The following is a 57,671-nucleotide window of genomic DNA, read 5'->3' as shown; positions in this document are numbered from 1 at the left end:
GCGTAAATCTAAATCGCCGTATCCTGGAAAAAAGATATCGGCAGGTGTGCGGATCAATTCCTGCTGCGATCGTCGCAGTAGGACACGACAAAGCTCCACGTCTGAACGCTCAGGGGGACGGCTTCTCTCGTCAATTCTGAAGGTTTCTTGTACGACTTCCTGATCGGGGTTTCCCCCCAAGCGATCGGGATCTCGATACTGAGCAACCAAATAAACAGTAACAGGTTCCGACTCCTTCAACTCGGTTGCGATCCGAAAATTGATTTGATGAGGCACGACAATCAGATTCCCTTCTAAATCGATGGCAATTCCTGGCTGAATTTGCACCCAGCGATTGTCTCGATATTGAGCGGCAACTTCTTCTGGGGCTAGAATTACCCGTACTCCTAACCCGCAAACAATCCCTGGCTGATTAATTGACTGATAGTGAAGATTTTGGCGTTTGCGCTGATAGTCATGGGCGCGTTGCCAACGCTCGGCAGTTAGGAGCAAGCCATCTCTAATTTGTTGGCGCTGCATGGGGGCGATAGTAGGGTTTGGAAAAGGATGACCCACGAAAATATCTCCAATTCAATTGAATAAGTTTCAGGTGAATGCTCAGTAATGGTCTGTTTCTATCCGCAGGCTGTAGGAGCAGAATGCAGGTTTTTCCTGATCGATTATTCGCCGGACGAGCTGCTCATCGATTGGGCTGTTTGGCTGGGCGCGCAAGCGGACATCAAAGTGATAGGGCTTGCCACCGCCTATAACCGCATCTTCTCCCACGTAGGCTAATCCAAATACACATCCTTGACCAAAGGGTTCGGTAATGCTGATTGATTTATCTTCTTCCCGGTCAATTTGTTCATCGAGCGGTAAACCCGTATATAAATGTAAATAAAATCGAAGTCCCTTACGGGTTCCACGACAGCGATAAATTTCTACGGCACGTCGAATGAGCCGCCTTTGATGGGTTAAATCTAGCTGTGTATCAATTGACCAGTCCACCCAGTGAGCTAGAAACGGCAGGAGCGCCTGAGGTGCAGTTAACGGGTCTAGATGCGCCCACATTGAAGTGAAGCTATTCACTACCGGATCGAACGCTTGCTCAAAGATTTTGATGAAGCGATGAATGTAGTCAACTTCTTGATAGACTATCGGCAAAAAAGCAGTATAGTTGCTCCTTGGTCGAACATTTAGCTCAAAATTGGATTCTTGAATCGGATCTGGACTTGACCCTTGACTCAGGCTTTGGCTAGCATAAATCGACAGACAACCTCGAAAGTTGAGTTGGTTTCCCTTGCTTCCCTGAAGGGCATCTTCACCCTCAAAAAAATCGTTAGGAATCAGAAACCATAAGTCAGTATGTCTGCTTTTCTTGGCAGCCACTTCTAGCGTTACGAGGTTGATAGCAGCCTCCATTACAGTGCCTGACAGTTGTGCCACTGAGTTCTGCTCTGGGGCTATCCCGAATTCAGGGGCGCTCTCAGCATCCGTCTGGACTTGACACCATTCCAAAGGGAACGTCCCATCTAGCTTTAAGGTGAGGTGTTGAGGTTGAGACTCCCAGTTTTTAATCTCAAGGGCGACCCGACAAAGTTCTCCCGGATGAACCACAATTTCAGATTGCTGTTGCGAACCTTCTGTGGCTTCAGCTCCAAGCATCCGACTGCCTCCTTGGGAGGTGGTCGCAGAAATCTGCATAGGAGATATCTGAAGACTGGCTGATTTGGAGGTAAGTACTGGCACCATACCCTAAATCCTCATTGCAGATTGGTCTGTGAGAACATTCACACTATGTCCTGTGCGCGCCTGCGGATCTGCCCAGGAGCAGAGTAAACCCAAGGAGCCAGGATCTATGTAGTTTACAGGCGTTGTTTGTCGCTGCCAAGATTCCCCATTTTTTTGAATAGGAAACAGCAAGATAGCGCCCAAATATTGAATCCCTGCTATTTGCTGAAGGACAGCCATTATGTCTGATGGATACAGAGGGCGACCAAAGGGCCAGCCTGTCATCTCTACGCCGCCAGTTAAAGGATTGAGGTAGCGATAGAGGGCGACTTTGATTTTGTGGACAATCTCGGCTTGAGCGCTTGGGTTTTTATAGGCAGGCTCTAGGGTGACTTCGGCTTGAACCGATACGCCAACATAATTGGGCTGTTGTAGCTGCAACTGAATGCCTAGCAAACGTCTTTCGTCTAGATAGTGCAAGACTTGATCGCGCAGAGCCGAATTTAAATTGAAGTTGTTTGGAGCAATCCCGTGTCCTAAGTCAATCAGATCGGTATTGGCTTGAGGCACAACGCACACGCTGATGCTGCCGGCAGTTTGGCTGGCAGACATTGGTAAGCACAATGCGCGCGCGATCGCACCGCCGCTGCCTTTGAGAGTTAAGGCTTCAAAATCGGAAGCAGTAACGGCTCGATCGTGCGATCGCAGCATTTGAGGCGCTCTCAAGACGGCCTGATCGAGAGACTCGGCATTAGCACCGTTGACGGCAGCATGATAATTGGTCACGCGGTCTACATAAGGAATTGCCGTCTTCATAAAATTCAGCGTGTTCATCTGCACGTTTCCCTGTTTACCGCCCCCGGTACGATAGGTAAACATAATTTCAGCACCACGGGGAGGAATTGCACCATACTGTTGCTCAATCATTTCAGCCTGAAGGTCTCGACTAGGCGATCGATCTGCTGGCAGCACCTGCTGGAGATAAGCGCGAGTTTGCGTTTGCTTCTTAAGCGTTTGAGGTTCGCGAATCAATGGCCCAAACTGAATAGTGCCTGCCAATGTATCAACTACATAATGCCGATCCTGGGGTTTTGATTCAGCAAAGTCTTCAACCTCCTGCCAGATTTCGGGGGGCTTCCCAAGAGGAAGAACAAGCAGTTGCTCCTCTCCCCGGCGCTCCAGAATAGGCGCAGTCTCAACTTCAAAGCTCTGCCCCGGCTTTCCGTTGCTGATACCTAATATTTCCTCTTGGATCAGAACGCATTGACTAGCCTGCACCGATCCGCCAATAGCATGCATCGCAATTGTTTTAATTCGAGGAGAATTTGAATATCCCGGCTGGCGTGCGCCAGATTCAATCAGGGTGCAGCGAATCCAACGACCTCGGTAGGCATCAAAACTGGATGTAGGCCAGCGTTCGGGTAGATGTAGAATCACATTACCGCTCTGCTGTGAGCGATCGCCATTTCTTGTATTCTCGTTAAAGCTAAAGCCATTGGTGGTGTCGTCTGCTTCCTGCAAGAGTACCTTTATCCATGACTCGCCGTCCCAGGCTTCCCAACTGCGGGGAGGATGGTTCGGATCGATGCCTGTAGGCGTACCTTGCGCTCCTGTGAAGGCGATCGCCAACACATTTCCTTCCAAAGGGGTATCAGGCTCAATCACGAGATAAAAGCTATTGCCAGACTGCGGCTTTTGCGGAAATAGTTTGAATTCGTGATTCACTGCAAGACCGTCATGTTGATGATGCCATTCCCCGGTGTGGTCACGGAGCGATTGAGGAGTATTACCCGCCTCTGGTCCAGACAATATATGTTTTAAGGTCGGTTGAGCGATTAACAGGTCTCGATCGGTGGTAAAAATAATGGCTTCTTGAGTTTCAGTGCGCTCTGTTGCAACCTCTGTTCCGCGTGGAATGGTGTAGTTTTCTAGTAAATGAGTGCTGAGGTAGAAAGTCAGCCTAACTTGAGCTGGAGTCGGTGGCTGTAAACGGATTCCCAATAGTTCTAGAAAGGCTATATAGTTTTTACGGGGAACCTGATTGAATCGCATCAGCATCTGGTCGGTGAGCCAAGCAAATAGCTCGACTAAGGTAATGCCAGGATCGCTGAGATTGTGATCTGTCCACTCTGGACAATAGCGGGGAATACGCAGTAGGCATTCTTCTACTAAATCGTCAAAGTTGCGATCGTCCAACCGAGAACTGGGAAGCCGAGGTAAAAAGTCAAAATTCACGATTACTCCACCTCTGAAACTAAATAAAACGGGTAGACAAAACTGTAGGGGTCGGGATGAGATTTGAGGCGATAGTCAATGAGAATATTGACGCGCCCAGTAATTGTGTCGGGATCTGCGCGAACTTCATCAATATCAATTCGAGGCTCCCATTTTTGTAATGCTTCCAGTACGTAGAGCCGAATTCTTAGTAAAGTGTCCTTGTTTAAGGGAGCAAAAGCTAGTTCTGATAAGCGACAGCCAAAATCAGGGCGGTAGACACGTTCGCCTAAATCGGTACGCAAAATTAACCAGATTGATTCTTTAACCTTCTGAGCTTCAGAACTCAGCTTGAGTCCTCCCTGCACATTGGTCTGCAATGGGAAAGATAAGCCCGTCCCTAAATACTTCTGTGGCTGCTCATGCATTAGATTCGCCATGCTGATTAGCTCTAAATTCGGGTACAAGATTTAGGATATCTTGCAATTGAAAAGTCTCTATCAGCCAAAGGTATAAACGATTGGAAGATATCAAAGCCTCGTGATTTCATTCCGTAGTACAACCAAAAATTTGATGATAATAAACAAGAAATATTAAATAAATCTATCTCAAAGTCGGAAGTAAATTGTTTGTCAAGGAGTTACTTGATTATTTTAAAAGAGTTGCCTGCTTTTTAAGCTTAACGTTTGGAGTTTATGACCGCCATATTATATAACCTATCCCAGACAATGACAGCCAGATGGGTTCTGAAATACACAATTTTTTAGGCAAATATTTATATTCCGTCTTCAGACCTTTGTCTGATACACCTTGATGATGAAAACCAATAAGATAGGGCATATAGACGAAGAAGAATTTGTCAAAAAATCTAGCATAAATTTTAAATTAGTCTACCCCAGAAAAGCATCTACACATAGAAACAGAAAGCTCAATCACTAATACATCGAGGATATTATGGGCAATTGTATGTCTAGTCGCGAAAAGAAAAAAAGCGATAGAGGAAAAGCAAGCGAACAAGAAATAGAACTTCAAAATCGCCAGCAAACTGGAGATATTCAGGGGAGAAGTGGAGATACTCAGAGAAAAAATTCAAATATTCGGGATAGTAACATCCTCCTTACCGCATCTCCAGGTCCTTCAAACCAACAAACCCAAACGACTCAACAAAAGGATAAGAGTAAGGGTAAGGATAAACAACTGGAAGTCCCCATAACAGAGGTGGAAGGAAAAGATTTTAATAAATATATGACGTTAGAGTCTATAGACGCACGCTCCACTCCCGTAGACCAAAAACATGAATTAGGACACACATTTGCTGCTAGGTTCGTATTGCAAAATACCACATCAGAGAAGCTGCTATTTACTAGTCCCCCCCTACTAGAGTGGAATGAGATCATAAGCCAAAAAGAAAATAAAAATGGTACAGAAGGAATATTAGAAACAAAACCAAAAACAAACCAATATGCACTGAACCCAAATTCGCATACATTTAGTAACTGGCATGAACAGTGGAAAATTCCGGTCGAAGCAAAAGGGACCAAGGAAATATACATACAAGATGTACCAAGAGTAAGAAATATCGAAGATCAAAACCGAACGATTTTTAGAAGTGTAGAATTTGATATCGGGGTCGCAGGAAGCTCCAAAAGAGTGAAAGCAATTCAGCGTGTTGAGGCGATCAATGGAAGAAAAGAACAGTTGAGCCTTGACATAAACTAAGCGAGTATGTCAAGGCTCTTACGCAGTGTGCTATGCGATTGCTAACACACCCGGCAAACGGGGCTATAAATTAGTTTACGTCAAGGAAAAAAGATTACATTGGGAGCCTGTCTTCATTGGTGTTTAGACTAAGAAATGACAAAACGACCCAGCACTGCTGAGTTGAGGCTCTCAAAATGTATATAGTTAGAAGTCGAAGACTTAAGCTGATTTTGACAGTTGCTTCTTTCGTTATGGCTTTAATTTAAATAATTCTGTTTGAAGTCTTGTCAAGGAATGGAATAACCCTGCTTATAGAACTAAGTCTACTGACATTTCATAATCTACTTAGCTAGCATGAAGTTAATTGAAGTCACTTTCTAATATCGTTTCAACTATGAGGTGAAAATCATGGAATCAATTGGATACTTTTTTGGTAGAGTTTTTGGGGGATTTATTGATAGGCTATCCGATCAGATGAGATACAAGATAACCGATATTGCTGAATCTAAGATAAGAGAAACAGTTGAGAAACCATTTAATAAAAGTGCAACAAACAGCCAGCAAACAATAACTGATCGTCAAGATCAAAATGCTAAATCTTGATTGAGAGTAAGCTAATCTTTTGGAGAATGACAAAGTTTCTCTAACCAAAAGGAAAACTCTTTGGCGTAAAGTACAGTTAAATTTCTCAATACCGTTAGTTTTACCACTGGTTTTGCCAACAGCTTTTTGGATTACGAAATTATTTCAAAGAACAGAGCGATCGCTTAAAAGTTAGGAAATATATTAGTTCAGCATATAGTTATTGTACAGATTCTTAATGGCTTTAATTTAAATGGAATAACCCTGCTTATAGACATAAGTCTACTGACATTTCATAGTTTGCTGAACTAGTATGAATTTAATTGAAGCTACTTTCTAATATCGTTTCAACTATAAGGTGAAAATCATGGAATCTATTGGATACTTTTTTAGTAAAATTTTTGGTGGACTTATTGATAGGCTATCTGATCAAATGAGATACAAGATAACCGATATTGCTGAATCCAAAATTAGAGAAACAGTTGAAAAACCATTTAACCAAAGTACAACAAACAACCAGCAAACAACAAATGAGCGTCAAGATAAAAATACCAAATCTTAATTGAGAGCATGTCACTTCCTTAAAAGAAAACTAGAGCAATGGAAACTGTCTATTAGTCCTAAATAGGTAAGGATAGATAGCTCGAAATCCGTAGCAACTCATTATAGCGATGGATGAAATACTAAATAGCTACGATATGGTTTTCTAACTTTTTGGATAATCACAAAGTTTCTCTAATCAAACGTGAAACTCTGTGACGTAAAGTACAGTTAAATCTCTCAATGCCGTTAGTTTTACCACTGGTTTTGCTAACGGCTTTTTGGATTACGAAATTGTAGCAAAAAACAAAGCGATCGCTCTGTTATTTGCTGTCTAATAATATTTTAAGCACCCTGGTTTCTATTTTATCTAAAAAGAAAGTTACAAAACTAATATTCTCACTCTAGATTCACTTAATAACCAAAAAAAGATGAATCTCATGTATTGCAATTTAAATTGAAGTATGGTTCAATTCAACTTGCAAACAAATCAACCGCTCCTGACCTAGTTGTAATTTATCTCCATGACTCAATGGATGGGGTGCTCCACGAGGTAATAATTTATCATTTAGGTAGCTACCGTTTAGGCTATCATCAACAATCATGTAAGCTTGTCGAGCAAGATCCCAGTAGAGATGAGCATGGGTGCGAGAGACGATACCTGCATGGGGTAGTCCTGTTAAATCGATTTCAGGGCGCATTCCGTTAGAGAGATTTTGACGGCCTATCACGCCAGACTCCCTAAGTAATAGAAAACTTTGTTCGCTGGGATGAAGCAACTTCAACTGAGGACGCTCCTGATTATTGATTGTTGATGAGAACTGGGGCAAAGGAGCCGAGGTTTGAGCATAGCGGGCTGCCGAGGCTACCATAGCAGGGGGTGGTTGTACTGCCTGTGCTAAAGAAGTACCGCACATTGGGCAGATATTAGCGTTGTGTGGCAGTACCTGATTAAAGAAAGAGCAGCTTGGCTCTGGACAACGATGAGTTTGGATTGCCATAGTAATTGCACTCCCTAACGATTCAGAATAGATGGCGATAATGTGTAGTTTTTAGGTGCAGTTTGCAGCGGCACAAGACCTGCTTGCTGAAGGAGATACTGCCCATCTTGAGTTTTGAGAAAATTAGCGAAGAGTGGTCCTGATACATTCCCAGGCAAATTATTATCTCTAGGATACGCAATAATCAACGGCACGCTGAGTGGATAAGTTGCTGTATGAAAAGCTGATATATTAAGTAAGGGCTTTTTCTCCAGACAGAGATTGTCTGATGGAGAAATAGGTTGCATTGTGCCGTTGGTGGTCTCTCTCAACAGAGGCTGTACTGGGTCTAGATTTTCTTGGGCAATAGCTAGGGGGTAAATCTTGCATTGATCCCAAGTTTGGGTCAATAGTCCGAAACTAATTGAGCCAGCTTCAGTTTTTTGCGCCTGTTTTTCTCCAACTGCAATCGAGCGCAAGGTATTAAAAGTTGAACGTTGCTCAATCTTGTTAAATTGGGCAATCAGACTCGGATCGTTGCCTAAAACTTTTTGTTGGAACAGGCGTAATGCTTCAGGTTCCATCGGTCGATAGGGTTTGATCGGCAGGTCAGGAAAATCTGAACCTAGTTGCTTCCAGTTGGTAAGTTGCCCTGTAAAAATTTGCTGCAATTGGGCAAGACTAATCTTGCCTCGCAATGCACTTGGTAGATTTTGACTTTTATAAGCAGGTACATAGACTAAAAGACCATCGTAGGCGATCGTTTCTGGAATTAACCCTTCGGGTAGTTGGGTTGATAAACTAGCGATCGCAAAATTTGCCTTGGCGTTCGCTTCGAGAACTTCATTGAGGGGAGACTGTTGAGGGGCATAAGTTCGGTAGTTAAAAATAGCTGCTATATCCAACTTGGGCTGGGTCAGCAACGCTCTAATTTTGCGATCGCTGGCGGGCTTCTTGTCCAAAACTATTGTCCAAGTTCCCAGCGCTTCTCCGGTATAGGGATACTGTCCCGGCTGAATACCATTAACATCTGCAAACGATGGCAAAAGATGCTTAAAGTTAGTTGTCTCTGCATTAGAATTTGACATGAATCGGGGCAATAGCAACCACAATAGCCCTCCCAATAGAGGCAAAGCCAGTAAACTCAAAAGCCAATACTTTCGATTCGCTTTTGCTGGAGACTCTGGGCTAAGATTTCCCTGAAAACCAGCAGCTGTTTTCGGTTGAGGCAGTTTAATCAAAGCCTGACGCGCCTCTGCCGCAGAGTTGAAAGGAGTTTCTAACCCTAGTAAACGAAGCAGAAAATCTCTCAGAGGCGGATCGTCCTGGGGCCAATGTTGAGCCTCGCGCGGATTTAGCGGTGCGTCAGAACCAGAGTGAATCTCTTGAGCCGTCCAGAGAGCAAACGCGACCGAGCCAAGATCGATTAAGTCTTGTTCCGGTAACACCACCTGGCGCGGGGCAGGGACAAAAAGCTGCTCCCAGGATGCCAGATCGCAGACATAAACGTAGCCGCTATCACTGATGAGCAAGCTCTCAAGCCCCAAGTTGCCGTGGGCAGTTCCTGAACCTATTGCAACAGATGCAAAACTCGATGGCTGACTATGGAGGAAATGTAGCGACTGGAGCATTTGATTTAGGACTTGTCGCACTTGTGATGCAGAAAAGGCTCCTGTCTCTCTCAAAGTCTGCTTCAGAGTAGGAAGTGCCGCAATTTCGCCTGAAAAAATAAGATAGACGCGATCGCTCGATGGATCTGCAATGGTTTCTGATGGACTAACCAACCGAAACTCCCGACCTTTCGGGGTGGTCAAATTGCCCTTTGCCACTTGACTCAAGGCTGTTCTGCGCTGTTGTGCTTCCACAGCATTAAAATATTGCTTAGGTAGTAAATACTCTTTCACCACAACGGATTGACCATTGCTGGTCTGAGTTCCTCTGTAAAGCCGTCCCATTCCCTGAGACCTAAGTATTTCAGAAATGCGATAGGTGCCTAAGCTGCCCCGGAGTTCAGTCTGAACTGGCAATGTAGTAGGGAATCCGCATTCCAGACAAAACTTAGCACCCGGTATCTTCTCAGAAGTTTCTATCGGCTTTCGACACCCCAGAGGCGCATTTTGGGTACATCGATAGAATTTAGCTAGCGCATTAGAATCAACAATAGGCATAGAATCTTCTCGGTAGTTAAGGTTAAACCAAAATGATTGAACCCAATTACGACTGAACCAGATTCATCTTGATGGCTGCTACAATAGCTTGTGTCCGACTTGTTACCTGTAGCTTCAGAAAAATATTAGTGAGATGAGTCTTAACAGTAGACACTGAAATGTAGAGTTGCTTCCCAACTTCTTCGTTTGAGGCTCCTTGAACGAGCCAATATAGAACATCGCGTTCTCTCTCGGACAGGTTGCAGGGCTGACCAATCTGTGAGGGTAATGAGGCTTGGGTTTTTTGGAATTTTCTAAAGAAGCCAGTGGCAACTTCAGGTGGTAAATAGATTTGGTTCTGCATAATAGTGGCGATCGCATCTAGCAACTGCTCTGAAACCTGACCCTTAAATACGTAGCCATCCGCCCCCGACTGCATAGCCTGATAAATCCAGTAGTCTTCTTGATGACCTGATAGAACAAGGGTTTTACTCGATGCATTGCTGTCTTGGAGCTGCTGTAATAGGGAAAGGCCATCTCCCTCAATTAATTCCATGTCAATCAGAATTAGGTCGGGAGTATGCTGCTCAGTAAGGGATAAAGCCAGAGCCGGACGGTTCGCTTCCCCAATTACTTTAATGGCTCGATCCTGAATCTGGGAGAAGCTTAGGAGGGTTCTGATTCCAGCCCGAAATTGATCATCGTCATCGACTAAAAGCGTCGATAGGGTTTTGGTGTGTTCTACTTGGGTTAACATGCGGCGTTGTCCTCTGATAAGTCAATGGATGGAATAAATCGAGGTAAGCTTATCGAAAATTCTGCACCTTTTTTGGGTGCATTTCTGGCCCATAGTTTCCCTCCGTGGTCGAGTACAACTTTTTGGGCAATGGCTAATCCTAAACCTGTTCCCTGCGAACGGCGGGTATAGAAAGGCTTAAACAGCTTCTGTAAATCTTCGGAGGAAAGACCAGGGCCTTCATCTCTCAAGGTCAGTAAAACATCGCCCTGCTGCTCTTGCCAATCAATGAAAATTTTTGCACCTTGGGGACTAAAATGAATGGCGTTACTCAATAAATTGCTGATAGCCTGTTTGATTTGAAGTGGATCGAGTTTTAAAATAAGTGTGCGATCGCTGCAACAAACCTGAATATCTTTCTCCGAAATCCAGCCTTGAAATTCTTCCAGTGTTTTATGGACAAGACTACGGATATCTTGCGGTACAATCTGTAATTTTTTACTACTTGCACACTGCACGATCTCAGTGAGAGTTTGATTTAAGCCGTGAGCAGTCTTGCAAATGACTGAAGCTTGTTCTTGCTCCTTACTCGGAGCCAGAAGATGACTAAGGTTATGGGCATAGAGACTAATTAAACCCAAAGGATGACGTAACTGATGCCCCACTCGTTGAACAAGATGCTCTAAAATTTGAATTTTCTGGCGGTGTTGCCAGTTTTGTTGATGTTCGTCTAAATATTCACCGATACTAGCAGCCGTTCGCTTAATGAATTGCCGTTGAGTATGAGACAAAGGCCCCTTGGCAAATAATAGTAAGTATTGATTAGGCTGACTTGATTCACCAAAATTACAATAATAGAAGCCTTTTTCTATTGTCTCTGCATCAATCGGCTTTAACGCTAGAGCGGATGAAACATTTGCTAACCAACTTTCGGTCTGTAAGTAAGCTAGGGTTTCTTTGGCAAAAGAAAAAGGCATTTGAGAGGTTTCAATAACTTGTTGGCGATCGGACATCTGCGGATCTTGATAAACCACTCTCGTCCATTGAATCTGCGATTGAGCTGCCAGTTGCTCGATCTGTAGCTGCAAAAAATGCTTTAGTTTTCGGGTGTAATACTGGGGAGTCCCCTTTTCTGACTGAGGACTCAGATTTTTTAAGAGTTTAAGACCTATGCCTGGATTATCTGTGAGACTATCCATACTTTCCTCCAAATTATATGCTCTACTTCTGGTTCTGTTGCAAAAAAGTTGTGTCGCAAAGAGTGAATCAGATGGTAAGATAGGAAAGCCTTGTTGTTGACGATCGACTTTCCATAGGGAGCAGTGCGATTTTGTGAGGTTCTAAAAATTAGGGGTATAAATCACCTATTTAATAATATGTAAACGTAGCCCGCACTTCGGCTCCTTTCGACTTACTTCGACTACGCTCAGTACAAGTCGCTCAAGGCAAGTCGCTCAGTGACCGCCGCAGAGATCGCAGCGATATAGCTGTTTTTATTGAGAATCTAACTTTGTAACTAAAAATTAAAACCCGATCTAACAAAATCGCATTGTTCCTTTAATCATTTGGGCGTTTTCAAGATTTCTTACTTGGAGTTGGTAAAGTAAGAAATTCAGTGAATGCAGTCAGTTTATGTTGTGACTGACAATTATGACTTCAAGCGATGTCGGCTCAATTCCGTAATTATGTTGAAAATTTTGCACCCACTAAAAGAAGCTACGGTAGATCCCTTGTGGGGGGACATTCCAAAGCTTGGTTTTTCATAGCAGTAGCCAAAGCAGAGAATTATAATCACCACGGGTGTGGCTACATACTTGTAGGTGACGGAATGCTCAGAGAGCAAGCCTGTCAACCAGGCAAGACGATAACCCAACTCACATAAGCAGTAAAACATAACCTTTAATCATTTCATATTAATTTGACGCACTTATGACAAACTTATAACAAAAGTATGACCAGAGATTTTTACTAAACAGCTTGTTTAAAATCAGGAAATGAAATAAACTTATCCAAATGAATATTGGTCATAAAATTTTGACAATAGATAGTTATTAGCGATTTTTGTGAGCAAGCATAACTAACGACTTAAAGCCCAAGCCTAACTTACGCTTCTGTATCACTCATTGGGATAACTGAAATCAGAATATGCAGCCTTTGAGATGATTATTGGTATTTAGACTAAAAAATGGCAAAACGGCCCAGAGTGAATTAGACAGAAGTCGGATCTATTCCAATCAAAGTTGTTATTCAATATTAAAACAGCCCAAATATTTCTCTTTACTATGCTTGCCAGCTCAATTATCGATGCTAGCTTGACCGCGCAAAATATAGCCTTTCGCCCCGGTGGGCCACCGATTTCTTTTGGTGTCTCGGTGATCAACCGCAGCAATCAGTTTGCGTCGTTTCAACTTGAAATTAAAGCGGCGGGAGCAGGCGAGCAGAGTAACTGGTATCACCTTTCTCCAGATGTATCTACAGCTAAATCACCGGGCGATCGCACTGATTTTCAAGTTGAGATTTTAGACTCTCCCCTCCCTGATTTCGTCGGGATCATCAATCTAACGGTGCGGGTTTTTTCGCCCCAGCTCTCTGAAGAACGACGATTAGTTTTGCGATTAACCTTAGAACCTAGCGGTAAATCAAATCTACTGCGGATCGGACTACCTACCAAGCGGTTTCAAGTTTATCCTCGTAACGTCGTGGATATTCCCGTAACTGTCAAGAATATAGGGTCGCAGTCTTCAGAAGTGCGCTTGCAGTGTGCAGAACTTGAGTCTTCCTGGCTAGTTGGTAGCTCTGAACGATATATAGAAATTCCAGCAAATGGAGAGACAACAGCAATTTTCCAATGTCAGCCCCCTAGAGCAGATCGAGTTCCGAGTCGCGATTATCCCTTTATCATAATTGCCAAAAGTCATCTGGGTTCTCCCGTTGAAGCACAAGGGATTTTAGAAGTTCTGCCCGTTGGCTTCATGGAGTTTGAAGTCCAGCCTCAGCAGCAGTGTATCCCGGCTAAAAGACCCTGGCTCCCCAATTGGCGATCGCGTAGCAGTACCTTTCAATTGATGTTTAAGAACAATAGTAATCTGTTGCAAACGCTCGATCTTGAAGTACGAGGCCAAGACGCGAAACGATGCCAAATTGAGGTTAGTCCAGAAAAACCCGTTCTGCCATTGGGAGAAATAACTTCTACAAACCTAACCCTCTCTCCCCGTCGTCCCTGGATCGGCTGGTCACGAAAACTCAAGTTTGAACTCAAGCCTTGGCTATCAGACCCAAGATTAGGGAGTAGCGATCCAGCAACCCAGATTTTGTTCTTAAAGGTTTTCCCAATTGTACCTCTATGGTTATTAGTGGCATTGCTCTTAACAATTGCAGCTGCTGTGTTTAGACCAACGCCCATCACTCATCTGGCTGGCGTTAATGCCGTGCGACTCAGTGGGACGAGTGGCAGATCGCCGCTGGTAATGAGTGTCTCAGACGACTGTTCAATTCGCACTTGGGGCGTGACAGATTGGGGAAGGCTAACCGCTCAGGGTAACTTGAGCAAGGGGACGTTAGCCAAAACCTGTACTGATGCTCAACCTAACTCTTCCAAGGGACTTCTCGCGATTACTCAGCAAGCAATCCGATCGCTAGCATTAATTCCGGTAAAAAATAATCAGGTTTTTGCCGGTCTAGAGAATGGAACCGTTCAGGTCTGGGATATCAACACTGGGAAGGGACTCTATACGCTCAAAGACCCCAAAGACCAGACAAGCGATCGCATTCTGGACTTGATGTTTACTCGCAACTCTCTGACGCTATACACCAGCTATGGGAGCGGAACCATTCGGAGTTGGCAAAGGCCGAGAGATGTCCGTTTTGACTCAAAGCCTGCCAAGGTTTTGAAGGTGCCCGATCGCTTCGCATATCAAGCCTGGTCTTTAGCACTCAGTCCAGATGAAAAGATCCTTGTGAGTGCCGGACAATTTAAACGGCTTGTCTTGTGGGATGTCGCAAACTCGCAACCTTGGCAGCTAAGGCTTTCAGAGAATGCTCAAAATCGCGGAGAAAACGACTTTTTCTGGGATGTCAACTTTGCGCCCAATACTTCCATCCTAGCAGCCTCTGATTCTGATGGTTACGTTACTCTTTGGGACTTAAGCAAATGTCAGAAAGCAGCGCCAAAGGGGTCGCCTAAAGAACAACTTCCTCAGCAAAGCTGCGAACAACGGGCAAGGTGGCAGGTTTCAAAAACATCGGTTCGCAGCATTCTATTTACTCCAGATCAACGATGGCTTGTGAGTGCAGGCGATGATGGTCAGATATTGGCCTGGCGTCTAACCGCAAAGGTCACTCCCGATCTGACCCAAAAACCGAAGCAGATCGCAACCCTGCCCAGCAGGATTACTTCCTTAGACTTGATTGCTAAAGAGCAGGGGGTTTGGATTGCCAGTGGCTCCGATGATGCACAAGTTCGCCTCTATCGCTTTAACCCAGATGAATAAAAGTTGCTGACAAAAATAGTCTAGTGCGATGATTGATAAATATCCTCAAAATCTTATAGTGTCCTGCTTACCGCTGAGTATGCTTTTATTACTCAGCAGCATAACTTCTAATCCACTGAAAGCTCAGGCTGTTGATACTACACAATTACCAACTGGTAATTCTATCCGATCACAACAAATTCCACGACCACAGGATGTCCAACCACCCTTACCTACGCCACTTCCCTCACCTGAAGTGCCACAGCCACTCCCCCCACCAGCAGAAATATTGCCACCCTCTGTCCCAACTCCCACACCTGATGAACCACCCTCTAGCAACTTTCCTCAAACTATTGTTGTTGAACGCTTTGAAGTTGTTGGTAGCACAGTTTTCAGTGCCCAAGAGTTAGCCCTCGCCACTGCTGAATTTACTAAACGACCGATCTCACTGTCTGAAGTCTATCAAGCACGTTCTAAAATCACTGATTTATACGTTAAAAATGGTTACATTACTTCTGGTGCCTATATTCCACCTCAAACAATCCAATCCGGTGTGATCAAAATTCAGGTGGTCGAAGGTAAATTAGAAGATATCCAGGTAACTGGAACTCGGCGGCTGAATCGGAATTATGTTCGCAGCCGATTAGCAATAGCAACATCACCACCTCTGAATCGCCAGCGTCTATTAGAAGCCCTGCAACTTTTGCAACTTAATCCTTTGATTCAAAACGTGACTGCTGAACTCTCAGCAGGATCAGGGACGGGTACGAGTCTTTTAGAAGTTAAAGTCAGCGAGGCAAAAACCTTTAGTAGTCAAATAATTCTTGATAATGGGCGATCGCCTAGTGTTGGCAGTTTTCGACGCGGATTAAGATTGAATGAAGCCAACTTACTCGGATTGGGAGATAATCTGAATCTAGGCTACACCAATACTGATGGTAGCAACTCTTTTGATGCCAGTTACACATTGCCTCTCAATCCCCGCAACGGGACATTTACCTTCAACTATGGCACTACGTCAAGTAATGTCATTGAACCTGATTTCAAATTTTTAGATATCGAATCGGCATCTCGCTACTACGAATTGACATTCCGCCAGCCTATAGTCCAAACTCCCACACAAGAATTCGCTCTGGGGTTAACAGCTTCCCGACGCGAAAGTGATATCTCATGGATACTAGACAGAGGCAGGGTTCCCGCTCCGCAACTTTCGCCTGGTGCTGATGAACAGGGACGAACTAGGGTATCTGCCTTGCGATTTTTTCAAGAATGGACGAGTCGTAACAGTCGTGAAGTCATCGCCCTACGCTCTCAATTCAGTCTGGGGATAGATGCGTTGAATGCCACGGTTAATCAAGATACTCCTGATAGCCGTTTCTTTGCTTGGCAAGGGCAAGCGCAGTGGGCACGCCTTTTAGCTCCTCAAACCTTATTATTACTTCGTTTAAATACGCAACTCGCATCCAGAACACTTTTACCTTTAGAGCAATTTGGCTTAGGTGGACAGGATAGCGTTCGAGGCTACCGTCAAGATTACCTGCTGACAGATAACGGTACTTTTGTTTCTGCAGAAGTTCAAGTACCAATTCTGCGCTTACCCCAGATAGATAGTACGTTACAGGTTGTCCCGTTTGTAGATTTTGGTGTTGGCTGGAATAGTTCTGGTAAAGAGAACCCCGACCCTAATACTCTAGCTGCTGTTGGTCTGGGGTTGCGTTGGTCACAGGGCGATCGCTTCACCGTTCGTCTTGACTGGGGCATTCCTTTAATATCTGTTAACTCAAATGATCAGAGAACATTACAAGAAAACGGTCTGTATTTTAGTTTACTCTATAATCCTTTTTAAAATAAAGGAAGAAAGAGCTATCTGAATGTTAAACAGCAAGAAGAAATATTAAGTTGGTTGCAAACGAAAGATAGTTGGGAGCTTGGCGAACTTGAGTATAAATTAGCATTTAAATATGATGTAACTTCCGAGTCAAAACGGAGCTATTATAACTTGTTTGATGCGACAGGAATTAATTGGAAGAAAACCACGCTTGTTGAATCCAAAAGCTGAGTTTACCACAACGACAACCATTTTTTCTAATTTTGGTAAAGCTGCATTCTGGACATTTTATTTTTTTATTGTGCAACATTTACCATTACATTTGGGCAACGCCATAGTCCTTTACTGAAGATGCTGTAGAGATGTTGAATCTTATAACACCACTCAAAGTTATACTGAATCCTCCCACCCGCCTAGAGGGTTTCCCAGGGGAGAGTGTTACCCTTGACATCAGTCTGATTAATCAAGGCGAGCAAGGAGCCGCAATTGATGTGTTTCTCGATCCCATGACTCAGACCCTGCTGACATGGTGTCCATCTGTAAGAAAGCGGGTCGCTCTCGACTCCCAACAGGCTTGTGAAGTTAGCCTGGTCTTTGAAATTCCCTCAGACGCTCTACCAGGAAGTTATCCCTACACGGTAGTAGTAGATGCCCCAGAGCATTATCCAGAAGAGACTCCGATTCATTACCCAGCTAGTCTTGAAGTTCTAATCAAAGAGCAGACTGTTATAAGGTCACAAAACCTTACCTTTTCACTTAGCCCAGCAACTAGTCCCGTTCAGCCCTTACTAGTTCAGCCCAACCAGCACCAGACACTATCAGTAATCGTGAACAACCACTCCAGTCGAGTGGATCGGTTTCGGCTCCATTGTCTTGACTTGGATAAAACGTGGTTCACGATTCAATATCCTTACAACAAACTGAGTGAGTTAGGCGTCGTTTCCAGTACCGATGGTTTGGAGCTTAATCCTGGAGGTCAAGGCGAAATCATCATTAAGTTCCATTATCCAATAGACATGCCTGCTGGTCACTATTCACCGACTCTACAGCTCATTTCTGATAATGCCCCAGAGCAGGTCTTTTTGGATCTGGTGTATTTAGAAGTAAAGCCAAAACTTCACCTGAGTGTTGAACTGGAGACTATTCTTGGAAAAGTCAGTCACAGTCCAGGCCAGTATCGGCTCACACTAACAAATCACGGAAATTCAATTCGAGAATTAGCCGTAAGTGCTAGTAGCCGAGATGAAACGGAGTTGTGCTACTATGTTTGCAGTCCGTCTTCTGTCAATTTGTTGATTGGCGAAACAGCAACGATTAGTCTGACCATTTATCCCAAACAGAAATGGCGACGTCCCCTCTTTGGGTATGGCTTAGAGCTACCATTTCAAATCAATCTTCAAGATATTCAAGCATTACCAACGCCAGAAAAGTTACCGATAGGGTTATTAGTGTGGAAAGCACGCCCTTGGTGGCAATTTCTGCTGTTGCTGCTGGCAGGGGTTGGTGCATTGTCGGGACTCGGCTTTTTGATTTGGTTTGTGTTCTTTAAACCCGCTCCAGAGCCAATCCTGGCAGAATTCAAACCGGATAGCACTAGCTATACGGAGGGAGGCAGGGTACGCCTAAACTGGACGATTTCTAATTCAGATCGGCTCGAACATCTGGTGATTTCTTCAACCAAAGATCAAACTGCGAACAGTCCCCAAGTTTACGACTTTCGTCAAGGCTTACCGACAGAACTGAACCGTTATTGCCAAATTCGCGATCGCAATTTAACCTGCACCAACGTCGATACAGGTGCCCGACTGGCGGGAAAATACACCTTCCAACTTCAGATTAAGGCAAAATCAGCAGAAAACCCTATTCAGCAGAAACTTGATGTCGTAATTCAACCTAAGCCACTGCCACAGGTGGTAAGCATTGTAGCACGCCAGTCTGAACTCGAAAAAGGGAAACCCTTAACCCTTAGTTGGAACATCAATAACTTTAGCCAACTTGGTCAGCTTCAGGTTATGGGTCAACTTAAAGAGGGTAAACCAACGCTCTTCAAGACTTATGATTTTCAAAAACAAATTCCTCCAGAACTAACAAAGCAATGTCAACCTCCAGTCAACGAGACATTGAGTTGTACCAACGTGGATATAGGGCTTCCGGCTAAACCAGGCAATTATGCGATTAGCCTTCAACCTGTGTCTAGTGGAAGTCAAAAACAATCGCCACTCTCCAAAGCAATTCAAGTCCAGTTAAAGGCAACACCCCTGCAAATTATGGACTTTACACTCAATAATCAAAGTTCAGAGGCGAATCCCTCAATGTTCTTGAAAGTTGGACAAGTTGTGACTCTCAACTGGAAGGTACAGGGGGATGGTGTCAAGGTTAAACTCGAACCTTTAGGTGATGTCCCAGCCAGCGGTTCTAGGACATTGAAAGCGACCACAAGTCTCTCTGAAATTATCCTCACGGCTGAAACCGAACAAGGTCAATCAGTCAAACGTGCATTTTTGCTCCAAGTTGATACGCCAAAACCACTTCAGAAGCCGACTAATACCGATTCTCTAAAAGTAAAGCTACAGATGAAAAAGTAAAATTAGCGAGTTCAACACGAATTCTACTTGACCTAAAATATCACCTTTTTTGATGGCTGAAATTTGTCCTTCGCGGAGTATTGATTCGTATCAAAGAAAGTATTTCACGAACGAATAAGCTTTTTCTATCTAAAAAATTTTTGGACAAGCCACGCACCATCGCTGCATCCATGATGCTGTACGTTAAAATTCGCCGCCCCATAGCACTACCCTAATAAGGGTAAACGCAGCACGTCGTAGACATCGCCCAATCGATCCTCCGCCCACTGCTCAATACGTTAAAGCTTGAAATCTTTATCTGTCATAGCTTAGAGTTTTTCTTAATCCCATCCCCCACATAGTCCTTCTTAATTTGAAAAGATATTGGCAATATTGTACTTTTTTAAGTTGGCTACTGGAAGAAGTTCATGCCTAATTTTCTGACCTATTTGTAATTAAATAATTTGTAAAATTAATTCCATCATGAGATAAAGGTCTATTTAGAAATGGGATTTTATCGTGATATTTGAAAAACTAAACTACAAGTTCTGAATTAAAATTAGTACATAAGTCTGATTGCATAGGCTAGGATATCGCTTAATCTGAATATATAGAAACGAATTAGATTTCTGCTTATGCTGAATTCGATTCTTCAAACTCTTGCTGAAATGTTGACTAGCGGATCTGTTCTCACTAGCACTGAGCAAATAAACTTTAGTCACCCTGGAAGCTTAGAAAATAGTAATAGAGAGCTATCACTTAATCTCTATCTGTATGATGTTCGAATCAGTAAAAAAATGCCAAATAATGGCAGACAGGTTGAACGCCATTTTGATGATTTACGACAGGTTGCAGAAGTATGTAGAGCACCCAGTTGGTTCGATATCTCCATTGTGATTACAGCCCGCGATCGCACTGTACTAGGAGAGCTTCATCTTCTGTCTGAAACTCTACTGCTGTTAATGCGTAGTCGACTATTGCGGGAGGAGTTTCTAACTCCTGACCTTCGTGGTCACGGCAACTTATCATTATCAGTCACTAGCGACCCGCCCATTGATGTAGTCAGTTTATGGAATTCTCTTTCTATTCCCATACGGCCTGCTATTTATTTGACAGTAACCGTTCCCTTTAATGTATGGAGAAAAACAACTGTGCCTTTGGTTACTGAACGACATTTTGGGGTCAATAATTCAATTCCAGCTATCAGCAGGAGCGGATCTAAAACTCAGCGAGTTGCCATTGCTGGGATTGTCAAAAATACTTTGAACTCAAAGCCATTAAAACAAGTTCGAATCATACTTCAAGGAACCGAAAAATCAGTAACTAGCAACGAGGAAGGGTATTTTATCTTTGAGAATTTGGACTCTGGAAACTACACTTTACACCTTAGACGATTTGGCTATGAGTTTAAGACTTGCAATGTTGTTGTGGACGGAAAACCATGTATCCCCAAAGAGATATTACTTATGCCCGCCTACTAAATTTCTATATCAATCGATTATCCAACAAATCAAGGAGCATTTAACATGGCTAGACTAGACTACTTTGCACCGGGTGTTTATGTTGAAGAAGTTGATCGTGGAAGTCGCCCGATTGAGGGCGTCAGTACTTCGGTCGCAGGATTTATCGGCTTTACTGAAGATGTACGAGGCGGGGCCGAACTCTTTAAACCCATGCTTGTCACAAGTTGGACTCAGTATCTTGAATACTTTGCCCGACGCAACTCTAACGGTTTCACAGACTTCGATGCGTATTTACCTTTCTCAGTTCGAGGATATTTCCTAAATGGAGGCGGACGTTGTTGGGTTACAAGTATTGGAACTCAACTCCCCAGTATTGGCCAAGAAAATTCAAAACGGCAAGCACCTGCCTTAGAGATCCCAAGACGCGGCGATCGCCCAAGTTTAAATTTATCCATCCGGCCTGAACAGTTCGATAACGGATCCATTAAAATCGCAATTCAGGATGGAATGCCTCGTGCGTTACCTCCTGCGAAGATTGTCGATAAAGCAAACGATCAGATTAAAGGTCAATCGCAGGGAACGGATAAAGTAGAAATACCTCATAATCCTCGTGAGTTCTTCTCTTTAAAAGTGTGTAGAGACGATCATGTGCTTGAGGAATACAATCACTTGAGTATGGATCCAAAGCCCCAAACGCAGGCTGTAACCTACGTTGTTGAGGCTCTGAAAAACTCTAAGTATATTTCGATTGGAGATATTGCCCAGCCCGGACTGCCCTTATCCCGACGGCCCTTGAATGGCGAATACGAACTACTGCCTCCTGCGCCGAATTCTACACCTGATAAATTTGCTAGTGAAATAGAAGGGGATCGGAGCGAACGAACTGGCGTTCTCGGCATCTTTGAAATCGACGAGATTACAATGATATGTTTTCCAGATTTAATGCGAGTCTATGAAGCTCAAATTTTAAGCCTTGAACAAGTTCATGGTGTGATGGAGACCATGATCAGCATGTCTGAAGGTTCTACTAGCGGTGATATGCCAGGGCCAACGAATCGAATGGTTGTGTTAGATCCTCCTCCCGATCTCACTAGGCCTCAAGATGTCGTTAATTGGTTAGATGAGTTTGGTCGTCGTTCCATGTTTGCGGCTCTCTATTATCCGTGGGTTAAAGTACCCAATCCTCGAAATGCAGGGCGTTCAATTCTTGTTCCTCCTTCTGGCCACATGATGGGCGTATGGGGCCGAACGGATGAATCGCGGGGTGTTTATAAAGCTCCTGCGAATGAAGTCCCCAGAGGAATTACTGGTTTAGCTTATGATGTCAACTTTAGAGAGCAAGAACTCCTTAACCCACTAGGTATCAACTGCATTCGTAAATTTCCTAACCGAGGAATTCGGATTTGGGGTGCTAGAACCCTGGTTGAACCAGACAAAACTGAATGGCGCTATATAAGTGTTAGAAGGCTCATTAGCTATATTGAACGCTCGATTGAAGCAGGAACTCAATGGGCTGTCTTTGAGCCAAATGACGAAGAGTTGTGGACACAGGTTAAATATACTGTTAGTAACTTTTTAGAGCGGATATGGCGCGAAGGTGCATTGTTTGGAGCTACTCCTAGCCAAGCCTTTTACGTCAAATGTGACGCTGAAAACAATACACCTGAAACAATGACCTTGGGGCGCTTATATATCGATGTTGGTGTATGCCCTGTACGTCCGGCTGAATTTGTAGTCTTCCGCATCAGCCAATGGAATGCTCTTGAAACAGAACAAAACTAACAATCCTCTCAAGTCAACTATTCATTGAACAAAATAACTAGGAGAAAATCATGCCAGGACCAGATTACATTGAGTGTTCTAGCTTTACCTTTACTGCCGGGTCTAAGATCAAAGATTTGCCAGTCAAGGAGTTCAGCAATATGGGGATGGATGCTCCTCCCACCGATCATGTTGCTGGATCTGGGAAACAAGGAGAAAAAACAATGCAACCAAGGCCAACACCTGTCAAACCGTTGAACCCAACGATTGTTTTGGCTGGATGTAAAGACAAGAGTGCTTATACTTGGTTTAACAAAGTTAATCCTCCTACGGGTAAAAGTCCTGACTGGAAAGGACAACTTGAAGATGCAAAAATCACTGCGTATGCAGATGGTAAGAAAGTTATGGAATGGCAGATTAAGCAATGCTATCCCTGCAAGTATTCGGTCTCTTCATTGACTGCTGCTGGTGGAGAATTAATTTGCGAAACGATAGAGTTAGTTGCTCAAGAAGTTACGCGTGAAGAATAGCTAATATTCACATTGCTCTCACGCAAAAATCACTAGCCCTCTTTTAATAGAGGGCAAACATTCTTTTTTAATCCTGTTTATTCCAGTCATTAAGATACTTTAGTTTGACGAAATAAATTATGGCAAAGTTATCTAGAAGCCCCGTTTTTTTTACTGCATCTAATTTCTATTTAGATTTAAAGCTTGATGGCTCAAGCGACGTGGTAGATGCAGTTTTCTTAGAATGTCAGGGATTTAACTATTCGCAGGATGTAATTGAGTTTAGTGAGGTTACTTCAGGTCGATGGGGCAAGGCAAACAAAGGAAAATTTGTGCAAACAAAACTTCCAGGTAATGCCAAGAGCGGAAATTTAACATTACTTCGAGGAATGACAAGTTCGATGGCTCTATGGAACTGGTTTGAGTTGATTAAGGATGGTAACTGGGCTAAACAAAGAAAAAATGCTCTTCTAACGATCTATGAAGATGGGAAAGCCCAGGCAAAATTTGAACTTACAGCAGCCTGGCCTACGCGTTACAAAATCTCAGATGTTAAATCTAATAGTCAAGAGATAGAAATTGAGGAAGTAGAAGTAGCCTACGAAGGGTTTAAACGAGTGAAGTAAGTAGTTGCACAAAATTAAATTCATTGGTGTACAGGGGTAACAGGGAACACTTCGACAAGCTCAGTGCATTGCAGGGAATAGGGAACAGATAAACAAGGTGTGTAATTAATTCTGTTTAGTTACTTAAAACAATGCTTCAAACAAAATTAGGCAGCAATAACGCCGTAAGCTCGTAGGTTTTGGTAGTTAGGATGGGATTTAATTAGCGAGTAGGGTCGGCTAGATCAACATAGTTCTGCAAGGGAAGTGCATCGTTACTAAAACAAAGATAACTGCCCTGGTGAGATATTACCTCGTCTGAATTGATAGTAATATAACAATCCGATTTGATTTCTGAAAAAATCTAAGTAAGATATGTTATCGGCGAGAGTACTTTTGCTAACAGTGTCAGGGCGTAAACTCACCCCATCTAGAGTCAGTAAATTATGGGATTGCATCCGAAATCTGGTTATTTGAAGATGTAGATAGAACATTTTTATCAGCGTAGAGAAGCAAAATCATGAAGCAAAATTTATTTAGTGTAATTGCTCTTTTAGCAACATCTACTTTAGTAGGGATTAATAGCCCTGCGAGTGCAACACCTAGTAGTTATCAAAAAAGCTGTAACAACATCTCAGTTTTTGGCAACGTTCTCTCAGCTAATTGTAGCCAAGTTAATGGCTCATTCAAGAAAACTTCAATAGTCTTACAGGGGATTGAAAATATTAACGGCACTTTGAAAGTGACTGACCCAGGTAAAGTTAGCAATTATCATTTCACTTGCCGTCATATCCGCATCAGAGGAAACTATTTAAAAGCTGCTTGTAATAGAAAAAATGGCACAACTATGTGGACTTCAGTAGTCTTGCAAGGAATTGAAAATATTAATGGTGTGCTGAAGTATACCAGCAGTCCCTGAATAGTTATCGAGATGCTAAAAAAGTAGCTCTACTTTTTTATCAGTATTTATTACACCCATTCATTAAGTAGAAGCTTATGAGTAATGGATTAGCGATCGCAGCGATAACAGCTGTATTCAAAAACTTATTAGAAGACGGCTTAGTTCAGAATGCAGCCCTGTCGAGTATGGGAAATGTGCTAGTAACCACACTTCCCCCAGATCAGATTTCTATTGGAGTCGATGGTCAACCTCAGCTAAATCTATTTCTCTACCAGGTTTCAGAAAATTGTAATGCAGATCTGGGTGGGCGCGATGCTAAAGGCGGCAAGCTACACAACCAGCCAGCCCATCATCAAGCCAGTACAGAAGAAGGTACAATTCTTCCCTTAGCCATCAATCTCCATTATGTATTGACCGCCTACGGAAACAAAGACTTTCAAACGGAAATACTGTTGGGTTATGTCATGCAGCTCATGCATCAAACTCCGGTTTTATCCAACGCCACGATTCAAGCAACGCTAAATCATGTTGCAACCATCAATCGTTCCGGTCTTTTGGCACAAGCGATTGAATCGACTTCTGTTGAAACTTTAACCGAGCAGTTAGACCAAGTAAGGATCGCGCCAAACTTGTTCGATACAGAACAGATGTCCAGATTGTGGTCGCTCTTACAAGGTTCTTATCGACCCTCAATTGCCTACGAAGTATCGATGATGTTTATTGGATCTAAGAAATCTTCACTTGCTCCAGGTTCTAGTAAAGGGGCATTGAATCAGCCGCAAATTGAGAAAATTGTTGCATCACCTACAAATAGCAAGATTGTCGCGGGGAGCAGTCTAATCATTTATGGCAAAAATCTCAGTGCGGATATAACTCTGCTCCGTCTGAACGGAGGAGAAAACCTATTAGAACCACAAATTGTTGAAGACAACAGAATTTTGTTTAAACTGCCTCAAAATCTATATGCTGGGGTGCAGAAGGTTCAAGTTGTTCATCAACAACTATATAAGTACCAAAACTATAAAGATTTAGAGGTAGTGTCGAATGAGCAGACTTTCGTTTTGCATCCAACCATAGACAACAGTGCTGTTATAGCTTTTCAGGATTAATATCATTCATTTATTGTGAGGTTAAAAGGAAATTAATGGTAGAAACAAGATCGGGTGGACGACGCCCCGGAGGACGAGAGGGTACTAGAAGTCATACTCAAACAACAAGTAGTAGCACTAATTACAAAGAGATTGAAAAAGCAATTGGTAGTCGCCCAAAGTTCGATGATAATGTGGTAAAACAAGTCTATAGCAACGCCAGAAAAAGTGTCAATGCTAATGGCGAAACTACATATGAATGTGCAGCATCACGTGAATTCTTTACAAAAGATCAAACGTCGATCGATCATATTATAGACTGGAAAACACATTGCGAAGATTATTGTCAAAGAAATAACGGAATTTTTGATAATGGGACTCTCGACAGAGATATAGTTAGAGAAGGTTATAACGACATAAGTAATCTCCGAGTAGTTAGCAAATCGGAAAACTCTAGTAAGGGCGACAGACGCATCTCTTCTAGGAGAAATAATGTATTGTCATGAACTAGATAAAAACTTGTAGTTTTTTAAAGAAATTGTCATTCATTATTTTATTTTCATAAGCCAAAAGCATTAGGCTGAGGCTGAATAAGTTGATAGATATTAATTTAAAGCTTCAAAAAATAATATTATTTGAATTTTTGAAGAAAGTTATAATATCAAAAATAATGACAAATAAATTTTGATTGGTTGTTACTTTTATAAATGTTAGTTATGACTCTTGCAAATACTTATAAAAATTGGCAGCAAGAAAATAAAGACTTTTTACTTGCTGCTCTCGATCGACTTACAAATATTCTGAAAAGTTATATCGATCAATGTAAAAATGATTCTTTAAGAGATTTGCCTAGTCAAAGTGAAGCTTGTTTTCCTCCAAAAAATATAGAAGTAGAAATTTCTGCTCACCCTGCACTAGAAGTACTCTGTAAACGGTTTAATCTTTCAGATTTTGAAAAAAATTTACTTTTGCTTTGCGTTGGAGTTGAGTTGGATTTAAATTTCTCTGATTTATGTGCCGAAGCTCACGGTGTTAATCATCAAAATTATCCAACGTTTGGTTTAGCTCTTCGTGTATTTCCCAATTCCCACTGGAGTGCATTGGCACCTGATGCACCGCTTCGCCGCTGGAAGTTAATTGATTTAGGCCCAGGTAGAACCCTCACCAACATAGCCTTGTATATAGATGAGAGAATTCTTCATTATATAGTGGGCGTGCAAACGACAGATACACTACTAACAGGAATGACTGAGCTATCCCAAAACGTCCAGCAACTTATACCCTCTCATCAGAGCGTGGCTGACAAAATAGAGGCTTTATGGAAACTAAGCTCCTCTAATAATATTCTCCCCATCATTCAACTGTGTGGCTCAGAAATAGAAGATAAGACAGATATTGCTCAAGCTGTTTGTAATCACTTTGAGCAACAGGTGAGTATTTTAAACTGTCATCGCATCCCTCTTAACCCCGAAGATTTATCATTGTTTATTTGTCGATTGGAAAGAGAATGCATTTTAGCTGGTAGAGTCCTTCTTCTAAATTGTGATGATATTGATCCTTTCGACCAACTACAAAGAGCTGCGATTAATCAACTCCTTGAGCAACTAGGAGGCTTTATAATCGTTACGACACTTTCTCCACTTCAAGGTATAAAGCGTCAGATGATTCGCTTTGATGTTCCTAAACCCCTACCTCAAGAACAGTTAATTACCTGGGAAACTTCTGTGGCCGAACTCAAAACTCAACTCAACGGGCAAGGGAAGTTTATCCCAGACTCAAAACAGTTGATGCAAGATTTGCAAGAACTTACTTCTCAGTTTCAACTTAGTAATTCTATGATTCGTCGAGCCTGTACAGCAACAGTTGGAACGTTAACAATGCCATCCGCTCCTTCCCTAAAACAGGCTCTATGGCAAAGCTGCCGCGTCCAAGCTCGTCCTGGATTAGATGAGCTTGCAGAGCGAATTGAATCTAAATTGTCCTGGGAAGATTTAGTATTGCCACCCCTTCAGAAGGGAATCCTAAAGGAAATTTCGGCTCATGTCCGACAGAAGGCCAAAGTATACGAAAAGTGGGGATTCGCATCTAAAAGTAGACGCGGACTGGGTATTACAGCGCTATTTTCTGGACCTAGCGGAACCGGAAAAACTCTGGCAGCAGGTGTTCTTGCCAATGAGCTGAACCTTGATGTCTATAAAATTGAACTTTCTGCTGTTGTCAGTAAGTATATTGGCGAAACCGAGAAAAATCTACAGCAAATATTTAATGCGGCTGAGAGCGGAGGTGTAATTTTACTTTTTGATGAGGCAGACTCTATTTTTGGTAAACGGAGTGAAGTTAAAGATTCTAAAGATCGCAATGCCAATCTAGAAGTCAGTTATTTACTTCAGCGAATGGAATCCTATCCAGGAATGGCTATTTTAACGACGAATTTACAGAGTAATTTAGACCCTGCATTCATGCGGCGACTTCGGTTCGTGACTCAATTTTCTCTCCCAGATGCCGCCCATCGATCTGAAATTTGGCGACGGATTTTTCCACCTGATACCCCAACTGAAGGCTTAAACTTTGAAAAACTGGCTCAACTTAACACTCCTGGCGGTAATATCCGCATCATTGCCCTTAACTCAGCCTTTATGGCCGCCGATGCAGAAGAGCCTGTCCAAATGAAGCATATTCTTAAAGCAACTCAAACAGAGTATGAAAAACTAGGGAAATCATTAACGAGCGTAGAAATTTCTGGCTGGATTTAAGGTTGTGTCGCAAAAACTTACTGAAGACAAAATATCCTCATTAATTGGATCTGGTTATGCAGCAACTTCAAAAATTTGAGGCACGAATCCAGTCAGAGTTTTAAAAGTTGCTTTTGATTTTTGCTTTCGGAAAGTGACAAATGAGGGGTATTAAGCACCGTACCAGTTGTATTCCTTGCCATACATTAGCAATTTTTGTGTTTTATTATACTATAATTCTGTGCCAGTTGCGTAAGCTTTGAGATTATTTATTTTTCCTAGCTTGCTAAAACCAGTCTTTTTGTTGTTTGATAAATAAATATTCTATGCTAGCAAGGTAAAAGTATAAGCATTTTGACCGATTTCTACTCTCAAGTTTTTATAATGCCTACAACTTGCATAATTAGCTTGCTTTGCTCCCAATAAGTTCAGTAAAGCTAAAATCACACAAAACAATGCAGTGTATTTAATACTTGCATATTGCTGGGAGCAACGCGATTTGGTGAGATCGGGGTTAAATTATCAATTACATCGCTAAATTCTCAATAAAACCAAGTTTTTGTTGCGATGCCTATGGCGGGCTACGCCTAAGCGTACCGGAGGTAATCGCATCCTGAAATAGCCTATTTCCGTTCTTGGTTTTAACACTTCACCAAATCGCGTTGCTCCCCTTGCATATATTGTAAACCTCATTTTGTTGTCCAGTAGGGGGAAAAATAATGGTGCTTAATTTTACCAAAATTGATAGTATTCCTGTACTACCAAAGCGGCAGAATAATCTTAACAAATTTTCTACCTATATTATGCTTACTAACCAAAATAATCAATTAGTGTTGCAATGGAAACATCAACCTTCTCTGCAACGTAATTTGAAATTATATGAAGAAAAGCATGACTATTTTTCTAATTTATTTTGCCACCAGGGTAAAGGAATAGACGTCGCAAATTTTTGGCGAAAAGTAGCATTTGATGAATCACAATTAATAGCAGATTGGGAACCAAGTAATAAAATACAACTTGCCTATGAACATTTAGCAAGTTACTTTGAAGAAAAATGCTATTGGGCTGCCAAAGACTTATGTAAAGAGCGTAACGCCAATTCTTGGGAAGAATATCTATGTATTGCTAGATTGCTAATTTACAATCCCCTAAAATTGAAAGAAATTTTAGTTAAATATAATTCTCAAAGTGCGAATTTAGATACATATATAACTAACATATTAACAAATCATATTAAATTTTCAGCAGAAGTTAATAGATTTTCACGGTGGAGATTGTTATACAAAAAGAGTGAAAAAGAACTCAAAGAAGCACTAAAAGTATTCGGAATCATTGAACCAGAAATTTCATTAATTATTTTTGCTAGAAAATATTTTAAGCAAGTTTATTTAATTAACAAGGTTAAAAATCCAACCAGAACTATAGGTAAAAAATGGATAGCCCCTGACGAGGAAGATTTTGAAAAATCTGCTCAATGTTATAACGCAGAAAAGGTATTACCAACCGCACCCCATGAGGTATTTACTAATTCTACTAAGGTGACTGCAAAACAAATTCAAGATTGGATGGAGATTTGCATTAAAGCTTTAGAAAGTTATCCAATGTCAATTCTACCAAAATTTTCACTTGATGCCTTGCAATTAGATGGATTTGAAGTTAAATCAGAATTACAAGTTCCGGAAATTGAATGGGAAAAGATATCAAGCACTGAGGATACAAGAGAACAAGGATTTTTGGCGAATCAAGCTAATTCAATTTTATCTGAGCAACTTCAATCCATGAAACTGGATGATCGGAAAATTTTACTTCTCTATTATGGGTTTGGACTCAATCAAAAACAGCTAGCAGATAGACTAGAAATGAATCAAAGTACAATTTCTCGTTATCTAACTAAATCTACAATCAAATTATTAGAAGCTATAGCAAGAATCTCCCAACCACAACAATGGGTTAAACAGTATATAAGACGATGGTTAGAAAGCGAGTATCATGCACCAGTACACTCAGATTTGATTCAAGCAGCTTTGGTGTCAGCCATCAAGAAATTAGTAAACGAAGAACGCGAGATTTTACAACTTTATTATGGAGAGCAAATAGATGAAATAAAAATTGCTTCTCAGTTAGGTATTAGCTTGAATGAAATAGCTACAAGAATTACTAGAGCAAGAAATATCTTACAAGAAAAATTGATGCAAGAAGTAAATATTTGGATTAAAGAATATTTAGAAAAGTGGTTAGGTAATTATTACAAATCTATCATCAAATTAGTGTTGAAAAATGAAGATAAATCAGGAAAGAAAGAATTAAAACTAGAAGAAAAGATTTTTCTAGTGGAAATATATATCCAAAATCAGCTGTATTAACTTTATTAGGGAGGAGGAAGATGATGTTGAGTTTATCAGATTTCGTAAATATTGACACTAAGCATATTTGGTTGCAGGTAGAGACAGCCGAACAAGAAAAAGTATGGCAGCTTTCTCAACATCACTCCAATGCGATCGCAATTTACAATGCTTATCTTAATCGCATCTGCTTGAGTCGCTTACTCACTTGGTTTCAGATGTCCTTACAAGAATCCACGTTACGTGCAGAGGTATTTCCTAATGAAGAAAATTTACCTACGATCTTAGAGATAGTAAATGGCACAGCAATTAAGGTGGGTGAAAGCAAGATAGTATTAGTGCCGACTGAAACAATAGATATAGAAGAATTGTGCATACCGCAAGAATGGGTAGATATTAATAGTTGGGCGGCTGACTATTATATACCAGTGCAGGTAAATTTGGATGGCGATGATGATGATTGTTGGATACGAGTATGCGGGTTTGCTACCCATCGTCAATTGAAAAACCAAGGCAAATATAATTCAAGCGATCGCACTTATTCTTTACCTATCGAACAGTTAACTGAAAACTTCACTTTACTTTTTGCTACATTGGGACTGCGTTGGCGAGAAGAAATTCCACCTGAAGCAACTTTGTCAGCAGCAGAAGCTCAAAACCTATTGCAGACATTGAGTGATGCTTCTATTTATTCTCCCAGGGTACATTTGGATATACCATTTGCTCAATGGGCGGCATTAATTTCCAACGAACAGTGGCGACAAAAACTGTATAATCAACGTTTAAGTAAAGAAAAAAATACTGTATCCACTGCTAAGAAATACTTGTCACCAAGCATAGAATCAATGAATAGCGTCTCTGGAGACTCCTCATTTATTCAGGTGAACCTTAATCAATGGTTTCAGAAGCTGTTTGCAGCAGGATGGCAACCTATTGACGAAGTTTTAAATTCACAGCTAGGAAATTTAGCATTTGAGTTCAGAAGTTTTTCTGCAACTAGTAAAACAGGTGTAAATGGAGTTAAGCTAATTGATTTGGGGGTACAATTAGGAGGACAATCTTTAGCACTGATGCTTGCTCTATCGCAGGAAGAAGACAAAAAAACTGCGATCATCGTACAAGTTCATCCCACTGGTAATAAGAAGTATTTGCCACCAAATCTCAAAATTATGCTTTTAGAATCGGGAAATATTTTACAACAAATTGAATCGAGAAGTCTGGATTGCTACATTCAACTTAACCGTTTTAAAGGTTTAAGCGGAACCAGGTTTTCTATCCAACTGACTCTTGATGATTTCAGGATGACAGAAAACTTTTCTATTTGAAATTATATCAGGTTTGGGTAATTACTTATATTATCAATACAGGACAGGTTAGGTTTGACAAGGTTCAATCCAAGATGAACTCTAAACTTGCGTTGGGTTACTTTTCTCCTGTCGGAGACGCTACGCGAACGCGTCTACGTTCCTCAATCTAATAACCTAAAGATATTATAAGTGTTTAAGCAAACCTGAGATTAGCTAATTAGTATTTCCAAGTCATGAGTTAACATAAAAATGCCTAATAATATACATTAAAACGGTATACATTCTGCCTGTAAATTCTAGCTATTTTATAATTAAAGATGAGTAAGTTAATTGTTATCAGCTTAGAAAAAGGTAACTTAAACGATGGCTTTTTCCCTGTAACTGCACAATTGTGGGAAACTAACAACTCTCGTCCGATAAAATTTACAGCTAGTTTACCTCCTGCACCAAACATTGCTGAACTCTATAAACGCTTTCAATTAATATATCAAGCACTTCATAAACGATTCGTGAGTCGTTCGGGACTCGAAGTAGAATCGACAGGTTTAAATAACGTTAGTGAAGTAGATTTTAGTGAAGTTCAAGAACAGTTATATGAAGCAATCAATTCTTGGCTAAATTCTGATTTATTTCGCCCAATTGATCAAAAATTACGAGAGAAATTAGCTTTAGATGAAGAATTTCAAGTTATCATTGAAGCCAGTGATTATCTTTTGCAACGCCTACCTTGGCATTTGTGGAATTTTATCGAGCATTACCAATTATGCGAAGTTGCTGTAAGTACTCCAAAATATGAGCGAGTCAGACCATTACCCAAACAGAAAACAAATAAAGTTAGAATATTGGCAATTTTGGGTAATAGTCAAGGAATTGATATTCAGCAAGATAGAAATATTTTAGAACAATTACCAAATGCATCGACAGTATTTTTAGTAGAGCCTTCACGTCAGGAGTTAGATAAGTGGCTTTGGGACGAACAAGGCTGGGATATACTTTTTTTTGCAGGTCACAGTCATAGCCAAGATGATCGGGGTAAGATACATATAAATCAAACTAGTAGTTTAACAATAACCGAGTTAAAAAATGCGTTGATTTACGCAATTGCACGCGGTTTAAAAATAGCTATTTTCAATTCTTGTGATGGTTTGGGATTAGCGCGACAGTTAATTGATTTGCAAATTAACCAAATTATTGTCATGCGGGAAGAAATACCGGACTTTATAGCACAAGAGTTTGTGAAACATTTCTTGGGAGCTTTTTCTGAAGGTCAATCTTTCTATTTAGCAGTGCGTTATGCACGTTCAAGATTACAGGGTTTGGAAGAGGAATTTCCTGGTGCTTCTTGGCTACCTGTGATTTGTCAAAATATAGCGGAAGAGACTTTAACTTGGCAAGAATTATCTGGTCAAACTAACATAACTGCTTTTCCTAAATTGACAGCGCGGAATCTGAAAATCACATTTTTAGTGAGTGTCTTAATCACCGGCTTAATTACGGGAGTGCGATCGCTCGGCTTCATGCAAAAATGGGAACTGTCAGCTTTCGACTCAATGATGCGGATGCGACCTGACGAAGGTGTAGATAAGCGTCTTTTGGTGATTACTCTCACAGAAGCAGATATTCAGGCTCAAGAACAAAAACAAAAATCATCACTATCAGATAGTACACTACAAAAACTATTGCAAAAATTGTCACTTTACAAGCCAAGAGCCATTGGTTTGGATATTTATCGAGATTTTCCGGTAGGTTCTCAATATCCAGATTTAGCAAATAATTTGCGAACAAACAACAATTTTATTGCTACCTGTCCACTTGGCGGTAGCAAACAACAAGCAGTTGGGATTTCACCACCACCGGAAATTCCACCTAACCGCATAGGTTTTAGTGATGTTGTACTTGATAGCGATTTAGTAATTCGTCGTAATCTACTATCTATAACACCAGAACCGCAATCAAATTGCAAGTCGCCCTACTCACTCAACTTCCAACTTGCACGACAATATCTAGCTAAAGAAGGCATCAAATTCGATATTACTGACGAAAACTACTTGCAGCTTGGCAAAATAGTCTTTAAACCCATAGATATCCCCACAGGTGGTTACCAACAATTTGACGCAAAAGGACACCAAATACTACTTAATTATCGCTCTTCGCGGGAGGTTGCAAAACAAGTCAGTGTCTCACAAGTCCTGAATAATCAATTCGACCCCAACTGGATAAAAGATAAGATTGTTTTGATTGGCGTTGACTCACAAAGCGCTAAAGACTATTTTCTTACACCCTACAGTATGGCAACTACCCCATACCAGGAAATTCCAGGGGTACTGCTTCACGCAAATATGGTTAGTCAAATTATAAGTGCTGTTTTAGACAAGCGCCCTCTGCTGTGGGTTTTACCTGTATGGGGTGAAATCTTGTGGATTTGCAGTACATCTTTGGTAGCCGGAATATTAGCTGTATACAGTCGTTCACTATTGAAACTTGCTATTCTCATCAGTGCTGAATTACTCATCCTCTACGGTTGCTGTTTTGTTCTGTTGCTATATGGAGGTTGGATGCCATTCCTTCCCTCTGCACTGGCATTAGTAATCACTGGAATCAGTGTAAAAAATACGAAAAATTATTCATAAAAAAATAACTGTAAATAATTGAAAATTTAATTATGACTAAAATCAACTTTCTTTCATCACTAAAAGCATTAGTATTGAGTGCAACTTTTTTATTAATTAATATTACGCAATTACCAGTACAATCTCAGCAATCAAACACTACAAAAATACGTTTTGTTCAGCCACCCTTAGAAAAACAACCAGAAAATCGGGGCGCACCGAGAGACAGAATAGGTGCAGGAACTCGCGGTAATTGCCCAGCCGTTAACAAACCTCTCACAGCGTTAGTACCTTTGGTGTCAAAAACCGTAAGTCAGAAGCAAGTAACAACAGGCACAGCTACCACACAATATGTTTTAAGCTTAACCACAGATAAACATCCAACTTTTTGGTTTTACGTTCCCTATGTACCCAACAATATCAACTCGGTGAAATTTGTCTTACTAGATGAAAAAAATAACTCTCTCACCAAAGAACCAATTTCTATTACTTTATCCAATACGCCAGGAGTGATTAGGGTTAATGTTCCTGCAACAGAGAAACCCCTGGAAATTGGACAATATTATCACTGGTACTTTTTGGTTGATTGTAACCCGCAAAGCCGCTCAGAAGATATAGCAGTTGAAGGGTTAGTACAACGCATTGTCCCAAAAGATGAATTAACACGTCGCTTACAGACAGCAACCCCACGTCAACGAGTAGCTCTTTATGCTCAAGCAGGTATTTGGCAAGATGCTCTAACTACTTTAGGAGAACTTCGCGCCCGCCAACACCAAGATGCAAGCTTGGCGACTGATTGGAAAGATTTGTTGGAGTCTGTGGGGTTGGAAAACATTTCTAACGAAGCGATCGCACCTTGTTGTACTTTTTAACATGGGCAAAGGGGAGCCAGTGCGTTGGGCGGCTCTGCCGACTTGTTCGCGTAGCGTCTCCGACAGGAGAAGCAACTGGCGTCATTGGATATCTGCAAAAACTTTTTTTACTTCTTTAGAGGGATACAATTTTGATAAAATATATGCGTATTGGGTGCTTCAGAGGAAGAGGAATTGCGATGATCGCGCAAGCCCTAACTTGTCAGTTCGCTGGTGCAATAATATTGTCTGCTAATTGCGCGATCGCCCAAATTACACCGGATGCCACTCTCCCGAATAATTCTAATGTCAAATTAGAGGGCAACACCACAATTATTGAGGGTGGAACGACAAGAGGCGGTAATCTGTTCCACAGTTTCTCTGAGTTCTCTGTTCTCGATGGAAGTACTGCTTTCTTCAATAATTCACTAGATATTCAGAACATCCTGACACGAGTAACAGGTAAGTCAATTTCTAATATTGATGGCTTAATTCGTGCTAATGGTAAAACAAACTTATTCTTACTTAATCCCAATGGCATTGTATTTGGGCCAAAGGGCAGCTTAAGTATTGGTGGTTCTTTGGTTGCGACAACAGCCAACGCTTTACAATTTGGTAGTCTAGGCAACTTCAGCGCTACAAATCCAGAAGCGCCTTCACCGTTACTGACGATTAACCCTTCAGCTTTTTTATACAACCAAATACCTACAGGAGCAATTGAAAATAGATCAGTTGCAGCTGCTGGTCTTCACTTAGCAAATTTTGAAACGTATGGTTTGCGAGTACCTGATGGTAAAAGCATATTACTAATCGGTGGTAATGTAACGATGACTGGCGAACCTGGCGGACAATTAAATGCTTATGGTGGACGAATTGAATTAGCAGGATTAGCTGCTCCAGGAAGTATAAATCTTGATATTAATGGCGACATTTTTAGTACTCAAGTACCCGCATTATCACGAAGTGATGTATTTTTGAATAATGGAGCGATCGCTAATGTTTCTTATGCGACTGGTGGTAGTATTGCAGTCAACGCACGCAACATAGATTTGTTAAAAGGAAGTGCACTCAATGCTGGTATCGAGGCAAATTTGGGATCAGCAACTGCAAAAGCAGGAAATATTACTCTTGATGCCACCGAAGCAATCAGGATACAAGACCGAAGCGAAATTAGAAATCAGGTTCGAACCAATGGCGCCGGCAATGCTGGTGATATTAATATTACTACTGGCTTATTGACCGTAAAGGACAGAGCTGGAATTTACACTCGTTCCGTAGATGATCATTCCTTGCAGCGTCCAGGTAATGCCGGCAATATCAATATCAATGCTCGCGGACAAGTCTCTTTTCTAGATGAAAGTATTGGCTCAACTACTTTACAACCTACAGAACCTACAGGTGTAGGAAAAAGTGGAGATTTGCAGATTCAAGCTGATTCTGTGTTAGTTGGTAACAACTCTCAATTAAAGGTTAGTACTTTAGGTACGGGAGATGCTGGCAATTTAACAATTGATGCTGCTAATACCGTTGATTTTTATAATAATTCCTTTGCCTTCAGCCGAGTTGAAAAAGGAGAAGGTAATGGCGGGATTATAAAAATCAACACGGGTTCACTCACGCTGGCCAATAATTCAATTCTTGATGCCAGTACCATTGCAAAAGGAAATGCGGGCAGTGTGAAAATACAGGCTCGCGATAATGTATCCTTTACAAATAATAGTAGAGCGGTTACCACAGTCCAAGGAGGCGGCAAAGGAAATGGAAATGACCTTTCAATCCAAGCAAGGTCAGTTTCGGTTACTGATGGATCATTTTTAACAGCAGGTACTTTCGGTCAAGGCAACGCAGGTAATGTAATAATTGATGCTATCGATTCGGTTCGATTTGATGGTAGTAACACTTATGCTGCTAGCAGCGTAGGTTTGGAAGGATATGGCGAAGGATTAGGCGACGGAGGTATAATAAAAATCTCTACAGGTTCGCTTCAGCTCACTAATCAAGCCAAATTAACAGCAGAAAGCTACAGCAAAGAAGGAAATGCAGGTAATGTCATCATTAATGCCCGCGATACCGTCTCTTTATTAGATGGAAGTTCTATAAAAACCCTGTTAGGAGGGCAAGTAAAGGGTAAAGCAGGTAATATCAGCATTACCACAGGTTCACTCTCAGTTGCCAGTGGTTCCTCGCTCCAGGCTGATACTTATGGATTAGGAGACGGCGGTAATATTAGTATTCAAGCACGAGATAATGTGTCTTTTATAACTGAGGGAGGAGCTTATAGTAGAGCACAAGAAAATGCCAATGGTAAAGGAGGTGATATAGATATTAAAGCGGATTCTTTGACCCTGAGTGATGGTTCTTTTATAGCAACAAGCACTCTAGGAGAAGGAAATTCTGGCAGTGTAAGTATTAATGCCGCTAATTCCGTTAATTTAAGTGGAGTTAACCAAAAAGGTTTTCCCGGAGGCATTTACACCGAAGTTGCGAGTATTAAACCTGGTAATGGAGGCGATATAAATATCACTGCTAGGTCATTGAAAGTCACTGATGGTGCCCTCTTGGCTACTCGTACAAATGGTAATGGAAATGCTGGTATAGTCAATATCAACGCCACTGATTTCGTTTTATTTGATGGTGTAGGCAATAACAACAACAGAAGTGGTGCTTATAGTCTTGTGTTACCTCAAGGAACAGGTGCGGCAAATGATATTAACATTAATACAGGCTCACTTTTTTTACGAAATGGTGCAAACTTGCGTGCAGGCACAGATGGAGAAGGGAATGCAGGAAAAATAAACATTATTGCTCAAGATATGGTATCTATTGACGGAGCAAGCGCTAATGGATTGCCAAGTACGATTGAGAGTAAGGTAGGAGAAAATGCTGTGGGCGATGCAGGGAATGTTGATATTACAACTAGGTCACTTTTTATTACCAATGACGCCGAACTATCTAGCAGCAGTAAGGGAAATGGAGCAGCAGGTAATTTAACGGTAAATGCTGATTTGATTAGTCTTGACAACCAAGGCAAAATTTCAGCCGACACTATTGCAAGACAAGGCAATATAAATCTAAATCCAAGAGATTTATTATTAATGCGTCGTAATAGTGAAATTACTACTAAAGCGTCTGGAAATAATATTACTGGTGGTAATATTACAATCGATGGCAAAAATGCTTTTCTTGTTACAGTTCAAAATGAAAATAGTAATATTCGTGCTGATTCTGAAAACTTTCGTGGTGGAAATGTCAAGATTAATGTTGCTCAAATCTTTGGTTTTCAATCTCAAACAACATCATTCCCGCTAATAAGTAGCATTACTGCAAAAGGAGCAAGTCCTGACTTGAGCGGAAATATACAAATCAATACCCCTGATACAGATCCTAGTAAAGGATTAGTTTCTTTAACAACAGATGTGGTGGATGTCGCCCGTTTAGTAGACGATAACATCTGCGCGAGAACTGCTCAGAGTAGTTTCACTTATACCGGACATGGTGGTTTACCTCCCTCTCCTAACAACACACTTAATACTGATGCGGTATGGGAAGATTGGCGACTCACTGCTCTATCAAAGGGAAGAGAGGGAGAAAAAGATAAGGGGAACTCGGAGTCCCCTCTGGGGATAAGGGAACAAGGGGGAGAGAATAAATCCTTAAGCCCTACTCAAATTGTAGAAGCGCAGGGGTGGATAATTAATCAGAATGGGGAAGTGATTCTTACAGCTTACGCTCCTACCGCAACACCACACCAAGTAGGGAGTTCATCATCTGGATGTCAGTCATCAATTGCCAAGTAATGGACACGGGGCATAGGGCAATGGTGATTGTTTTGGAGTAGATTTGGAATGGCAAGACCTAATTTTTTGGACACGGCTAGAAAAAAGGGTATATTTCGCAAGTGGCAAATTATCCTGTTAGCTTTGCTGGGATTCACTTTCAGCTTTGGTGTTCATCTGCTATCGGCTGCTTCCATTGTCCCAGTTATTGAGAAAGTCCCCCTCCGATCAAGTCAGCCAATTAGCAATGCTTCCATATCCCATACTGAAGTGCCTGAAAGCATAGAACAACTGATGCAGAAGGGCAAGACTTTATACCAATCAGGACAATTTGCCTTTGCGGTGCAAAGTTTTCAGCAGGCTGCACAGGTTTATCAGTCCCAAAATGACGTGCTGAACCAAGCTTTGGCGTTAAATTTTCTTTCCTTGAGTGAGCAAAAATTGGGACATTGGAACCAAGCAAGTGTTGCAATTACAACTAGTCTCGATTTATTAAAGCAATCAAATTTAAGTACTAGTAATGCAAAACACATTCTTGCTCTGGTTCTCAACACTCAAGGCAATTTACAATTAGTACTGGGGCAAGTTGAGAATGCTTTGCAATCATGGCAAAAGGCAGCTAAAACCTATACTGAAATTGGCGATACTGCTGGCAATACTGGTACTTTAATTAACCAGGCTACAGCTTTCCAATCCTTGGGACTTTACCGCCGCACAATGAAAATATTTGAGCAGGTAGAAAAAAATCTCCTTTCCATGCCAAACTCGCTTTTAAAAGCTGCTGGATTGCGAAGTTGGGGGAATTGGCTGCTAGCTAGTGGAGATATAGAAAAGTCTCAGAAAATGCTAGAGCAAAGTTTGGTAGTAGCGCAACAGTTGCGATCGCCACAAGAAGAAAGTTCAACTTTACTCAGTTTAGGCAATGCCGCATTCGCAAGGGGCAAGAGAAATCTCATCAAAGAAAGCACTACCGAGGATAATTTTCTCCCGTCGCGGTGTGGACAAATAGCCATCACCCAAACAGAGGATAGCAATTACTTCAAAATAGCATCTGATTATTATCATAAAATCGCTAATAAGTCAAGTTATCCCATTACTGTTGTACAAGCCCAACTCAATCGCTTGAGTGTGTTGCAGTTTCTTAGGGAACAACCAACGAGCGAATATCTTGGAGCAATTAAATCTGCACTCTCCAATTTAACCCCCAGTCGAGCCGCAATATACGCCAGAATAAATTTTGTCCAGAGTTTGGTTTGTCTTGAAAAGGCACAGAAGCAGACAACAAGAGAAATTTTCAATTCCCCAATCCAAAATCAGGATTTCCAAGCAGGAGCCAAGGAAAGAGCTAAAATCCAAAATCCCGAAGAAATTGTCGAGCTATTAAACATCGCTGTGCAACAAGCCAAAGACATTAAAGACCAACGAGCCGAGTCTTATAGTCTGGGTTATCTGGCTCAGTTTTATGAGATGAAAAAACAATTGTCAAACGCACAGCGATATACCGAGTCAGCTTTAAATCTTGCTCAGATCATAAATGCACCGGATATTGCTTATCAGTGGGAATGGCAACTCGGACGCCTGCTTTTGGTACAGGGAGATTCAGAAAGAGCAGTAGCAGCTTACACCACAGCAGTGGAAACTCTTTATACTTTACGCAGTGATTTGGTAGCTCTTAATCCCGACATTCAATTTGACTTTCGAGATGAAGTAGAACCAGTATATCGTCAATTGGTAGGATTACTTTTGCAATCGAACCAAACCTCGACTGACAAAGCAGTAACTAAACAAGTCAGTCAGAAAAATTTAAAGCAAGCTCGCGATGTGATTGAAGCTTTACAATTGGCTGAATTAGACAACTTTTTCCAAGATACTTGTATTACCATCCAGCCAACGCAGATTGACGAAGTGGTGGACAATGCTAATCCAGTGACAGCAGTTTTTTATTCAATTATCTTAGCAGACCGCATCGAAATAATTGTCAAATTACCGCATTCTCAAGAATTACGGCATTACACGACTTACAAACCCAAAGTTGAAGTAGAAAACACTTTAGAAGCACTGCGACAAAAATTAGAACAACGTTATACATTTCGCGATCGCGAAGACCTTTCCCAAGAAGTATATAACTGGATTATGAAACCTGCCATTGCAGACTTGGAGCAAAGCAATGTCAAAAATCTAGTTTTTGTGATGGATGGTTCGTTGCAGAATATCCCAATGGCCGCGCTTTACGACGGCAAACAATATTTGATAGAAAAATACAGTGTCGCCCTTTCGCCCGGTTTGCAACTGCTAGCACCCAAACAAAAACGGAGACGATTTGAAGCATTAATCGGCGGATTAACAGAATCTCGCCTTGGCTTTAGTTCCCTACCAAATGTCGCCACCGAATTGCAGCAAATAGAGTCTATTATTCCTTCTAAACAACTCATCAACCAAGATTTTACTGAGACTAACATTGGGCAGCAAGTCAGTTCAGTTTCTTTTCCTGTGGTTCACCTAGCAACTCACGGCAAATTCAGTTCTAAAGTTGAAGATACATATATTCTTGCTTGGAACGGCAATATTAATATTAAACTGTTGCGTGAAATACTGCAAACTAGAGAACAAGTGGTAGGGCGCTCCAATCGCGTACCTCCTTCAATAGAATTACTTGTCCTCAGTGCTTGTGAAACAGCGACTGGAGATAAGCGTGCTGCTTTGGGGCTTGCTGGTGTCGCTGTGCGTTCCGGTGCACGCAGTACTCTGGCTTCACTGTGGCAAGTAGACGATAAATCTACCTCTGTTCTGATGAGTGAATTCTATCGACAGTTAACACAAGATACCAATTTAAGTAAAGCAGAAGCCCTACGTCGTGCTCAAGAGTTTGTTTTGAAGGATAAAGGACATCCATTTTATTGGGCACCCTATGTTTTAGTGGGGAATTGGCTTTAGGTGACAGTCACCGAAATAAGCCAGGACACATTTAAATCAAGCAGTTTGTAATTGATTTCTAGGTTGTTGTTTCATTAATGGGTAAGCTTTGGGACGGCGGTTAAAAAAGAAAGTTATGGTCCAATTGGTAAGGGAGGTAACGGTTTAATATTACACAGCGCTTTAGCTATATAGCCAAAGATTGGTCAATCCATAGGTCTGTTGTGGCAAAAACTCTGGAATCGAGAGCCAAAGCCAAAACCACCAAAAGATGAAACCCCGACAGAGAAGAAAAAACGACAAGCAGCAGCCCGAAAGGAAGCCCGAAACCGTCCCTTTGGACTATTGAATCTTACAGGTGGGTAGAAGCACTCACCACTATAGAAAACCTTGTAAGCAAGCACACACGAGTGGTTCATGCTTTCGACCGAGAAGGTGATATCACAGAAGTTTTTGATAAAGTTCGTCAACTTCAGCACTACTTAAAGGTACTCGCGCAAGAAATCAAAGGGATCATCTTCCCAACAAAGTTCAGGTATTAGCCAAAATAAACTACTGTGGATATCAGCTTCAATTTCATCACCGTCATCTCTATCAAATAGTTCTATCAAAGCTGTCCAATCACGTTCTCTGAGAGATGTTATCGATGGGGCATATACCTGGAGATTATTTGAGTAATTCACGTGCAAAGCTGTGCTTAACAGCCGTAAAAAGTTAGTATAGAAATTTAAAAATAATCAGATTCTAGCTTTGACAACTGCAGTTATACCAATTCAAAATTCAAAAAGTCTGATTTAATCTGGCTTTTCAGGTTTGTATCTATCACATTCTTTTTTCAAATCGGTATTAAATAGTTATTTTGATACTATTAAATATGGACTACTCTCATAAGTGTCTCACAATTTAAATAGGACTGCTATAGTATTTATTACATATTACAAGCTGAATTTACTCAGACTAAAAAAATCCTTGAGGCTGAGATTCTATTAATTCTACGCCAAAGACTTCGGCAAAAGATTGTGCTATATAAAAACGCACTTCTTGGCAGGTGATACCTGGAATCCATTCGGCTAAACTGGCTACAGGTTTATCAGAAATACCGCAGGGTACAATCCGCTCAAAGCCTGTCATATCTGGACAAACATTTAACGCAAAGCCGTGCATAGTAATCCAACGGCTGACTTTAATACCAATAGCCGCAATTTTTCGCCCTTGCAACCAAACGCCAGTAAAAGCCGGAATTCTTTCTCCTTGCAATCCATAAATTGCCAATACACGAATTATTACTTCTTCGAGTTGCCGTAAGTACCAATGGAGGTCTTTACGATAACGTTGCAGATTTAAAATTGGATAGCCCACGAGTTGACCGGGACAATGGTAAGTAACCTCGCCGCCTCGTTCAACTCTATGCACATCATACTGACTGTTTACCCTGAGCGAAGCCGAAGGGTCAATATCAAATTTGATAAAATCTGAGTTGCTTCCTTGCCCCAGAGTGTAGACAGGTGGATGTTCTAGCAAAATTAACACATCATCTAGACTGGGGTCATGAATGCGCTCAGTTAGAAGCGATCGCTGCCATCCATGAGCTTCCAAGTAAGGCATTAATCCTTGGTTATATAGCAAACAAATGTTTTTATGTGGTTTATTATTACTATGGATCATGCTAAAATTCAACCGTATAAAGAACTAAATATATTTCAAGTTACAAAATTAGAATCAACAATTGTCAAGCTTTGCAAAGGATTTTAAAGGAAAGTCAAGGGAAGATGCATTAGAAAATACAAAGTGCTAGCTTGAATATATAACCTCAATAGGTTTTAGGAGGAATTCTCTGCAATAAGCATTATGCCAAGACAATAATAAGGAAGAATGTACTGGCTGATGACTTTAATACGATTGTTTGCATTTTAAACGGAATCAAACTTCCACAAAGCCTTGTATTGTTGAACAACAGCAAGCAAACCTCAATCGAACACAGAAGGAGCAACTATCAACAGTTCTGTAAGCATTCCTTTAAAGGAAAAGGTAGTCATAGGAGCTAAAATTAGATTTGCTTAACTCTTGAGTGCTAATTGGATATACAATTAGACATCAGCGCAGAGATGAGGAGGTAAATTAAGAGTATACTTGACAATTCCTCAGATGCAGTAAGCTGAGAGACAGCTTAACAGCAGTAGATACAATATAGTTCACAATTTGTTTTGGCGGGAGTAATAAACCTTACCGCAATTTCTTTTCATACAAAGCAAATTCACACATCCAAAATATTCAGCGGGAGAGTATTACATGAAGCTTGTCATCCACGGCAAAAATATTGAAATCACCGATGCGATTCGTGAGTATGTACATCAAAAAATTGAAAAAGCAGTTAGTCACTTTCAAAGCATTACAAATGAAGTGGATGTGCATCTTAGCGTCGCCCGGAATCCCCGAATTAATCCAAGACAAGCGGCTGAAGTAACTATTTATGCTAATGGTAGCATTATTCGTGCCGAGGAAAGCAGCGAAAGTCTATATGCCAGCATTGACTTAGTTGCAGATAAAATTGCCCGTCAATTGCGGAAATATAAAGAACGGCGTCAAGACCACAAAACTCATACTCAACCAACAGAAGTAGTTATTCCAGAGTCGATAGTAACAGATTTAATTGGCGATCGCACCGCTGAATTGCCCAACGAAGTCGTCCGCACCAAATATTTTTCCATGCCGCCGATGACCATTGCAGAAGCCCTAGAACAACTGCAACTCGTGGGACATGACTTTTATATGTTCCACAATTCTGAAACTGGAGAGATTAATGTAATTTACGAACGTAATCACGGTGGTTATGGTGTTATCCATCCCCGCAATGCTAACGGAAATACTAACGGCAAAAATGGCAAGGCAAATCACACTAATATAGTCATGCCGGAAAAGTCGCATTCGAGTAAATAGGGACTGAGGAATAGAGAGATGCTGGGAGCAGGGGAGAAGTTGCAGTAAGTCTTTCCCCTCTGCACCTCTGCCTCTTCCAATGCCCATTCCCTCATTTCGCAAACTGTTGCAAAATTTTCAGATATTAGAAAAGATTTTGACTTTACAGCTATTTTCAGGTAAATAGACCACGCGGTAGGGGCACAGCATTGCTGTGCCCTTAGGATAGATCTGCTTCAAATACATGAAAATTGCTGTAAAATAGCTCAAACACTTCTTAGTAAATATTTGGCATAGATGAGCTTTTGCCTCCAGAAATTACCTAATAGGTGAGCGTTGGAGTAATGTGAAAATTTGCAGTTCGGCTGCTGGGTCGTCGTGGTATTCAAATAGTTGATATTGTCGCTCAGTCATCGCAGCAAATTTATCCATGACTTTTTGGGTGATGTCTGCACAAGTTAGATAGTAAGGATTGACAGTTTCTCTAGCTTGGAAGTAGACATCAGAGTTTTGTGTTGTACCGTGCAAAACAAGTTTATAGGGGGATAGAGAGGGCTTGCGCGGCAATATGAAAATACACAGTTGATTTTATCTGCCTGATGCATTGCAAGTTGATTGATAACTTCAGTAATATTCAGGCGATGAATCAAGACACTTTTAGAAAAGCTAGTTCAAACTTGTTGCCTTGATGCACTTCACAATCGTCTCGTAGAGAAGCCATCGCCTCCAGTAGAATATAGCCCATCGGATTACAATTCATACTTTTTAGTTATCTAACCCTATTTTTAAGTTAGATAAAAAACTTGAGGAACTTGTGAGGAATTATTTGAATTAAACAGTTTTTTCATCTATTAAAAATAAATTTTCAAAATAGGTTAAACTGCGTATATAAGCTGGCAGAATGTTAGTATCACTCCGCAAAAAGTCTTAATATCTTATTTAAGAATAAGTGTGTTTTGTCAGCATATATCAGATGACGTTAAGGAGGTAACTATCATGCAAAAAGAATATATGGAAGTTTTAGAATCATTAATTAATAAATTGACATTATCTGCAATCTTAGAAATGTTAGAGCGAATATGTCACAAAAAAGCGGAAAATCTGAGAACTCATTGGCAAGATGAGACTTCAGCAAAGCTTTGGGATAAAGCTGCTAGACAGATAGAACAGATAAATGTTGATGTTTGATTGAAGAAGAATTCAGGAATCAGAATCAATGGGTAGGTAATTCAGACCCGCCACTTAATTATTGCACCACTAAATCGGAGATTTAGCGTAGTGTTGTAAGGTTTATTCAGCGTTCGATTAAGTGCTGATGTATTTGCACTGTAGTAACGCAATAATGCTACTCACATTCTCAACAAAAGTGTATTGCTTTATACGCTCATTGATGACCGAAAACGAAAAGGATACAAGCCCCTAAATTTATTTATGGGGATCATTAATTTTGAATTTTGAATTTTGAATTTTGAATTCGGAGCGTACCCCTTTGGGGAAGCAAGCTACACGCAGCGTCTCGTAGAGAAGCGACGTGACTCTGCTATCAATTGGTAGTGCAAAATCACGAGACCATTCATTCCAAGAGCCAAAATAATTTCTAGCAGAAATTCCCGCCTCTTCAAGGGCTATTAATGTATTCGCAGCCCTTGAACCCTTAAAGCAGTAAATATACACAACAGACTCGGAAGTAATACCTACTGACTGACAAATTTCTCGGATTTCATCTGGCGATCGGAACGTGGGAATTTCCGATTCAGAATTCATTAGATGATGCCATGCTAACCATACTGCATTAGGGATTCTACCTTTGCGAGGACAAAAATCAGGATTGTAGGGAGAAGAACTCAACCCAAGCCATTCATTGCGATCGCGCACATCTAATTTAATAATTGCTGGATTTTCAATTGCTTGCAACATCTCGGTGGTAGTCACCATTATGTCAGCATTAGGATGCAATCTAAATATGCTGCTTTCACGCTGCGGTACTTCATCGGTAGTAGGTAATTCTGCCTTTAGCCATGCTCTATATCCTCCGTGTAAAATAGATACCTGAGCGCAACCCAAATATTTCAGTAAGAAAGCTGCTCGACAAGATTGACCATAACCTTTATTTAAAGCATCTTCATAAACAATTAACTGTTCTGCACCAGATATTCCTACGCTGCTCATAATTTCTGCAAAATACTCTTGCAATTCCTTTAATCCTCCTGGGGAAGAATTCTCTAAAAGATAGGTGAAAAAATCTCTAAGATTTATGGCTTGAGAAATATGAGAAATAGCATAATCTTCTTGACTTCGCGTATCAATAATGACAGTTTTTGATGATTTTTCTACTAACAGTAACGTGAGTTCTTGGGGAGAAAGGAGGAGTTTTGTATTCACGCTTTCATGCTTCTGTTATTGTACCATTAGGCATTATCGCCCTTGGTAGATTCGCATTTTGGAATCCAAATTACAGAAGAATGAAGGTTAAATGTTATGAGATAACTTTTGTAGCTACTCTATAGTCATTCAGTGCAGAGCAAGCGGTTCGAGTTGCGATCGTACCGTTTACAATCATCGCTGCTTGTATGTCTCAGGCTAAAATTTTCCCATTTGCTACTGTTGAAGCAGCGCAGTTTTTCGGCAGCTTTGCGAATTGTAACTGCAAAAATGCGATCGCCTGCTTTGGCAGAAGCTAATAAATGACTATTGCTAGCTTTTGACAATGTAGGTATTGGTGACAATATAGAAATGAGAAACAAGATCCCGACTTCGTAAAAGTTGTTGGGGATCTTTAGATTTCATCTTAATTTCATTGGATCATTAGTAAGATCGTTAGAATTAGAAAACTGTTAGGTAAGATTTATGCAACTGCTATTTTTAAGGAATGGCTTTTTGGCGCTAACTTTTACTGCGATCGCTTCAGGCGGTGGGTTAATTACAGGCTGTGCTAGTACTGCTTCCCAGAACCAAAGCCAAGCGCCAAAGGAAACCGCCACTAATGCTAACGACAAGCAGATGATGAATCACGGTGGTGGCATGATGAATCACAGCATGGGAGTGGATTTAGGCCCAGCCGATGCTAATTTTGATTTACGATTTATCGACGCTATGATACCGCACCATCAAGGGGCTGTGGAAATGGCGAATGTTGCTCAGGTGAAATCAAAACGTCCTGAAATCAAAAAACTAGCAGACAATATTATCAAATCGCAAAACCAAGAAATCACTCAGATGAAGCAGTGGCGACAAGCTTGGTATGCCAAGGCGGGAGATAAACCAATGGCTTATGACAGTCAAATGGGTCATACGATGGAAATGTCATCTGACCAAATGAAAGCTATGATGATGAGTCAAGACTTAGGTGCAGCCGATGCTGAATTTGATCTGCACTTTATCAATGCGATGATTCCTCACCACGAAGGGGCTGTAATAATGGGGCAAGATGCCTTAAGTAAGTCTAAGCGCCCTGAAATCAAGAAATTAGCCCAAGAAATTGTTAAAGCCCAAGAGATAGAGATTAAAGAAATGCAACAGTGGCGAAAAGCTTGGTACAACAAGTGATACTAATTTGTAATGGCGCTCTCTACGAGACGCTGCGCGGTTGTTTTGGGTCGTTAGCCCCGATAGCTTTCATTGCAGTCAAATTCTAAACGGCATATTCTCAGCGCCATCCATCAAGGCTACTACTATGTACGTTTTTTTGATAATTCAGGACGCTTGATTGCGATCGCAGGTTCTCTTAGCTCGCCTAGATCGGCAATATATCCCATTATGACATAAACTATGTTGCTTGAATGATATTGTCAACGACTTAATTGAGGAATTTGTAGCGATCGCATTTTCTGCTAAAGTAACACTGGCATCTGCAATCAGAGTCGAGCAACCTCTGAATATCGTAGGCGATTCTGACCAGCTTTATCGTCTGGTTTCTAATTTAATTATCAATGCAATTCAATACACACTACAATTCAAAAAGGTGACTGTTGTCTTAGATCGCAGTGAAAATTATACTGTGATTCAGGTTCAAGATACAGGTATTGGCATTCCTCACCAGGAACTGACTCGGATTTTTGATCGCTTTTATTGTGTGAATAGCGATGCCTACGGCGGGCTGCGCCTACGCTTTTGTAAAACTGGCGGTTCTGGATTAGGATTAGCGATCGCTAAGGCAATTATTTAGTCACATCAAGGTAGTTTCAATGTGCAGAGTCAACATAATTAGTAATTATTTTTGAACCCTCTTTAATTACGAATTACGTTAGCGCAGCGTTAGCGAGTCATAGAGCGTCATTACGAATTAGTAATTATTTGGTCAATTAGGCAAAGGTAGCATTTTTACCATTCAATTACCCTTTGATGTCACGCCAATTTACCAATTTAAATTGCTGTATAGTCGCCAGCCTAAATTTAAATAAAATTTTCTTACCAAACTTTACTCATATTCAAAATAAATCCAGGTAATACCAACTCGCCGCTAACACTAGCAGGATTATCTAAACACTCTTCTGGCAATCTAGGACGATAAATATAAACTTGACACTGCTTACGGTCAATCAACCAGCCTAACTGTATTCCTGGCTCATTCATATATTCCTCCATTTTTTCCTTCAAAGTTTGCAGGTTGTCGCTAGGAGATTTGAGTTCGACTACAAAATCTGGACAAATGGGGGCAAACTTTCGCTGTTGTTCTGGAGATAGAGCATTCCACCGTTCTAATTTAATCCAGGAAGCATCTGGAGATCGTTCCGCACCTGTTGATAGCTTAAATCCGGTACTAGAGCTAAAAGTTATACCTGTACCATCTTGTTCTGACCACACCCACAACGGTCCAAATATATTACCTTCTCGGTTTCCTGCCTCTGAACCAGTGGGAGGCATAATTACTAATTCTCCAAATTTATTTCGCTCAATGCGTAAATCACGATTTACCTGACAGAATTCAAAAAATTGTTCGTCTGTCATTTGCATTGATGACGGAATTTGCAAAACCAAAGGGGATGAGAACATAGGGATTTCCTTCAGGTTCGGATGCTAGCCCACTGACTATATTCTCACGCAAAAAACAAAGACGCAAAGTTATATCTTGGCGTCTTTGCTTTTTTATCCAAAATCATTTTCAGATTTACTTGTTCGGCTGAGGAGTTAGCCGCAGATAGGGTTTGACTTCCTCATAACCTTTGGGGAATTTCTCTTTAAGCACTTCTGGATCTTTGAGTGAGGGGACAATTACAACATCGTCTCCATCTTTCCAGTCAGCTGGTGTCGCCACGCTGTAGTTATCAGTCAATTGTAGAGAATCAATCACCCGCAAAAGTTCATCAAAGTTGCGTCCCGTACTAGGAGGATAGGTAAAAGAGAGACGGAGTTTCTTATTGGGGTCAATCACGAAGACCGATCGCACTGTCACAGCTGCATTAGCATTGGGGTGGATCATATCGTAAAGGTCAGCAACCTTGCGATCTGCATCCGCCAAAATTGGGTAGTTAAGGGTGGTGCTTTGAGTTTCTTCAATGTCTCCCACCCAGCCTTTGTGAGATTCTACGTCATCAACGCTGAGTGCGATCGCTTTAACATTGCGCTTGTCAAATTCTGGTTTGAGCTTGGCAACTGTGCCAAGCTCTGTCGTACAAACAGGTGTAAAATCAGCAGGGTGAGAGAACAGCACAACCCAGCTGTCACCTGCCCATTGGTAAAAATCGATGTCGCCGTGTGTTGAGGCTTGCGTAAAGTTGGGTACTGTGTCACCTAGACGGAGAGCCATGAGAGATTCCCTGTAGTTAGAAAGGCATATATATTCTAGTATGCCATCATGACATAAACTCCGATTTCTCAATCGGACTTTAGCAGTTTGAAACAAAATTTTAGGTTATCAACGCTCTCAGATAAAGAAAAAAAAGATGTAAAAACTATTGACTAAAATACACATATATGCATTTAATTAATATGTTTTCCCTACAGATTTTTCTTTACATAGAGGATTGCAAATATCAGGGCGATAGATGACTACAAGCTATTGCAGGTTTAGGCTTATTGAGCTGCAACATTTCCACATTATTGCAGAATTACAAGAAACTTTTTTAGCATAGATACAAGATTTTGAGAAATTTATAAACTGTTAAAAATTAATTTTATAACGCAAGTATTGAGAATAAAGACTACAAAATATTTCTTATTTTTGAATTACTTATAATGATAGTAACCTTTTTAGTGATTGGTGTTATCCTCAGCACAACTGCGAGTTTTGTTTTTGGAGTTCCCCAGTTGATGCCAATTTTAGGTGCTGCTGTCCCTTATCCCATTTTCTTTTTACAAGTACGTCATCAACAATATAAAAGTGCTTTTTGGTGGATGTTACTGTGGGGAGTTTTGCAGAGTATTGCCGTAATTATAGCAACAGCCATCGCACCAGAAACAGCAGCAAAAGTCATCCTCCGTGGACAGTCATACACTACAGAGATGTTGCACTGGATTCGCACGGGAGAAGGTTCAGAAGGAACACTGGGTTCATTTTTACCAGACCATTTATTGCACTACGGGATTTTTTGTATTCTCTGCGTTGTCACCTTAAGTAGCATGGCATTAATATTCGGCACTTGGATGCTGAACTATATGAATTTTTATGTTGCAGAATTAGTAAAAGTTAGTGCTAAACCCTGGCTAGCAGCTATCTTAGGGTGGTATCCGTGGTCAATTTTGCGGATAATCGGGTTTATCGCCACTGGAGTAGCTTTAGCTGCTTTAGGATTAAATCTAGTAACTCGCATCAGAGGCGAAGTTCCGAAATCTCCCTTTCCGAAAACTTATATGTTGATTGGGATTGGTTTTGTAATTGCGGATATTGTTGTCAAAGCAGTTTTAGCGCCTATTTGGCAAAAATTGCTGTTGTCTGCGTTGGGTTAAATTAATTTATTTGCCAGAATTTTCTGGTAGACTTGGATTGTTTGCTTGGCGATCGCATCCCAGCTAAAATTTTCCAAGGCATACTTTTGGGCGTTTAATCCCCGGCGTTGGCGTTCTTGAGGATTTTCCAAAGCTTCTTGTAGTAACTCTACCAATGCTTGAACATCTGTTGCACCTACCCAACCCGACTCGCTATCACGTATCTGTTGACAAATATGCACTTGGTCAGAAATGACTACGGGTACACCTGCTACCATCGCTTCAGCTACAGCAATCCCAAAATTTTCGTAGTAGGAAGGTAAGACAAATAAATCAGCAGCTTGTAGTAAACTAACTTTGAGTTCACCAGTGACAAAGCCAGTAATTGTAGTGTGCGATCGCAATGGTGAATTTTGAATTTGGGATATTATCTTTTGTTCATAATCTGGTTCTTGGGGATTAGTACCAGCTAAGACAAAATGAAACTTATAACCAAGCGCTAACAGCTTCTCTAGCGCCGGAATCAACAAATTCAACCCCTTTTTCGGGTCAATCCGTGACATAAACAGTACTAATGGCATATCCTTTGGTATTTCTAACTGACTACATACATTTTTAATAGAAGATTGACGGGGAATCACACCCAAAGGAATTACCAAATCTGGCGTAGATACTCCAAAACGTTCTGATATTTTAGCTTCTTGGTCGCTGGTAAAATGAATTGCTGCCGCACGAGCTAAATTTTGACGTTCTATAATTGCGGCATAAAGCTGTTTTAATTGCTTCTTCTTCTGTAAATCAGCCGGATCGAGAGTACCCAAAGGACGGAAAATATAAGGTAGCTTTTGCTGACGACATACAAGAGCAGAAGCACTAATTATTGGCGAGAATAGAGCATGAATATGTGCTATGTCAAACTCATGAGCATGACGTTTTAGCCAGTTTAATAAATCTAAAGAAAATTTGTAGCGACGAAACGGCGCGCAACGAAAATAAATTATTTCATAGCCATCTTGTTTAATTGGGCGATTTAAAGGAACATCCAGAGGTGTTTGTCCATTATCGCCATTACTATCAGTTGTGAGAATTGTAACTTCTACTCCCTCTTTTGCTAACGCTGGAGCTAATCCCAGTACCATTTGACTAGGCCCACCGTAAATTAGAGAAATTGAAGGGACAATTTGTAATACTTTAATTTTTTTGTTATTTGTCATCTTTCATTTGTCCTTCATTATTTGTTCTTTGTTATTCAATAATGACTAATGACTAATGACTAACTCTTGATAAAATTCTAATTGCTGTTTAGCCAAAGCTTTATTTGTATATTGAATCATTGCTTTTTGATAACCCATTTCACCGAGATTATGAGCAAAATCTGGTTTATCCATTAATTGAACTAAGCAATTAGCAAGAGCTTGAGCATCACCTTCAGGAAATACTAAGCCAGCATCACCAATTACATAGGGAATTTCCCCTGAATCAGAACCAATCACGGGAACTTGGCAAGCCATCGCTTCAATTAGTACATGACCAAATTGCTCTTTCCAGCCAACAGAAGTTAAGGTTTTAAACTTGTAAGTTGTTTCTGAAGGTAATACTAAAGTACTCATTAAATTGATATAGTTTGCAACTTCGTCATGGGGAACACTTTCGATCAAGATTAGCCGTTCTTGAATATTATTTTGTACCGCGATTTTGAGTAATTCAGTTTGCAACTCTCCTCGTCCAAGTAGTAGTAATTTCCAAGTTTTATTTTTCAATATAATTAAGGCTTGTAAAAGTGTTAACAAACCCTTTTCTTGTACAAATCGCCCAACAAAGCCTACTACAAAATCCTCTTTTTCAATGCCCAACTTAGCTGCTAACTCTGGCTGGGCTTTGGGAGTAAATAAACTTTCATCTACACCCAGTTGTGGCATGACTCGAATTGCCCCTTTATATCCTCGTTCTCGCAAAACTTCTGCTCCATCTTGATTGCCAGAAATAATACCGTGGCTGTGATTGAGATTATATTTTTCTAACAAAGCAACTGGTAATTTCAAATGATATGGTAAATTCCACCAGGTAAAAAATACATTTTTTGCCTTGAGTCCTAATAGCTTATTTAAGGCAATCATTTGAGTATAAGCTAATGCTCTAGAACCTTGTTCTACTTGGATGATTTGCGGACGAAATTGTTTGAATAAAGATATCAAATCAGCGCCAAAGGTAAGGAGTCCCTGATGATTTTGACTAAAATTAGAAACTGGAACTATTCTAAATGTGCCTTCATCACAGTATTCAGTTTCAATAATTCTGTTTTGCACACCGCCGGGTTTCCAGCGCTTTGGCACTACAACTGTAACTTCTATATCAGGTTCTAGTTGAGATAAAGCGCGTAATTTCTCACAGTTGAGGTCTACGATATAAGTGTGACTAGCAACTAAGATTTTCATTGATATTTATTATTTGTCATTTGTCATTTTTTTAAATAACTAATACCCAATGCCCAATACCCAATAACTAAACTTGTTCATCCAATCGACTGTAAATTTGACCATCGTTCCATAATGATTGGATGATAGTACCCAAGGCTTTGAAAAAACCCAAAGTGTAGAAAATAGCGCGAGTGGCAATTTTGATGGGGGAACCGCTTTTGTGACAAGGTGGGCGTCCGAGAACGTGACAGTCAAATAAACGACCATATAAGCGCAAAGCTTGAGTCACAGTCAGGTTTTTCAGCCCCAGTAAAAAATGGTTGTGATAAAAGGTGAGTTGATATTTTAGCGATCGCATACTAATATCATGACAACCCCCTGTTTCTTCGCCTAAATGCACCAGATGGGCCTCTGGGTCGTACCAAATTTTATACCCCGTTTGTCGCAACCGCAAACAAAAATCTGACTCTTCGCGTACTGCACTCCCACCAAATCTCTCATCAAACCTCAATCCATACTTAGTAAAAATTTCGCGGCGAAAAGACATATTGCAACCCCTCGCTGTCAGTACTTGTTGGGGTTTAATGGTATGTACTAAATCAATATGATACCAAGCAATTCCTGGGTCCATAGCTTCGGGAGGCAGATATTCAATCTCTAAATCTCCTCTAGAATCACCTAATTTCATTCTGTCAAAAACCCGACCGGCTACAGCCCCTACCTCTGGGTTTTGCACATAATTTTTCGCATGGGCTGCTAACAATCCAGGGGTTAACTGAACATCATCATCAATAAACAATATTATTTCACCAGATGACCGCCGCACAGCATAATTCCGCGCTCCTGGCAAACTTGCCCAATCTAAGCGCAACCATTTAATTTTACCTGCCTTTGCCATCTCTTCTAGGTAGGCTTGAATTTCTGGTTGGTGTTTTGGAGTTTGGTCTACAATTAAAACTTCAAAATTTGGATAGTCCTGTTTTAAGACATCCACAATGCTATCGCGTAGCGCTTCTTCTCGTCCGTAGGTGGCGATAACTACAGTAACTAATGGCCAATTATTCATAATTTTTATTAAGTAATTTTACAACTTCTATAATAGCCTTGTAAAAATTAATTTTCATGAAATCCAGTAAGTGGCTATTACTTTAATTTACACACTGTATTTTTACGGCTTCTGGAAAACCTCGCTTTCATTCCTCTCCCTGACTACGAAATTGCTTACTCATCACTAAATATCATCAAAAACAAGTGTATGGCGATAATTTCGAGATAGGTTTGAAATACTGAGGTATTTTTGACCTTCAATCATAATCTTTGGCCATTTTTATTTCATTTAAATTGTTTTTAGACGTTTTTTCTTGTTTTTTTGTTGAGGGTTGGCATCTTCCTTATCTTGTTTCTCCAATTCTGGCAATTTAAAAAGAACTCCCGCAAAAAACCAATAATAGGCAGCAACAGGATCGACATCCAGAGGATAATAGTAAGTGTTGTAACTAATAAACAATATAAACACCCACAAAGCTGCTCCGGAACTGCGGAAATTACGGTTCTTTATGGAGCGATAGGTTTTAAAGCCAAGAACTGTTAAAGTTGTTACCAAACCCAGAAACGCTAATAATCCAAAAATTCCCACTTCATAAAGTACTTTCGGGTAGTAGGTTTCTACAAGCTTAGTTTCACCCATCACACGGGCAGAGTTTGTTGCTCGTCCTAAGCCGCTTCCCAATGGCCCGTCTACGTTTTTCCAATTTTCTTCAAATTGCTGGATGATAAAATCTTGAGGTGGTGAGGCGTTCCAACGACTGGCAAAACTATCGGTTCTTTCTTGTACGACAGCAGGGTTAGTTACCATCGCAATTCCCAGAATGAAGGCAAGTCCCACGCCTATGGGGATAAATCGTTTCAGGTTGCCAAGTTGTCCGGTGAGCAATAGCAAAATCCCGAAGCAGATTGGTACTAAAGCTAAGGCGATTCTCTGTCCAGAGATTACAGCATCGATAAAGACTCCCACTAAAGAAGCTAAACCGATTATCCGCCATATTGGGGAGGGATCGTTGAAGCCAGTGGCAAAGGTAAAAAAGGTGCTAGAAATTAAGAACCATGCCCACTGCCAAGGAGCTACAAATGTCCCTGGTAGGCGAATAATCCCTTCTTCGGGACTATATACTAGCGCTCCACCAAAATAACACCGAGCTTCGAGTGTTGCTCTAAATAAGGCATCTCCTTCCAGACCTCTAGTACCTTGACATACACCAGTTAGGAGTAAAAAATATTGAATAAATCCCAGCGCGCAGCAAATCAGTGTGATGACAATCTGGAGGCGCAATAAAAATAGAAAATCCCGCTTATCGCGAATTAGATAGTAGGCACAACCAATCAGGGGGACATAGCCTAAAAATACTTTTAGTCCCAGAATTCCCATGCCTAATGGTATTTCTTGGCGTGCTTTTTCTAATAGTCCCGCACTAGGCGGGTTAAATTGCTGTCCACCATTGACAAACAACAGTGTTAGCACACTGCAAGCTAAAACAATATAAAGTGGGATTTTAATGCCTTTAGGAATAATTATAGGTAGCCCCTGTTTACGGCAAGTCTGCCAAAGTCCAATTAGCGCTGGAACGTAAAAGGCATCTTTAGCTAATTGGAGTATGGGACTATTACCCAAGTAGTAGGTAACAGTACCTCCAATAGGTATGTAAATAATGAAGGCATATAGGGCTTGGCGCGGATATTTGTAGGAAAGGGACATGACTATTATCCCTAAAACGCCGGGGACTGCTGCTTTAATTCCAGCTACGAAAAAAAGTAGAATGCCAACGAAGACACTGCCAAAGGTTGCGGTGGTGAGTAAGCTTGTGAGTTCTTTACGTACTTGGGCAGATTTGCGCTTTTGGGCTAACTGTTCTTTGAGGCTAAGGGTAGAAGTTTCCTTTTTAGCCTGCTTTTTCGATTTTTTAGATTGCTGAGATTTTGATTTAAATTTTGGCATAGTGGCACTGTAGCCTATCAGCCTCGCAAAATACTCCATTATATAGGACTAATATTTGATTTTAACAGGACTTACGCAACTGGCACAGCGATCGCCATTTAACAGTACATATATATTACTGAGAGTGAACGTCCAAAAAGGCTCTTGCTTAAAT

Annotated in this window: 44 protein-coding genes and 5 pseudogenes (1 of these 49 running past the window's edge); 28 read left to right on the top strand and 21 right to left on the bottom strand. The window is 41.0% G+C overall.

Annotated elements, in window-relative coordinates; genetic code table 11:
- The 4 genes in view from V7K60_RS18390 to V7K60_RS18375 are tightly spaced (at most 42 nt apart) and all read right to left on the bottom strand, a layout consistent with a single transcriptional unit that may run on beyond the window.
- On the bottom strand, positions 1–555 hold the start of the coding sequence (locus V7K60_RS18390; protein WP_334927261.1) for a DUF4159 domain-containing protein. Its footprint begins 654 nt before the window's first position; only the first 555 of its 1,209 coding nucleotides appear in the window; its start codon is at positions 553–555; the stop codon falls past the left edge of the window.
- Between the two features lie 42 nt (positions 556–597).
- On the bottom strand, positions 598–1,731 hold the full coding sequence (locus tag V7K60_RS18385; protein WP_334927260.1) for a phage tail protein: 1,134 nt from the start codon (positions 1,729–1,731) through the stop codon (positions 598–600).
- 3 nt (positions 1,732–1,734) lie between these two features.
- Positions 1,735–3,945, bottom strand: a complete 2,211-nt coding sequence (locus V7K60_RS18380) for a putative baseplate assembly protein (protein ID WP_334927259.1) — start codon at positions 3,943–3,945, stop codon at positions 1,735–1,737.
- 2 nt (positions 3,946–3,947) lie between these two features.
- The gene (locus V7K60_RS18375; protein ID WP_334927258.1) at positions 3,948–4,364 is read right to left on the bottom strand and encodes a GPW/gp25 family protein; all 417 of its coding nucleotides are present in this window, start codon (positions 4,362–4,364) and stop codon (positions 3,948–3,950) included.
- Between the two features lie 526 nt (positions 4,365–4,890).
- Between V7K60_RS18375 and V7K60_RS18370 the strand changes: the two genes are divergently transcribed.
- The gene (locus V7K60_RS18370; RefSeq protein WP_334927257.1) at positions 4,891–5,643 is read left to right on the top strand and encodes a hypothetical protein; all 753 of its coding nucleotides are present in this window, start codon (positions 4,891–4,893) and stop codon (positions 5,641–5,643) included.
- Between the two features lie 390 nt (positions 5,644–6,033).
- A complete protein-coding gene (locus tag V7K60_RS18365) occupies positions 6,034–6,228 on the top strand; it encodes a hypothetical protein (RefSeq protein ID WP_334927256.1) in 195 nt (64 codons plus the stop codon).
- Positions 6,229–6,240: 12 nt separating this feature from the next.
- Here the strand turns inward: V7K60_RS18365 and V7K60_RS18360 are convergent.
- Positions 6,241–6,348: pseudogene (locus V7K60_RS18360) on the bottom strand (IS1 family transposase); the annotation flags it as partial.
- A 226-nt stretch (positions 6,349–6,574) separates the two neighbouring features.
- Here V7K60_RS18360 and V7K60_RS18355 point away from each other — a divergent pair.
- Positions 6,575–6,769: a hypothetical protein gene (locus V7K60_RS18355; protein WP_334927255.1), complete on the top strand. Its 195-nt coding sequence runs from the start codon at positions 6,575–6,577 to the stop codon at positions 6,767–6,769.
- Positions 6,770–6,890: 121 nt separating this feature from the next.
- Here the strand turns inward: V7K60_RS18355 and V7K60_RS18350 are convergent.
- From V7K60_RS18350 to V7K60_RS18330, 5 genes and pseudogenes are all read right to left on the bottom strand, one after another.
- Positions 6,891–7,016: pseudogene (locus V7K60_RS18350) on the bottom strand (IS1 family transposase); the annotation flags it as partial.
- Positions 7,017–7,199: 183 nt separating this feature from the next.
- Entirely contained in the window at positions 7,200–7,748 is a 549-nt protein-coding gene (locus V7K60_RS18345; RefSeq protein ID WP_334927254.1) for an FHA domain-containing protein, read from the bottom strand.
- A gap of 14 nt (positions 7,749–7,762) precedes the next feature.
- The gene (locus V7K60_RS18340; protein ID WP_334927253.1) at positions 7,763–9,895 is read right to left on the bottom strand and encodes a substrate-binding domain-containing protein; all 2,133 of its coding nucleotides are present in this window, start codon (positions 9,893–9,895) and stop codon (positions 7,763–7,765) included.
- Between the two features lie 46 nt (positions 9,896–9,941).
- Positions 9,942–10,631: a response regulator transcription factor gene (locus tag V7K60_RS18335; protein ID WP_334927252.1), complete on the bottom strand. Its 690-nt coding sequence runs from the start codon at positions 10,629–10,631 to the stop codon at positions 9,942–9,944.
- Positions 10,625–11,809 carry a sensor histidine kinase gene (locus V7K60_RS18330; protein WP_334927251.1) on the bottom strand — a complete coding sequence of 395 codons (1,185 nt, stop codon included), beginning with the start codon at positions 11,807–11,809 and terminating at the stop codon, positions 10,625–10,627. The genes V7K60_RS18335 and V7K60_RS18330 overlap by 7 nt, the downstream gene beginning before the upstream one ends.
- A 464-nt stretch (positions 11,810–12,273) precedes the next feature.
- On the opposite strand from V7K60_RS18330, the gene V7K60_RS18325 reads away from it, so the two are divergent.
- The 20 genes and pseudogenes from V7K60_RS18325 to V7K60_RS18230 all read left to right on the top strand — a co-directional run bounded on the left by V7K60_RS18325 (position 12,274) and on the right by V7K60_RS18230 (position 42,694).
- Positions 12,274–12,492 carry a hypothetical protein gene (locus V7K60_RS18325; RefSeq protein WP_334927250.1) on the top strand — a complete coding sequence of 73 codons (219 nt, stop codon included), beginning with the start codon at positions 12,274–12,276 and terminating at the stop codon, positions 12,490–12,492.
- A 400-nt stretch (positions 12,493–12,892) separates the two neighbouring features.
- On the top strand, positions 12,893–15,100 hold the full coding sequence (locus V7K60_RS18320; RefSeq protein WP_334927249.1) for a hypothetical protein: 2,208 nt from the start codon (positions 12,893–12,895) through the stop codon (positions 15,098–15,100).
- A 28-nt stretch (positions 15,101–15,128) separates the two neighbouring features.
- Positions 15,129–16,925 carry a ShlB/FhaC/HecB family hemolysin secretion/activation protein gene (locus tag V7K60_RS18315; protein ID WP_334927248.1) on the top strand — a complete coding sequence of 599 codons (1,797 nt, stop codon included), beginning with the start codon at positions 15,129–15,131 and terminating at the stop codon, positions 16,923–16,925.
- Between the two features lie 3 nt (positions 16,926–16,928).
- A pseudogene (locus V7K60_RS18310) lies at positions 16,929–17,135 on the top strand (IS630 family transposase); the annotation flags it as partial.
- Positions 17,136–17,269: 134 nt separating this feature from the next.
- Positions 17,270–19,492 carry a COG1470 family protein gene (locus V7K60_RS18305; RefSeq protein WP_334927247.1) on the top strand — a complete coding sequence of 741 codons (2,223 nt, stop codon included), beginning with the start codon at positions 17,270–17,272 and terminating at the stop codon, positions 19,490–19,492.
- A 614-nt stretch (positions 19,493–20,106) separates the two neighbouring features.
- Positions 20,107–20,952 (top strand): beta-sandwich domain-containing protein, encoded by an 846-nt coding sequence (locus V7K60_RS18300; protein WP_334927246.1) that lies wholly within the window; start codon positions 20,107–20,109, stop codon positions 20,950–20,952.
- A gap of 192 nt (positions 20,953–21,144) precedes the next feature.
- Positions 21,145–22,716 carry a phage tail sheath family protein gene (locus tag V7K60_RS18295; RefSeq protein WP_442944422.1) on the top strand — a complete coding sequence of 524 codons (1,572 nt, stop codon included), beginning with the start codon at positions 21,145–21,147 and terminating at the stop codon, positions 22,714–22,716.
- Positions 22,717–22,766: 50 nt separating this feature from the next.
- Entirely contained in the window at positions 22,767–23,225 is a 459-nt protein-coding gene (locus V7K60_RS18290) for a phage tail protein (RefSeq protein ID WP_334927244.1), read from the top strand.
- Positions 23,226–23,344: 119 nt separating this feature from the next.
- Positions 23,345–23,830: a phage tail protein gene (locus V7K60_RS18285; RefSeq protein ID WP_334927243.1), complete on the top strand. Its 486-nt coding sequence runs from the start codon at positions 23,345–23,347 to the stop codon at positions 23,828–23,830.
- Between the two features lie 499 nt (positions 23,831–24,329).
- A complete protein-coding gene (locus tag V7K60_RS18280; RefSeq protein ID WP_334927242.1) occupies positions 24,330–24,728 on the top strand; it encodes a CVNH domain-containing protein in 399 nt (132 codons plus the stop codon).
- A 77-nt stretch (positions 24,729–24,805) separates the two neighbouring features.
- Positions 24,806–25,819 (top strand): DUF4255 domain-containing protein, encoded by a 1,014-nt coding sequence (locus V7K60_RS18275; RefSeq protein ID WP_334927241.1) that lies wholly within the window; start codon positions 24,806–24,808, stop codon positions 25,817–25,819.
- Positions 25,820–25,854: 35 nt separating this feature from the next.
- Positions 25,855–26,304, top strand: a complete 450-nt coding sequence (locus tag V7K60_RS18270) for a hypothetical protein (RefSeq protein ID WP_334927240.1) — start codon at positions 25,855–25,857, stop codon at positions 26,302–26,304.
- A gap of 210 nt (positions 26,305–26,514) precedes the next feature.
- Positions 26,515–28,551: an ATP-binding protein gene (locus V7K60_RS18265; RefSeq protein WP_334927239.1), complete on the top strand. Its 2,037-nt coding sequence runs from the start codon at positions 26,515–26,517 to the stop codon at positions 28,549–28,551.
- Positions 28,552–29,249: 698 nt separating this feature from the next.
- The gene (locus tag V7K60_RS18260; protein ID WP_334927238.1) at positions 29,250–30,893 is read left to right on the top strand and encodes a sigma-70 family RNA polymerase sigma factor; all 1,644 of its coding nucleotides are present in this window, start codon (positions 29,250–29,252) and stop codon (positions 30,891–30,893) included.
- Between the two features lie 20 nt (positions 30,894–30,913).
- The gene (locus V7K60_RS18255) at positions 30,914–32,197 is read left to right on the top strand and encodes a DUF1822 family protein (protein ID WP_334927237.1); all 1,284 of its coding nucleotides are present in this window, start codon (positions 30,914–30,916) and stop codon (positions 32,195–32,197) included.
- A 299-nt stretch (positions 32,198–32,496) separates the two neighbouring features.
- Complete coding sequence (locus V7K60_RS18250) at positions 32,497–34,809, top strand: CHASE2 domain-containing protein (protein WP_334927236.1); 2,313 nt, start codon at positions 32,497–32,499, stop codon at positions 34,807–34,809.
- A gap of 32 nt (positions 34,810–34,841) precedes the next feature.
- Positions 34,842–35,660, top strand: coding sequence for a DUF928 domain-containing protein (locus V7K60_RS18245; RefSeq protein WP_334927235.1), 819 nt, complete (start codon positions 34,842–34,844; stop codon positions 35,658–35,660).
- A gap of 179 nt (positions 35,661–35,839) precedes the next feature.
- Positions 35,840–39,436, top strand: a complete 3,597-nt coding sequence (locus V7K60_RS18240) for a two-partner secretion domain-containing protein (protein ID WP_334927234.1) — start codon at positions 35,840–35,842, stop codon at positions 39,434–39,436.
- Between the two features lie 48 nt (positions 39,437–39,484).
- Positions 39,485–42,349, top strand: a complete 2,865-nt coding sequence (locus V7K60_RS18235; protein ID WP_334927233.1) for a CHAT domain-containing protein — start codon at positions 39,485–39,487, stop codon at positions 42,347–42,349.
- A 201-nt stretch (positions 42,350–42,550) separates the two neighbouring features.
- On the top strand, positions 42,551–42,694 hold the full coding sequence (locus V7K60_RS18230; RefSeq protein ID WP_334927232.1) for a hypothetical protein: 144 nt from the start codon (positions 42,551–42,553) through the stop codon (positions 42,692–42,694).
- Positions 42,695–42,810: 116 nt separating this feature from the next.
- Here V7K60_RS18230 and V7K60_RS18225 read toward each other — a convergent pair whose 3' ends face one another.
- Together V7K60_RS18225 and lipB are read right to left on the bottom strand one after the other, a co-directional pair.
- Positions 42,811–43,011 carry a hypothetical protein gene (locus V7K60_RS18225; RefSeq protein ID WP_334927231.1) on the bottom strand — a complete coding sequence of 67 codons (201 nt, stop codon included), beginning with the start codon at positions 43,009–43,011 and terminating at the stop codon, positions 42,811–42,813.
- 274 nt (positions 43,012–43,285) lie between these two features.
- A complete protein-coding gene (gene lipB / locus V7K60_RS18220) occupies positions 43,286–43,993 on the bottom strand; it encodes a lipoyl(octanoyl) transferase LipB (RefSeq protein ID WP_334927230.1) in 708 nt (235 codons plus the stop codon).
- A gap of 624 nt (positions 43,994–44,617) precedes the next feature.
- Here lipB and hpf point away from each other — a divergent pair.
- Positions 44,618–45,265, top strand: a complete 648-nt coding sequence (gene hpf / locus V7K60_RS18215) for a ribosome hibernation-promoting factor, HPF/YfiA family (protein ID WP_334927229.1) — start codon at positions 44,618–44,620, stop codon at positions 45,263–45,265.
- Positions 45,266–45,604: 339 nt separating this feature from the next.
- On the opposite strand, the pseudogene V7K60_RS18210 reads toward hpf, so the two are convergent.
- Positions 45,605–45,793 (bottom strand): annotated as a pseudogene (locus tag V7K60_RS18210) (hypothetical protein); the annotation flags it as partial.
- A 447-nt stretch (positions 45,794–46,240) separates the two neighbouring features.
- Here V7K60_RS18210 and V7K60_RS18205 point away from each other — a divergent pair.
- The gene (locus V7K60_RS18205; protein WP_334927228.1) at positions 46,241–46,432 is read left to right on the top strand and encodes a hypothetical protein; all 192 of its coding nucleotides are present in this window, start codon (positions 46,241–46,243) and stop codon (positions 46,430–46,432) included.
- 237 nt (positions 46,433–46,669) lie between these two features.
- Here V7K60_RS18205 and V7K60_RS18200 read toward each other — a convergent pair whose 3' ends face one another.
- Positions 46,670–47,626, bottom strand: a complete 957-nt coding sequence (locus V7K60_RS18200) for a sulfurtransferase (protein WP_334927227.1) — start codon at positions 47,624–47,626, stop codon at positions 46,670–46,672.
- A 125-nt stretch (positions 47,627–47,751) separates the two neighbouring features.
- The gene (locus tag V7K60_RS18195) at positions 47,752–47,988 is read right to left on the bottom strand and encodes a hypothetical protein (RefSeq protein ID WP_334927226.1); all 237 of its coding nucleotides are present in this window, start codon (positions 47,986–47,988) and stop codon (positions 47,752–47,754) included.
- A 103-nt stretch (positions 47,989–48,091) separates the two neighbouring features.
- On the opposite strand from V7K60_RS18195, the gene V7K60_RS18190 reads away from it, so the two are divergent.
- A complete protein-coding gene (locus V7K60_RS18190) occupies positions 48,092–48,790 on the top strand; it encodes a DUF305 domain-containing protein (RefSeq protein ID WP_334927225.1) in 699 nt (232 codons plus the stop codon).
- A 172-nt stretch (positions 48,791–48,962) separates the two neighbouring features.
- Positions 48,963–49,406 (top strand): annotated as a pseudogene (locus tag V7K60_RS18185) (sensor histidine kinase); the annotation flags it as partial.
- A 245-nt stretch (positions 49,407–49,651) separates the two neighbouring features.
- Here the strand turns inward: V7K60_RS18185 and V7K60_RS18180 are convergent.
- Both V7K60_RS18180 and V7K60_RS18175 read right to left on the bottom strand, forming a co-directional pair.
- Positions 49,652–50,236, bottom strand: coding sequence for a Uma2 family endonuclease (locus V7K60_RS18180; RefSeq protein WP_334927224.1), 585 nt, complete (start codon positions 50,234–50,236; stop codon positions 49,652–49,654).
- A 115-nt stretch (positions 50,237–50,351) separates the two neighbouring features.
- The gene (locus tag V7K60_RS18175) at positions 50,352–50,990 is read right to left on the bottom strand and encodes a peroxiredoxin (RefSeq protein WP_334927223.1); all 639 of its coding nucleotides are present in this window, start codon (positions 50,988–50,990) and stop codon (positions 50,352–50,354) included.
- Positions 50,991–51,418: 428 nt separating this feature from the next.
- Between V7K60_RS18175 and V7K60_RS18170 the strand changes: the two genes are divergently transcribed.
- Positions 51,419–52,129: a hypothetical protein gene (locus tag V7K60_RS18170; protein WP_334927222.1), complete on the top strand. Its 711-nt coding sequence runs from the start codon at positions 51,419–51,421 to the stop codon at positions 52,127–52,129.
- On the opposite strand, the gene hpsP is transcribed toward V7K60_RS18170, so the two are convergent.
- The 4 genes from hpsP to hpsL form a co-directional block, all read right to left on the bottom strand.
- Positions 52,126–53,304, bottom strand: coding sequence for a hormogonium polysaccharide biosynthesis glycosyltransferase HpsP (gene hpsP / locus V7K60_RS18165; protein WP_334927340.1), 1,179 nt, complete (start codon positions 53,302–53,304; stop codon positions 52,126–52,128). The two genes, V7K60_RS18170 and hpsP, sit on opposite strands and share 4 nt — an antisense overlap.
- A 63-nt stretch (positions 53,305–53,367) precedes the next feature.
- Positions 53,368–54,543 carry a hormogonium polysaccharide biosynthesis glycosyltransferase HpsO gene (hpsO, locus tag V7K60_RS18160; RefSeq protein WP_334927221.1) on the bottom strand — a complete coding sequence of 392 codons (1,176 nt, stop codon included), beginning with the start codon at positions 54,541–54,543 and terminating at the stop codon, positions 53,368–53,370.
- A gap of 67 nt (positions 54,544–54,610) precedes the next feature.
- Entirely contained in the window at positions 54,611–55,591 is a 981-nt protein-coding gene (gene hpsN, locus V7K60_RS18155; RefSeq protein WP_334927220.1) for a hormogonium polysaccharide biosynthesis glycosyltransferase HpsN, read from the bottom strand.
- A 270-nt stretch (positions 55,592–55,861) separates the two neighbouring features.
- Positions 55,862–57,517 (bottom strand): hormogonium polysaccharide biosynthesis protein HpsL, encoded by a 1,656-nt coding sequence (hpsL, locus tag V7K60_RS18150; protein ID WP_334927219.1) that lies wholly within the window; start codon positions 57,515–57,517, stop codon positions 55,862–55,864.
- Positions 57,518–57,671: the final 154 nt, after the last annotated feature.

The organism is Nostoc sp. (assembly GCF_036917555.1).
Lineage (GTDB): Bacteria > Cyanobacteriota > Cyanobacteriia > Cyanobacteriales > Nostocaceae > Nostoc.
The sequence above is the reverse complement of the archived record's forward strand: the minus strand, read 5'-3'. Positions and strand labels throughout refer to the sequence as shown.

Coding starts and splice junctions, on each gene's coding strand:
- V7K60_RS18385 (WP_334927260.1), bottom strand. CDS start 1,731: ATGGTGCCAGTACTTACCTCCAAATCAGCCAGTCTTCAGATATCTCCT.
- V7K60_RS18375 (WP_334927258.1), bottom strand. CDS start 4,364: ATGGCGAATCTAATGCATGAGCAGCCACAGAAGTATTTAGGGACGGGC.
- V7K60_RS18370 (WP_334927257.1), top strand. CDS start 4,891: ATGTCTAGTCGCGAAAAGAAAAAAAGCGATAGAGGAAAAGCAAGCGAA.
- V7K60_RS18365 (WP_334927256.1), top strand. CDS start 6,034: ATGGAATCAATTGGATACTTTTTTGGTAGAGTTTTTGGGGGATTTATT.
- V7K60_RS18355 (WP_334927255.1), top strand. CDS start 6,575: ATGGAATCTATTGGATACTTTTTTAGTAAAATTTTTGGTGGACTTATT.
- V7K60_RS18345 (WP_334927254.1), bottom strand. CDS start 7,748: ATGGCAATCCAAACTCATCGTTGTCCAGAGCCAAGCTGCTCTTTCTTT.
- V7K60_RS18340 (WP_334927253.1), bottom strand. CDS start 9,895: ATGCCTATTGTTGATTCTAATGCGCTAGCTAAATTCTATCGATGTACC.
- V7K60_RS18335 (WP_334927252.1), bottom strand. CDS start 10,631: ATGTTAACCCAAGTAGAACACACCAAAACCCTATCGACGCTTTTAGTC.
- V7K60_RS18330 (WP_334927251.1), bottom strand. CDS start 11,809: ATGGATAGTCTCACAGATAATCCAGGCATAGGTCTTAAACTCTTAAAA.
- V7K60_RS18325 (WP_334927250.1), top strand. CDS start 12,274: ATGTCGGCTCAATTCCGTAATTATGTTGAAAATTTTGCACCCACTAAA.
- V7K60_RS18320 (WP_334927249.1), top strand. CDS start 12,893: ATGCTTGCCAGCTCAATTATCGATGCTAGCTTGACCGCGCAAAATATA.
- V7K60_RS18315 (WP_334927248.1), top strand. CDS start 15,129: ATGATTGATAAATATCCTCAAAATCTTATAGTGTCCTGCTTACCGCTG.
- V7K60_RS18305 (WP_334927247.1), top strand. CDS start 17,270: ATGTTGAATCTTATAACACCACTCAAAGTTATACTGAATCCTCCCACC.
- V7K60_RS18300 (WP_334927246.1), top strand. CDS start 20,107: ATGCTGAATTCGATTCTTCAAACTCTTGCTGAAATGTTGACTAGCGGA.
- V7K60_RS18295 (WP_442944422.1), top strand. CDS start 21,145: ATGCTTGTCACAAGTTGGACTCAGTATCTTGAATACTTTGCCCGACGC.
- V7K60_RS18290 (WP_334927244.1), top strand. CDS start 22,767: ATGCCAGGACCAGATTACATTGAGTGTTCTAGCTTTACCTTTACTGCC.
- V7K60_RS18285 (WP_334927243.1), top strand. CDS start 23,345: ATGGCAAAGTTATCTAGAAGCCCCGTTTTTTTTACTGCATCTAATTTC.
- V7K60_RS18280 (WP_334927242.1), top strand. CDS start 24,330: ATGAAGCAAAATTTATTTAGTGTAATTGCTCTTTTAGCAACATCTACT.
- V7K60_RS18275 (WP_334927241.1), top strand. CDS start 24,806: ATGAGTAATGGATTAGCGATCGCAGCGATAACAGCTGTATTCAAAAAC.
- V7K60_RS18270 (WP_334927240.1), top strand. CDS start 25,855: ATGGTAGAAACAAGATCGGGTGGACGACGCCCCGGAGGACGAGAGGGT.
- V7K60_RS18265 (WP_334927239.1), top strand. CDS start 26,515: ATGACTCTTGCAAATACTTATAAAAATTGGCAGCAAGAAAATAAAGAC.
- V7K60_RS18260 (WP_334927238.1), top strand. CDS start 29,250: ATGGTGCTTAATTTTACCAAAATTGATAGTATTCCTGTACTACCAAAG.
- V7K60_RS18255 (WP_334927237.1), top strand. CDS start 30,914: ATGATGTTGAGTTTATCAGATTTCGTAAATATTGACACTAAGCATATT.
- V7K60_RS18250 (WP_334927236.1), top strand. CDS start 32,497: ATGAGTAAGTTAATTGTTATCAGCTTAGAAAAAGGTAACTTAAACGAT.
- V7K60_RS18245 (WP_334927235.1), top strand. CDS start 34,842: ATGACTAAAATCAACTTTCTTTCATCACTAAAAGCATTAGTATTGAGT.
- V7K60_RS18240 (WP_334927234.1), top strand. CDS start 35,840: ATGATCGCGCAAGCCCTAACTTGTCAGTTCGCTGGTGCAATAATATTG.
- V7K60_RS18235 (WP_334927233.1), top strand. CDS start 39,485: ATGGCAAGACCTAATTTTTTGGACACGGCTAGAAAAAAGGGTATATTT.
- lipB (WP_334927230.1), bottom strand. CDS start 43,993: ATGATCCATAGTAATAATAAACCACATAAAAACATTTGTTTGCTATAT.
- hpf (WP_334927229.1), top strand. CDS start 44,618: ATGAAGCTTGTCATCCACGGCAAAAATATTGAAATCACCGATGCGATT.
- V7K60_RS18205 (WP_334927228.1), top strand. CDS start 46,241: ATGCAAAAAGAATATATGGAAGTTTTAGAATCATTAATTAATAAATTG.
- V7K60_RS18190 (WP_334927225.1), top strand. CDS start 48,092: ATGCAACTGCTATTTTTAAGGAATGGCTTTTTGGCGCTAACTTTTACT.
- V7K60_RS18180 (WP_334927224.1), bottom strand. CDS start 50,236: ATGTTCTCATCCCCTTTGGTTTTGCAAATTCCGTCATCAATGCAAATG.
- V7K60_RS18175 (WP_334927223.1), bottom strand. CDS start 50,990: ATGGCTCTCCGTCTAGGTGACACAGTACCCAACTTTACGCAAGCCTCA.
- V7K60_RS18170 (WP_334927222.1), top strand. CDS start 51,419: ATGATAGTAACCTTTTTAGTGATTGGTGTTATCCTCAGCACAACTGCG.
- hpsO (WP_334927221.1), bottom strand. CDS start 54,543: ATGAAAATCTTAGTTGCTAGTCACACTTATATCGTAGACCTCAACTGT.
- hpsN (WP_334927220.1), bottom strand. CDS start 55,591: ATGAATAATTGGCCATTAGTTACTGTAGTTATCGCCACCTACGGACGA.
- hpsL (WP_334927219.1), bottom strand. CDS start 57,517: ATGCCAAAATTTAAATCAAAATCTCAGCAATCTAAAAAATCGAAAAAG.